Annotated in this window: 48 protein-coding genes and 2 pseudogenes (2 of these 50 cut by a window edge); 24 read left to right on the top strand and 26 right to left on the bottom strand. The window is 72.0% G+C overall.

Features of this window, described 5'->3' with window-relative positions; all coding sequences use genetic code 11:
- A protein-coding gene (locus ACIOGX_RS20100; RefSeq protein ID WP_356515012.1) for an HD domain-containing protein crosses the window boundary here: on the bottom strand, positions 1-92 show its start. The gene continues 586 nt to the left of window position 1, outside the view; 92 of the gene's 678 nt are visible here — the first part of the coding sequence; the start codon lies at positions 90-92; the stop codon falls past the left edge of the window.
- 83 nt (positions 93-175) lie between these two features.
- Positions 176-2,512 carry a heavy metal translocating P-type ATPase gene (locus ACIOGX_RS20095; RefSeq protein WP_401914847.1) on the bottom strand — a complete coding sequence of 779 codons (2,337 nt, stop codon included), beginning with the start codon at positions 2,510-2,512 and terminating at the stop codon, positions 176-178.
- A 221-nt stretch (positions 2,513-2,733) separates the two neighbouring features.
- Between ACIOGX_RS20095 and ACIOGX_RS20090 the strand changes: the two genes are divergently transcribed.
- Positions 2,734-3,438 (top strand): copper homeostasis protein CutC, encoded by a 705-nt coding sequence (locus ACIOGX_RS20090; protein WP_383962421.1) that lies wholly within the window; start codon positions 2,734-2,736, stop codon positions 3,436-3,438.
- A gap of 228 nt (positions 3,439-3,666) precedes the next feature.
- Here the strand turns inward: ACIOGX_RS20090 and ACIOGX_RS20085 are convergent, their stop codons facing one another.
- Positions 3,667-5,763, bottom strand: a complete 2,097-nt coding sequence (locus ACIOGX_RS20085) for a HelD family protein (protein WP_401914844.1) — start codon at positions 5,761-5,763, stop codon at positions 3,667-3,669.
- A 412-nt stretch (positions 5,764-6,175) separates the two neighbouring features.
- Here ACIOGX_RS20085 and ACIOGX_RS20080 point away from each other — a divergent pair, with 412 nt between their 5' ends.
- The 3 genes from ACIOGX_RS20080 to ACIOGX_RS20070 all read left to right on the top strand — a co-directional run bounded on the left by ACIOGX_RS20080 (position 6,176) and on the right by ACIOGX_RS20070 (position 8,076).
- On the top strand, positions 6,176-6,373 hold the full coding sequence (locus tag ACIOGX_RS20080) for a hypothetical protein (RefSeq protein ID WP_356515020.1): 198 nt from the start codon (positions 6,176-6,178) through the stop codon (positions 6,371-6,373).
- 98 nt (positions 6,374-6,471) lie between these two features.
- Entirely contained in the window at positions 6,472-7,689 is a 1,218-nt protein-coding gene (locus tag ACIOGX_RS20075) for a glycosyltransferase 87 family protein (RefSeq protein WP_384771153.1), read from the top strand.
- Positions 7,690-7,737: 48 nt separating this feature from the next.
- The gene (locus tag ACIOGX_RS20070) at positions 7,738-8,076 is read left to right on the top strand and encodes a hypothetical protein (protein ID WP_356515022.1); all 339 of its coding nucleotides are present in this window, start codon (positions 7,738-7,740) and stop codon (positions 8,074-8,076) included.
- A 73-nt stretch (positions 8,077-8,149) separates the two neighbouring features.
- Here the strand turns inward: ACIOGX_RS20070 and ACIOGX_RS20065 are convergent, their stop codons facing one another.
- Positions 8,150-9,793 (bottom strand): DNA repair helicase XPB, encoded by a 1,644-nt coding sequence (locus ACIOGX_RS20065; RefSeq protein ID WP_129767078.1) that lies wholly within the window; start codon positions 9,791-9,793, stop codon positions 8,150-8,152.
- A 217-nt stretch (positions 9,794-10,010) separates the two neighbouring features.
- Here ACIOGX_RS20065 and ACIOGX_RS20060 point away from each other — a divergent pair, with 217 nt between their 5' ends.
- Positions 10,011-10,691: a VanZ family protein gene (locus ACIOGX_RS20060; RefSeq protein WP_401914838.1), complete on the top strand. Its 681-nt coding sequence runs from the start codon at positions 10,011-10,013 to the stop codon at positions 10,689-10,691.
- Positions 10,692-10,989: 298 nt separating this feature from the next.
- Here ACIOGX_RS20060 and ACIOGX_RS20055 read toward each other — a convergent pair whose 3' ends face one another.
- Together ACIOGX_RS20055 and ACIOGX_RS20050 are read right to left on the bottom strand one after the other, a co-directional pair.
- Positions 10,990-11,529, bottom strand: coding sequence for a GNAT family N-acetyltransferase (locus tag ACIOGX_RS20055; RefSeq protein WP_401768069.1), 540 nt, complete (start codon positions 11,527-11,529; stop codon positions 10,990-10,992).
- Complete coding sequence (locus ACIOGX_RS20050; protein WP_401914836.1) at positions 11,514-12,776, bottom strand: XRE family transcriptional regulator; 1,263 nt, start codon at positions 12,774-12,776, stop codon at positions 11,514-11,516. The genes ACIOGX_RS20055 and ACIOGX_RS20050 overlap by 16 nt, the downstream gene beginning before the upstream one ends.
- Before the next feature lie 238 nt (positions 12,777-13,014).
- Here ACIOGX_RS20050 and ACIOGX_RS20045 point away from each other — a divergent pair, with 238 nt between their 5' ends.
- The 3 genes from ACIOGX_RS20045 (at position 13,015) to ACIOGX_RS20035 (ending at position 15,140) form a co-directional block, all read left to right on the top strand.
- Positions 13,015-13,491 carry a hypothetical protein gene (locus tag ACIOGX_RS20045; RefSeq protein ID WP_401914834.1) on the top strand — a complete coding sequence of 159 codons (477 nt, stop codon included), beginning with the start codon at positions 13,015-13,017 and terminating at the stop codon, positions 13,489-13,491.
- Positions 13,488-13,637: a hypothetical protein gene (locus ACIOGX_RS20040; RefSeq protein ID WP_401914831.1), complete on the top strand. Its 150-nt coding sequence runs from the start codon at positions 13,488-13,490 to the stop codon at positions 13,635-13,637. Before ACIOGX_RS20045 ends, ACIOGX_RS20040 begins: the two co-directional genes overlap by 4 nt.
- A gap of 465 nt (positions 13,638-14,102) precedes the next feature.
- Positions 14,103-15,140 (top strand): tetratricopeptide repeat protein, encoded by a 1,038-nt coding sequence (locus ACIOGX_RS20035; RefSeq protein WP_401914828.1) that lies wholly within the window; start codon positions 14,103-14,105, stop codon positions 15,138-15,140.
- 46 nt (positions 15,141-15,186) lie between these two features.
- Here ACIOGX_RS20035 and ACIOGX_RS20030 read toward each other — a convergent pair whose 3' ends face one another.
- Entirely contained in the window at positions 15,187-17,769 is a 2,583-nt protein-coding gene (locus ACIOGX_RS20030) for a helicase-associated domain-containing protein (RefSeq protein WP_401914825.1), read from the bottom strand.
- A 333-nt stretch (positions 17,770-18,102) separates the two neighbouring features.
- Here ACIOGX_RS20030 and ACIOGX_RS20025 point away from each other — a divergent pair, with 333 nt between their 5' ends.
- The gene (locus ACIOGX_RS20025; protein WP_401914822.1) at positions 18,103-19,179 is read left to right on the top strand and encodes a hypothetical protein; all 1,077 of its coding nucleotides are present in this window, start codon (positions 18,103-18,105) and stop codon (positions 19,177-19,179) included.
- 155 nt (positions 19,180-19,334) lie between these two features.
- On the opposite strand, the gene ACIOGX_RS20020 is transcribed toward ACIOGX_RS20025, so the two are convergent.
- The 4 genes from ACIOGX_RS20020 to ACIOGX_RS20005 form a co-directional block, all read right to left on the bottom strand.
- Positions 19,335-20,210, bottom strand: a complete 876-nt coding sequence (locus ACIOGX_RS20020; RefSeq protein WP_401914819.1) for a GyrI-like domain-containing protein — start codon at positions 20,208-20,210, stop codon at positions 19,335-19,337.
- Between the two features lie 120 nt (positions 20,211-20,330).
- The gene (locus ACIOGX_RS20015) at positions 20,331-21,137 is read right to left on the bottom strand and encodes an ABC transporter ATP-binding protein (protein ID WP_401914816.1); all 807 of its coding nucleotides are present in this window, start codon (positions 21,135-21,137) and stop codon (positions 20,331-20,333) included.
- On the bottom strand, positions 21,134-22,234 hold the full coding sequence (locus ACIOGX_RS20010; protein ID WP_401914813.1) for a FecCD family ABC transporter permease: 1,101 nt from the start codon (positions 22,232-22,234) through the stop codon (positions 21,134-21,136). Before ACIOGX_RS20010 ends, ACIOGX_RS20015 begins: the two co-directional genes overlap by 4 nt.
- On the bottom strand, positions 22,231-23,265 hold the full coding sequence (locus ACIOGX_RS20005; RefSeq protein WP_356515045.1) for an iron ABC transporter permease: 1,035 nt from the start codon (positions 23,263-23,265) through the stop codon (positions 22,231-22,233). The genes ACIOGX_RS20010 and ACIOGX_RS20005 overlap by 4 nt, the downstream gene beginning before the upstream one ends.
- A gap of 204 nt (positions 23,266-23,469) precedes the next feature.
- On the opposite strand from ACIOGX_RS20005, the gene ACIOGX_RS20000 reads away from it, so the two are divergent.
- The gene (locus ACIOGX_RS20000; RefSeq protein ID WP_129767068.1) at positions 23,470-24,099 is read left to right on the top strand and encodes an HAD family hydrolase; all 630 of its coding nucleotides are present in this window, start codon (positions 23,470-23,472) and stop codon (positions 24,097-24,099) included.
- Here the strand turns inward: ACIOGX_RS20000 and ACIOGX_RS19995 are convergent.
- Positions 24,084-24,350, bottom strand: coding sequence for a hypothetical protein (locus ACIOGX_RS19995; protein ID WP_356515047.1), 267 nt, complete (start codon positions 24,348-24,350; stop codon positions 24,084-24,086). The genes ACIOGX_RS20000 and ACIOGX_RS19995 overlap by 16 nt on opposite strands.
- A 194-nt stretch (positions 24,351-24,544) precedes the next feature.
- Here ACIOGX_RS19995 and ACIOGX_RS19990 point away from each other — a divergent pair, with 194 nt between their 5' ends.
- Positions 24,545-24,928: a cold-shock protein gene (locus ACIOGX_RS19990; protein ID WP_129767066.1), complete on the top strand. Its 384-nt coding sequence runs from the start codon at positions 24,545-24,547 to the stop codon at positions 24,926-24,928.
- 90 nt (positions 24,929-25,018) lie between these two features.
- Here the strand turns inward: ACIOGX_RS19990 and ACIOGX_RS19985 are convergent, their stop codons facing one another.
- From ACIOGX_RS19985 to ACIOGX_RS19970, 4 genes are all read right to left on the bottom strand, one after another.
- Positions 25,019-25,867, bottom strand: a complete 849-nt coding sequence (locus ACIOGX_RS19985; protein WP_129767065.1) for a 1,4-dihydroxy-6-naphthoate synthase — start codon at positions 25,865-25,867, stop codon at positions 25,019-25,021.
- Complete coding sequence (locus tag ACIOGX_RS19980; RefSeq protein ID WP_356515050.1) at positions 25,864-26,616, bottom strand: futalosine hydrolase; 753 nt, start codon at positions 26,614-26,616, stop codon at positions 25,864-25,866. Before ACIOGX_RS19980 ends, ACIOGX_RS19985 begins: the two co-directional genes overlap by 4 nt.
- 63 nt (positions 26,617-26,679) lie before the next feature.
- Positions 26,680-27,159, bottom strand: coding sequence for a DUF2771 domain-containing protein (locus tag ACIOGX_RS19975; RefSeq protein ID WP_129767063.1), 480 nt, complete (start codon positions 27,157-27,159; stop codon positions 26,680-26,682).
- Between the two features lie 108 nt (positions 27,160-27,267).
- Positions 27,268-28,629: an MFS transporter gene (locus tag ACIOGX_RS19970; RefSeq protein WP_356515052.1), complete on the bottom strand. Its 1,362-nt coding sequence runs from the start codon at positions 28,627-28,629 to the stop codon at positions 27,268-27,270.
- Between the two features lie 513 nt (positions 28,630-29,142).
- Between ACIOGX_RS19970 and ACIOGX_RS19965 the strand changes: the two genes are divergently transcribed.
- Both ACIOGX_RS19965 and ACIOGX_RS19960 read left to right on the top strand, forming a co-directional pair.
- The gene (locus ACIOGX_RS19965; protein WP_356515054.1) at positions 29,143-30,093 is read left to right on the top strand and encodes a DUF3027 domain-containing protein; all 951 of its coding nucleotides are present in this window, start codon (positions 29,143-29,145) and stop codon (positions 30,091-30,093) included.
- 739 nt (positions 30,094-30,832) lie between these two features.
- Positions 30,833-33,958, top strand: coding sequence for a sacsin N-terminal ATP-binding-like domain-containing protein (locus ACIOGX_RS19960; protein WP_401914807.1), 3,126 nt, complete (start codon positions 30,833-30,835; stop codon positions 33,956-33,958).
- 75 nt (positions 33,959-34,033) lie between these two features.
- Here ACIOGX_RS19960 and ACIOGX_RS19955 read toward each other — a convergent pair whose 3' ends face one another.
- Both ACIOGX_RS19955 and ACIOGX_RS19950 read right to left on the bottom strand, forming a co-directional pair.
- On the bottom strand, positions 34,034-36,400 hold the full coding sequence (locus ACIOGX_RS19955) for an HAD-IC family P-type ATPase (RefSeq protein ID WP_356515189.1): 2,367 nt from the start codon (positions 36,398-36,400) through the stop codon (positions 34,034-34,036).
- A gap of 420 nt (positions 36,401-36,820) precedes the next feature.
- Entirely contained in the window at positions 36,821-37,144 is a 324-nt protein-coding gene (locus ACIOGX_RS19950; protein WP_401914804.1) for a DUF2530 domain-containing protein, read from the bottom strand.
- A 296-nt stretch (positions 37,145-37,440) separates the two neighbouring features.
- Here ACIOGX_RS19950 and ACIOGX_RS19945 point away from each other — a divergent pair, with 296 nt between their 5' ends.
- A complete protein-coding gene (locus ACIOGX_RS19945) occupies positions 37,441-38,895 on the top strand; it encodes an NCS2 family permease (RefSeq protein WP_383962470.1) in 1,455 nt (484 codons plus the stop codon).
- A gap of 102 nt (positions 38,896-38,997) precedes the next feature.
- Here ACIOGX_RS19945 and ACIOGX_RS19940 read toward each other — a convergent pair whose 3' ends face one another.
- Complete coding sequence (locus ACIOGX_RS19940) at positions 38,998-39,180, bottom strand: ribbon-helix-helix protein, CopG family (RefSeq protein ID WP_326611748.1); 183 nt, start codon at positions 39,178-39,180, stop codon at positions 38,998-39,000.
- A 165-nt stretch (positions 39,181-39,345) separates the two neighbouring features.
- Between ACIOGX_RS19940 and ACIOGX_RS19935 the strand changes: the two genes are divergently transcribed.
- From ACIOGX_RS19935 to thpR, 3 genes are all read left to right on the top strand, one after another.
- Positions 39,346-39,786 (top strand): MarR family winged helix-turn-helix transcriptional regulator, encoded by a 441-nt coding sequence (locus tag ACIOGX_RS19935; RefSeq protein WP_030351310.1) that lies wholly within the window; start codon positions 39,346-39,348, stop codon positions 39,784-39,786.
- Positions 39,787-40,112: 326 nt separating this feature from the next.
- A complete protein-coding gene (locus tag ACIOGX_RS19930; protein WP_356515191.1) occupies positions 40,113-41,438 on the top strand; it encodes an MFS transporter in 1,326 nt (441 codons plus the stop codon).
- Positions 41,439-41,559: 121 nt separating this feature from the next.
- On the top strand, positions 41,560-42,177 hold the full coding sequence (thpR, locus tag ACIOGX_RS19925) for an RNA 2',3'-cyclic phosphodiesterase (protein WP_401915123.1): 618 nt from the start codon (positions 41,560-41,562) through the stop codon (positions 42,175-42,177).
- A gap of 256 nt (positions 42,178-42,433) precedes the next feature.
- On the opposite strand, the gene ACIOGX_RS19920 is transcribed toward thpR, so the two are convergent.
- The 4 genes and pseudogenes from ACIOGX_RS19920 to ACIOGX_RS19905 all read right to left on the bottom strand — a co-directional run.
- Positions 42,434-43,429: an aldo/keto reductase gene (locus ACIOGX_RS19920; RefSeq protein WP_129767054.1), complete on the bottom strand. Its 996-nt coding sequence runs from the start codon at positions 43,427-43,429 to the stop codon at positions 42,434-42,436.
- 143 nt (positions 43,430-43,572) lie between these two features.
- Positions 43,573-44,586 carry a prolyl aminopeptidase gene (gene pip, locus ACIOGX_RS19915; RefSeq protein WP_401914800.1) on the bottom strand — a complete coding sequence of 338 codons (1,014 nt, stop codon included), beginning with the start codon at positions 44,584-44,586 and terminating at the stop codon, positions 43,573-43,575.
- A 170-nt stretch (positions 44,587-44,756) separates the two neighbouring features.
- Positions 44,757-45,212, bottom strand: a complete 456-nt coding sequence (locus ACIOGX_RS19910; protein ID WP_401914798.1) for a carotenoid oxygenase family protein — start codon at positions 45,210-45,212, stop codon at positions 44,757-44,759.
- 151 nt (positions 45,213-45,363) lie between these two features.
- Positions 45,364-46,257 (bottom strand): annotated as a pseudogene (locus ACIOGX_RS19905) (carotenoid oxygenase family protein); the annotation flags it as partial.
- Positions 46,258-46,553: 296 nt separating this feature from the next.
- On the opposite strand from ACIOGX_RS19905, the pseudogene ACIOGX_RS19900 reads away from it, so the two are divergent.
- From ACIOGX_RS19900 to ACIOGX_RS19885, 4 genes and pseudogenes are all read left to right on the top strand, one after another.
- Positions 46,554-46,649: pseudogene (locus ACIOGX_RS19900) on the top strand (carboxymuconolactone decarboxylase family protein); the annotation flags it as partial.
- Between the two features lie 178 nt (positions 46,650-46,827).
- A complete protein-coding gene (locus tag ACIOGX_RS19895; RefSeq protein WP_356515067.1) occupies positions 46,828-47,403 on the top strand; it encodes an XRE family transcriptional regulator in 576 nt (191 codons plus the stop codon).
- An 18-nt stretch (positions 47,404-47,421) separates the two neighbouring features.
- Complete coding sequence (locus ACIOGX_RS19890) at positions 47,422-48,483, top strand: threonine aldolase family protein (protein WP_401914795.1); 1,062 nt, start codon at positions 47,422-47,424, stop codon at positions 48,481-48,483.
- Between the two features lie 48 nt (positions 48,484-48,531).
- Positions 48,532-49,614, top strand: coding sequence for a WD40 repeat domain-containing protein (locus ACIOGX_RS19885; protein WP_401914793.1), 1,083 nt, complete (start codon positions 48,532-48,534; stop codon positions 49,612-49,614).
- A gap of 165 nt (positions 49,615-49,779) precedes the next feature.
- Here the strand turns inward: ACIOGX_RS19885 and ACIOGX_RS19880 are convergent, their stop codons facing one another.
- Positions 49,780-50,643 carry a TetR/AcrR family transcriptional regulator gene (locus ACIOGX_RS19880; protein ID WP_356515073.1) on the bottom strand — a complete coding sequence of 288 codons (864 nt, stop codon included), beginning with the start codon at positions 50,641-50,643 and terminating at the stop codon, positions 49,780-49,782.
- A gap of 75 nt (positions 50,644-50,718) precedes the next feature.
- On the opposite strand from ACIOGX_RS19880, the gene ACIOGX_RS19875 reads away from it, so the two are divergent.
- Both ACIOGX_RS19875 and ACIOGX_RS19870 read left to right on the top strand, forming a co-directional pair.
- On the top strand, positions 50,719-51,792 hold the full coding sequence (locus ACIOGX_RS19875; protein ID WP_356515075.1) for an ATP-binding cassette domain-containing protein: 1,074 nt from the start codon (positions 50,719-50,721) through the stop codon (positions 51,790-51,792).
- The gene (locus tag ACIOGX_RS19870) at positions 51,789-52,628 is read left to right on the top strand and encodes an ABC transporter permease (RefSeq protein WP_401914789.1); all 840 of its coding nucleotides are present in this window, start codon (positions 51,789-51,791) and stop codon (positions 52,626-52,628) included. Before ACIOGX_RS19875 ends, ACIOGX_RS19870 begins: the two co-directional genes overlap by 4 nt.
- Before the next feature lie 216 nt (positions 52,629-52,844).
- Here the strand turns inward: ACIOGX_RS19870 and serC are convergent, their stop codons facing one another.
- Both serC and ACIOGX_RS19860 read right to left on the bottom strand, forming a co-directional pair.
- Positions 52,845-53,963 (bottom strand): phosphoserine transaminase, encoded by a 1,119-nt coding sequence (gene serC, locus ACIOGX_RS19865; RefSeq protein WP_401914786.1) that lies wholly within the window; start codon positions 53,961-53,963, stop codon positions 52,845-52,847.
- 173 nt (positions 53,964-54,136) lie between these two features.
- Positions 54,137-54,796: an ATP/GTP-binding protein gene (locus ACIOGX_RS19860; protein WP_356515081.1), complete on the bottom strand. Its 660-nt coding sequence runs from the start codon at positions 54,794-54,796 to the stop codon at positions 54,137-54,139.
- 219 nt (positions 54,797-55,015) lie between these two features.
- Between ACIOGX_RS19860 and ACIOGX_RS19855 the strand changes: the two genes are divergently transcribed.
- On the top strand, positions 55,016-57,011 hold the 5' portion of the coding sequence (locus tag ACIOGX_RS19855; protein WP_401914783.1) for an FAD-binding and (Fe-S)-binding domain-containing protein. It continues 1,004 nt past the right edge of the window; 1,996 of the gene's 3,000 nt are visible here — the first part of the coding sequence; the start codon lies at positions 55,016-55,018; the stop codon falls past the right edge of the window.

Below are 57,011 nucleotides of genomic sequence, written 5' to 3'. Positions count from 1 at the left end.
TCGGCCCTCCCGGCTTCCCCGGCTTCCCCGGGTCCCTCCCGGAGTGCGAGGAGCGTGGTCGCGAACCGGCTGCGCAGATCAGGTACGGGCATGGGACGACGATAGTGCCGGGCCGCGGAACGGAGGCTCCGGGGCCCGGCTCGATGCCGTCGTCGCGCGGCTGCCGCGCGCGGGGTCACACGGCCTTGAATCCGCGGAGCCGGAGGCTGTTGCCGACGACGAAGACGGAGGAGAAGGCCATGGCGGCGCCGGCGATCATGGGGTTGAGGAGTCCGGCGGCGGCGAGCGGGAGCGCGGCGACGTTGTAGGCGAAGGCCCAGAAGAGGTTGACGCGGATGGTGGTGAGCGTGCGGCGGGCGAGCCGTATGGCATCGGCGGCGACGCGCAGATCACCGCGGACGAGGGTGAGATCGCCCGCTTCGATGGCGGCGTCGGTGCCGGTGCCCATGGCGAGTCCGAGGTCGGCCTGGGCGAGGGCGGCGGCGTCGTTGACCCCGTCCCCGACCATCGCGACGGACCGGCCCTCCGCCTGGAGCCTCTTGACGACGTCGACCTTGTCCTCGGGCATGACGTCGGCGATGACCTGCCCGGGGTCGATCCCGACCTCCTTGGCGACGGCGTGGGCGACGGCCTGGTTGTCGCCGGTCAGGAGCAGCGGCGTGAGCCCGAGGGCGCGCAGCCGGCGGATGGCCTCGGGGCTGGTGTCCTTGACGGCGTCGGCGACTTCGAGAACGGCGCGTGCCTCGCCGTCCCAGGCGACGGCGATGGCGGTGCGTCCGGCGGCCTCGGCCGCCTCCTTCGCGCGCTCCAGGTCCTCAGGGAGACGGATCTCCCACTCGGCGAGCAGCTTCGCGCGGCCGACGAGGACGGCGTGGCCCTCGATGACGCCCTGGACGCCGAGGCCCGGGACGTTGGCGAAGTCCTCGGGCGTGGGGAGCGTGCCGACCCGCTCGGCGGCACCGGTGGCGACGGCCTGGGCGATGGGGTGTTCGGAGGCGTGCTCCAGCGCGCCCGCCAGCCGCAGCACCTCGGTCTCGGTGGTGCCGGTGGCGGTGTGGGTGGCGAGGAGGGTCATGTGGCCCGTGGTGACGGTGCCGGTCTTGTCCAGGACGATGGTGTCGGCGCGGCGGGTCGATTCGAGGACTTCGGGGCCCTTGATGAGGATGCCGAGCTGGGCGCCGCGGCCGGTGCCGACCATGAGGGCGGTCGGGGTGGCCAGGCCGAGGGCGCAGGGGCAGGCGATGATCAGGACGGCGACGGCGGCGGTGAAGGCGGCCGTGAGTCCGGCGCCGGTGAGGAGCCAGAAGCCGAGGGTGGCCAGGGCCAGCAGGATGACGAAGGGGACGAAGACGGCGGAGATCCGGTCGGCGAGGCGCTGGGCGGCGGCCTTGCCGTTCTGGGCGTCCTCGACCATGCGGGCCATGCGGGCGAGCTGGGTGTCGGCGCCGACGCGGGTGGCTTCGACGACGAGCCGGCCCCCGGCGTTGAGGGTGGCGCCGGTGACGGCGTCCCCGGCGGTGACCTCCACGGGGACGGACTCGCCGGTGAGCATGGAGGCGTCGATGGCGGACGAGCCGTCGACGACCGTGCCGTCGGTGGCGATCTTCTCGCCGGGCCGGACGAGGAAGTGATCGCCGGTCCGTAGCCGCGCGGTGGGGATGGTCACCTCGGCGCCGTCGCGCAGGACGGTGACTTCTTTGGCACCGAGTTCGAGCAGGGCGCGCAGGGCGGCACCGGCCTTGCGCTTCGAGCGGGCTTCGAAGTAGCGGCCGGCGAGGATGAACGCGGTGACGCCCGCGGCGGCTTCGAGATAGATGTTGCTCGCGCCGTCGGTGCGGGCGACGGTCAGCTCGAAGGGGTGGGTCATGCCGGGCATGCCGGCGTGACCGAAGAACAGCGCCCACAGGGACCAGAGGAACGCGGCCGAGACGCCGACCGAGATCAGGGTGTCCATGGTGGCGGCGCCGTGGCGGGCGTTGGCCCAGGCCGCGCGGTGGAAGGGCCAGGCGGCGTAGGTGACGACGGGGGCGGCGAGGGTGAGCGAGAGCCACTGCCAGTACTCGAACTGGAGGGCGGGGATCATCGCCATCGCGACCACGGGGACGGACAGGAGGACGGCGGTGATCAGCCGCTGCCGCAGTGTCACGTCCTCGGGGTCTTTGGCGGTGTCCGTCGCGTACGGGGTGCCGGCGGTGTCAGCGGTGTCGGCGGTGTCGGCGGTGTCGGCGGTGTCGGCGGTGTCGGTGTCCGCCGGGACGAGTGCGGGTGCGGGCGCGGGCCGGGTGGCGCTGTAGCCGGTGGCTTCGACGGTGGCGATCAGATCCTCGACCGCGACGTCCTGGCCCCGGTAGCTGACCTTGGCCTTCTCGGTGGCGTAATTGACGGTGGCCTCGACCCCGTCCATCCGGTTCAGCTTCTTCTCGATCCGCGCCGCGCAGGAGGCGCAGGTCATACCGCCGATCATGAGCTCGACTTCGGCGGCTGTGCCGGCGGTGGTCCGTGTGGGGCTCATGGCTGACGGGCTCCTTCTCCTCGACAATGTCATCCTACCCCCTAGGGGTATCTCACTCCTCTATCTATACCCCCATGGGGTATGTAACGCAAGGGATGTCCGTGAATGCGCTGATGCGCGCGGGCGGGAGCGCCCCGTAGGCTGGGATATTGGACTAGACCTATATCGGGTCCCGTCCAGTCATGTCCCTGACCCGCCGGCATACGTATGAATGAGGTCCCATGAGTAAGCGTGCACTCCTGGAGGTGATCGCTCTCGACGCGGAGGACGCGGTCGCCGCCCGGAACGGAGGCGCGGACCGCCTTGAACTCGTCACCGACATGGCGGCGGACGGGCTGACCCCACCCCGCGAGACCTTCGCGAAGATCCGGGCCGCCGTCGACATCCCGCTGAGGGTGATGCTGCGGCTGGCCGACGGATTCGCGGTGGGCGAGCCGGGAGGCGCGGACGCGCTGGCCGAGGTGGCGCGGGGACTGCGGGCGGAGGGGGCGGACGAGTTCGTCCTCGGCTTCCTCGACGCGGACGGGACGCCGGACCTGGTCACCGTGGAACGCCTGATCGCGGAGCTGGACGGCTGCCGGTGGACCTTCCACCGGGCGATCGACCGCGCGGCCGACCGGGACGCGCTCCGCAAGCAGCTGGCGGACCTGCCGGGCCTGGACACGTACCTCACGGCGGGCTCGGCGGCGGGCGTGGACGACGGGCTGCCGACGCTGCTGGCGGAGACGGAGGCCGGGGCGCGGGGGGAGCCGGGGTACGGGGCGCGGCTGATGGTGGGCGGCGGCCTGCGGCTGGACCACCTGGGGGCGCTGCTGGCGGCGGAGGTGGACGCGTTCCACATCGGGGGCGCGGCGAGGCCGGGGGGCTGGGCGGGATCGGTGTCGGCGGACGCGGTGCGGGGATGGCGCGAGGCCATCGACGCGTAGCGCCTTCCGGCGGGGGGCGTGGTCGTGGGTGCGTTTCGGCGGGGGCCGGTTTCCGGGTGCTGGTTTCCGGGGTGCGGGGGCGGTGCGTTTCGGCGGGGGCCGGTGGTCTGGCGCGGGTGGTCGCCGGGGTGCGCTCCGGGGCTCGCGTCCGGGACCCCGGCCCGCGACAACGCGACCGCAACCCGGCGACCACCCCCGCCCCCGCCGGAGACGCACCGCCGGACGGCGCTACGGCGCGGGCGGCGACAGCGCCTCCGGCAGCTCCGTCGCGTGCAGGACGATCAGGCCCGACACGGCTCGCGTCAACGCCACGTACAGCCGCCGCAGCCCCGTTCGCTCGTCCGGTTCGCCGTCGACCACCGCCGACGGCTCGTCCAGGACCACGTAGTCGTACTCCAGGCCCTTCGCCAGGGACGCGGGCACCAGCGTCAGACGGGCCTCGGCCGTCGTCTCCTCGCCCGGGGACAGGTACGGCAGCCCCGCCGCCGTCAGCGCCTCCCGCAGCGCCGGGACACGGGCGTCCGCCGCGATCAGACCCGTGGAGCCCTCGTGCGCGAGTGATTCCACGCAGGCGGCGACGACGGCGCCGTCGAGGCCCTCCGCCACCACCGACCGTACCGAGAGCGAGCCCGGCGACTCGCGGACCGACGCCACCTCCGCCAGCCCCGGCGCGATCGACGGCAGCAGTCTCGACGCGTACGCGATCACCTCGCGCGGCACGCGGAAGCCCGCCGTCAGTTCCTCCACCACCGCGTCCGCCTTGCCCAGGTGCCGCAGCGCGTCGGCCCAGCTCGTCGTCGCCCAGGGCGTCGTGCCCTGCGCCAGGTCGCCCAGTACCGTCGCCGAGCCGGTCGAGCAGCGGCGGCCCACCGCGCGGTACTGCATGGGGGACAGATCCTGCGCCTCGTCGAGCACCACATGGCCCAGCGAGTGGGTGCGGGCGATCAGATCGCCCGCCTCGTCGATCAGTACCGCGTCCGCCGCCGACCACTTCGCCGACTTCACGCTCCGCACCGGCTTCGTCCACAGGATCGTCTTCTGCTCCTCGGGCGTGAGGACGCCCTCCGCGTGCGCCGCGAGGAACTCCGCGTCGGAGAGCAGCCGCAGCACCAGCTTCGCCGGATCGACGGGCGGCCAGATCGCCTTCACCGCCGCCTTCACCGCCGGGTCGCGGGCCACCGCGTCCTGCACGCGGTCGTCCGGTGCCTCGCCCGCCTCCTCCATCCGGACGAGCACGGCGTGCGCGATCCGCTGCGGGAGGGCCTCGCGCGCGGCGCCGTAGCGCATGTCCCGGGCGAGCAACTGGCCGACCATCTCGTCGAGTTCGTACGCCGGTACCCGCCACCGCCGCGAGCCGCGTACGACCACGACGGGCTCGGCCGGCGGTGTGACGTGGGACCGTACGGCCCGTCTGAGGACCTCCGCCATGCGGGCGTCGCCCTTGACGACGGCGGCGGGCGCGGGGTCCGTGCCGCGTACGTCGACCGAGGCGACCAGATCGTCCACCGTCGCCTGCCGCACCTCCAACTCGCCCAGCGCGGGCAGGACTTGCTCGATGTAGTGGAGGAAGGAGGCGTTCGGGCCGATGACGAGCGTGCCGGTACGGGCCAGCCGCTCGCGGTGCGCGTACAGGAGATACGCGACCCGGTGCAGGCCGACGGCGGTCTTGCCGGTGCCGGGGCCGCCCTGGACGCAGACGGAGCCGCGGAGGCCGCTCCGTACGATCTCGTCCTGCTCGGGCTGGATCGTCGCGACGATGTCGCGCATCGGGCCGACGCGCGGCCGTTCGATCTCGGCCTGGAGCAGTCTGCTGGAGCGCGCGGCCTCGGCGGGGTCGGAGAGGTGCTCGTCCTCGTACGCGGTGATGTCGCCGGCCGTGTAGCCGAAGCGCCTGCGCAGCCCGACGTCCAGCGGCTCCTTCTTGGAGGCCCGGTAGAACGGCTGGGAGGCGGGGGCGCGCCAGTCGATGACCATGGGATCGCCGTTGGCGTCGTGGACATGGCGCCGGCCGATGTAGAAGCTCTCGCCCTCGGCGCCCTCGGCCTCGGCGGCTCCCACGGGGTGCAGATAGTCGAGGCGGCCGAAGAAGAGCGGGGTGTGGGCGAGATCGGCGAGCGCCTTGATGCGGTCCTCGATCTGGGCCTCCAGGATGACGGCGTCGACCCAGTTCGCGGTGACATCGCGGATGTCGAGCGCCTGCACGTCCTCGCGCATGGCGCGGAGGGCGGAGCGGGAGGCGGCGAGGTGGGCGCGTTCCCGCGCCAGCAGGGGGTCCTGGGAGCCGTCGGCGGGGGTCGTGGCGGGGTCAGGGGCGTGCGCGGACACGGTGGTGCCTCCGGGGGCTCTACGCAGGCCGACGGGCCCCACCCCGTCGGGCGACGGGGTGCGGTGGCCGTTCGGCGTGGAATCACGTCATGGCGGTCGGCCGTCCGGTTTCCGTCCGGACGACGGCGCTCCGCGAGGGAGGCGGGCAAGGTGGGCGATTGTAGCCAGCAGGTGACGAGGAGACGAATGGTTTTCCGCGGGGGCTCGCGCCGCGCGGCCGGGCACCCCCGCGGGGCCGGGCACCCGGGGCCTCCTGCGGGGGTCCTCGGCGGCGGGAGCGCGTCCGTCCCGCGGGCCATCCGCGGCCTCCACCCCGTAGGGGATGCCACGGGACCGGAGTCGTACACGGCCCCGCACGAGGCTCAAACCGCAGGGCGATGACTCACACGGCGCACGTGCCCATCATGGATGTATGAGTACCGCGACCTTTACCCCGGCCCATGCCCCGCACGGTTCGCCGCTCCCCGGCGCGACCGCCACGGGTTCCGTCTCCCACCACGCCCACTACGTCGGCAACGCGCTGCGCGCCGTCAAGGTCTTCGTGAGCGCCGCGTTCAACGTGGCCGTCCTCGGGGAGTACGCGGAGGAGGCGGGTATCAAGCGCCGCTGACCCGTACCGAGCACCGCTGACGCGTATCGCGCCAATCGCGCGCCACCCCGTCCCGCCGCGCTCCTGAGTAGCGCCTCTGATCCACTAGGGTCGCGGCCGTGACCTACCGGACCGTGACGCCTCGTTCACTCGCCGCAGTGGGCGCGCTCGCCCTGTCGCTGGCCGCACTCGCCACTCTCTGCGTCGCCCGGCGCATCCCCATGGCCGACACCCTCGTCTACCGTGCGGAAGGCGCTGCCGTCGTGGACGGCACCGATCTCTACGGTTTCACGGTCACTCAGTGGCAACTTCCCGCCACCTACCCGCCGTTCGCCGCGATCCTTTTCGTCCCCACCACCTGGCTGCCCCTCGACGCCCTCAAGGTCGTCTTCGTCATCGGGAACGCGGCGCTGCTGGCGCTGCTCGTACGGCTGTCCTGGCGGTTCGCGGGGATGCCCGCCGGTCCTGTGCCGCTGCTGGCCGCCGTCGCCGTCGGGCTCTGGCTCGAACCCGTCTTCCAGACCGTTCTCTTCGGACAGATCAACCTCGCACTCGTCTGCCTCGTCCTGTGGGACCTGTCGCGGCCCGAGCAGGCGCTCGGCAAGGGGTTCGCGCTCGGTGTCGCGGCGGGCATCAAGCTGACTCCGGCCGTCTTCATCGTGTATCTGCTGGTGACCGGGCGCGTACGGTCAGGACTGATCGGCCTGGCCGCCTTCACCGGCACCGTGCTGCTCGGCGCGCTCGTCCTGCCCGAGGCGAGTGGCGAGTTCTGGACGACGCGCCTTTTCGAGACGGGCCGGGTCGGCAAGGCGTGGATCGTCGACAACCAGTCGCTGCAAGGGATGCTGGGGCGCCTCCTGCACACCGCGGAGCCGGGCGTGGTGTGGGCGGTGGCCGCCGGGGCCACGGCGGTCGCCGGGCTGTGGATCGCCCGGCGGGCCGTCGTACGGGCCGGGCTGGAGACCTGGGGCGTGCTGGTCATGGCGCTGACCGCGCTGCTCGTGTCGCCGATCAGCTGGTCGCACCACTGGGTGTGGTGCGTGCCGCTGCTGGCGGTGCTGATCGCGGAGCGCCGGTTCCGTACGGCGGCGGCGGTCGGGGTGGTGTGGACGGCGCGCACCTTCTGGATCGTGCCGCACGACGGCGATCTGGACCTCCGGCTGCCGTGGTGGCAGCAGGTGCCGGCGTCGCCGTACCCGCTGTTCGCGCTGGGGCTGCTGGTGTTCGCGGCGTGGCGCACGGGCCCGGGGGCGGACCAGGGGGACTCCGCCCTCGTCCTTCCGGTGCAGCGTGCGGAGGCCGGCTCGGGGGTGAGTACGACGGCGGGTACGGGGTGAGTACGGGCGCCGAAGCGGGGCGCCCCGTCCCGGTGATGTCATCGGGGCATGGAAACGACGACGGTCCCCACCCCCGCTCCGGAGCAGACCACCGACCGCGGCGCGCTCCTCGCGCTCCGGCTCTGCGCGCTGGGCGGTCTTGGGCTGCTGCTGGGCGGCTACGTCCTGCTGGCCGTCATCGCGCTGACCGACGCGGTCGACCCGGGCGACGGCGTCGCGGGCGCGTACATCGACGCGGGCTTCTGGTCCCTTCACCTGTCCGGGCTCATCGGCCTGGCCGCGGCGGCGCTGCCGGGTGGCTCGATGCTGCGGGGCGTGCGGGGCGGGGCGGTGGGGGCGCAGTACGCGCTGCTGGCGGCGGGGCCGGTGCTGGCGCTGATGGACTGAGACGGCCGGAGGCGCGGGGGCCGGGAAGCCCGGGAAACCCGTGGGGCCCGGCTCAGTTCTCCGCTCTCCGCCGTCAGTTCTCCGCCAGCAGCTCGTCCGCGTCCACGATCCGGTACGCGTAGCCCTGCTCCGCCAGGAACCGCTGGCGGTGCGCCGCGAAATCCTGGTCGATCGTGTCGCGCGCGACCACCGAGTAGAAGCGGGCCTCGTGGCCGTCCGCCTTCGGGCGCAGGACACGCCCCAGGCGCTGGGCCTCCTCCTGGCGGGAGCCGAACGTACCCGAGACCTGGATCGCGACCGTCGCCTCCGGCAGATCGATCGAGAAGTTCGCGACCTTCGACACGACCAGCACCGAGATCTCACCCTGCCGGAACGCCTCGAAGAGCTTCTCGCGCTGCGCGTTGCTGGTCTCGCCCTTGATGACGGGGGCGTCCAGATGCTCGCCCAGCTCGTCGAGCTGGTCGATGTACTGGCCGATGACGAGGGTCTGCTCGCCCCGGTGCTTGCGTACCAGCGCCTCCGTCACCTTCCGCTTCGTCGCGGTCGTCGCGCAGAAGCGGTACTTCTCCTCGGTCTCGGCCGTCGCGTACGCCAGCCGCTCGCTGTCGGTCAGATTGACCCGTACCTCGACACAGTCCGCCGGAGCGATATAGCCCTGCGCCTCGATCTCCTTCCACGGCGCGTCGAACCGCTTCGGCCCGATGAGCGAGAAGACGTCCGACTCGCGGCCGTCCTCCCGTACGAGCGTCGCCGTCAGCCCGAGCCGGCGCCGGGCCTGGAGATCGGCGGTGAACTTGAAGACGGGCGCGGGCAGCAGATGCACCTCGTCGTAGATGACCAGGCCCCAGTCACGGGAGTCGAACAGCTCCAGGTGCGGGTAGACGCCCTTACGGCGGGTGGTCAGCACCTGGTACGTGGCGATGGTGACCGGGCGGATCTCCTTCTTCGTACCGCTGTACTCGCCGATCTCGTCCTCGGTCAGTGACGTGCGCTTCACCAGCTCGTGCTTCCACTGGCGGGCCGAGACGGTATTGGTCACCAGAATCAGCGTCGTCGCCTTGGCCTCGGCCATCGCACCGGCCCCGACCAGCGTCTTTCCCGCGCCACAGGGCAGCACGACCACACCCGAGCCGCCATGCCAGAACCCCTCGACGGCCTGCTTCTGATACGGGCGCAGCGCCCAGCCCGACTCGTCCAGCTCGATGGCGTGGGCCTCGCCGTCGACGTAACCGGCGAGATCCTCGGCCGGCCAGCCCAGCTTGAGGAGCGTCTGCTTGATCTGGCCGCGCTCCGAGGGGTGGACGGCGACGGTGTCCGGGTCGATGCGGTTGCCGACCAGAGGCTGGACCTTCTTGGAACGGAGGATCTCCTCCAGCACGGGACGGTCGGTGGAGGTCAGGACCAGCCCATGGGAGGGGTGCTTGGAGAGGGTGAGCCGACCGTAGCGGGCCATCGTCTCGGCGACATCGACGAGCAGCGCGTGCGGCACGGGATACCGGGAGTACTCCACGAGCGCGTCGACCACCTGCTCGGCGTCATGCCCGGCGGCGCGGGCGTTCCACAGCCCGAGCGGGGTCAGCCGGTAGGTATGGATGTGCTCGGGGGCGCGCTCCAGCTCGGCGAAGGGCGCGATGGCGCGGCGGCAGGCGTCGGCCTGCTCGTGGTCGACTTCGAGCAACAGGGTCTTGTCGCTCTGGACGATGAGGGGTCCGTTCACGCGCGGCTGCCTTTCGGGGATGGCTCTGCACGGCCGAATGACCAGTGGCCAAACGACCAGTGTCGCGCATCTTCGGCGGATCGGGGCCGGGGGCGCGTATCCGGGGCCGGGGGCGCGTATCCGTGGCGGGCCGGGGCACCCGGGGTCTATGACCGCAGAGACGGAAAGGCCCAACCCGGCGAAGGCAGTCCCAGGGGGTATCCCGTGGGGGCATGCTGTGCTGCGGATTCTCATCATGACGGTGGCGCTGCTCGGCCTGACGGGGTTCGCCGCGGTACTGGCCGAACTGACTCTGACGCCGTCCCCCGCGTCCGAGGACATCGCGGGTGCCAATCTCAGGCCGGGGCACTCCCTGATGCAGTACGCGGAGGACTACACGTTCCTCGCCGCGTGCAAGCAGGTCGGCGGGAATCTGCTGATGGGGGCGCCGTTCGGGCTGCTCCTTCCGGTGCTCGTACCGCGCAGGCTGCGGATGGTGCGGGTGGTGGTGCTGACGGCGTTGGTGATGGTGCTGGTGGAGCTGGCGCAGGGGGCCGTGGTGCGGGGGCGCGCGTTCGATGTGGACGATGTGATTCTGAACACGAGCGGTGCGTTGATCGCGTATGTGCTGGTGGGGAGGCTGATCGGGCGGCGCTTCCACGCGCTGGGCGCGGTGGACGCGCAGGGCGCGCCGGGTGCGGGTGCGGGTTCGTCCGCCGGGCGGAAGCCGGAGCCTGAGCGGCGGCCTCAGACAAAGCCGAAGCCGAAGCCGAAGCCGAGGAGCAAGGCCCGGATGACGAAGGCGGGCACGAAGGCCGGCACGAAGGCGGGCACGAAGGCCGGGACCAAGACGAAGCGATCCGGCTCGGCGCCCGGGGCGGCTTGGCGCGAACGGCTCGGCCGCCTCGGTCGACGCTGACCGCCTCATGGGGGGCGCGGGTGCGCCGCGCCTCCCGGCGCGGTGTGCGGTGTGCGCCTGCGGCGCGGGGGCCGGTGGGTGGTGGCGGGTGCCGGGGCCGGGCCGGGGCCTCCGGAGGTCCGTGTCCGGACTGCGCCGCGGTCCCTATGCGACTCCGTCGCGTGGTCACCGCGCCTAGCGCGAGCTGCGACGCTGCACATCCGGACACGCACCTCCTCCGCCCCCGCCCCCTCCCGCCCGTGGTCGGCCCCGGCCGCCGCCCGGGGCAGGGGTGCCTCGCACGGCCGTCCGTCCGGGCTCAGTTCAGCGGAAGTTCCGTCAACATCACCGCGTACACCGGCGAGTCAGGGAAGGGCCGGCGCTCCCCGACTTTCCGGAAGCCCCAGGACTCGTACAGGCCCTGCACCCTGGGATGTTCCACGTCCACCAAGAGGACGGCGAGATCCTCGTCGCGGGTTTCGAGCAGCATGCGCGTGACCAACTCGGCGACGCCCTTCTTGCGCCACTTCGGACGGACGGCCAGCTCGGAATAGGCGAACGTACGGGTCTTCTCCGGCGCGGGGACGAGGTGCTCGCGCCACCACTCGCGGTCCGGGTTGGCCGGGGCACCGTACGCGAAGGCCACGGGCTCGTCACCGTCGTACGCGATCACACAGGCGAAGGCGGGGTTGCCGCCCCAGTGATCCACGAACCAGGGGAACTTCTTCTTGAACTCGTCATCCCTGTCGGCGCCTTGGGCTTCGGCGTGCACGTCGATGATCATCTGCCTGATCTGCGGCAGGTCCTCGTGCGTGAAGTGTCGGACGTCCAGCTCGGCGGCGCTCAAGCTCGGCTCCATTCGGATCGGTAGCGGTCTCCCCACTCTCTGGCGACGCTCGCGTCCGGTGCAAGGGTGATCAAGTCCCGGTAGTAGTCCCCGAGCAGAGACCGCATCCTGCCGGGCATCGGATTGCCACTCATCAACGCGAATACGGTCGAGGCAGTGGCGCATGCCTGGTCGATGTCGCGCTGGTGGAGTTGGGCCAGGGCGAGCCTGGTGGTCGCCAGAGCCCGGTTCCGCCGGAACTGAGCGGGGATGGCCGCCAGGGCCTGGTGGGAGGCAGCCTCGGCTTCCACGGGGTCACCGGTTCGATCCCGGATGATGGCCGTCATGGCTGTCAGCTCGGAAGGGCCGTAGAAGGCCAGCCAGCTCGGACGGGGCTCGTCCAAGGCAGCCTTGCCCAGGGCTTCCTCGGCATATCCCAGGGACCGCAGGGCGGCCTGACGGTCACCGAGGTTGGAGTGGGCCACGGCTGTACGGGCGTGAGCGAGGGAGCCATACAGGGGGTTTCGCCGGGCGATGGCCGTCGCCTGGGCCGCGTACCCGGAGTCCACCGCCGCGGTGTGCTGATCGCGCTGATGCGCCAGCATGGCGTACGAGTTCCAGACCCGCAGCTCCGCGATGGGGTCCTTGGCCATTCCCGCCAGGTACAGCGCCCGGTCCAGGAGGCCCTGAGCCCTGTTGGACCGACGGGTGTCGATGGCGGACCAGGCGGCCGTTGCCGTGTAGTCGGCGGCCACGCTGAACAGCCTCTGGCGGATGCGCTGGGATGCCGCCTGTTTCTGCATCTCCAGGGCCTCGTTGGCACTGGTGAGGGCGGCATGCTCCAGACCGTCGTGACCGCCTCGCGTGGCGTCCAGCGCCATGAGCGCGTCCAGGCCGGAGCGCAGCCGGATCACGTCCGAGGTGCCCACAGAGTGTGGGGCGATCAGCGGGGCGACGGCGGCAGCCGTCGTCCCGACGGTCGCGGTGAGGAAGTTCCTGCGCCTCACGGGCTGCTCCGGAGTGGTGAAGGGGCGTCGTCTTGGTGCCGGTGGGCTGAACCCCAGCTCCTCGGCGGTACTGCCGAATACTGCCTTCAAGGCCGCACGCCGGCGGGGGTGAGGCCATCGCGTTTTTCCGGTGAGCCAGTTGCGGACCGTGCGATCGCTCACCGTGCCCTCGTACCCGAGGGACATCAGACGGGCGTTCACCGCGTCGGCCAACTCGGCCTGGGTGTAGCCGCACTCATGCATGGCGCCGCTGAGGCTTTCGTTCCCCTCCACCTACCCACCGTAGCCACCGAAGCCCGGTCGGTGAGCGGAGTCGGCCCGAATTTCCGGTCGGCGGAAGCGGCATCCGACCGATTCTTCCTGCCCCCGCGCTGCCGGCCGTCGTTCACTCGGACAAGACCGCTCACTTCGCACCCATCGAGGTCTCCATGGCTGTGACCAGTACGCCCTGCCGCACAGAGCACCCCGGATATTCCGGCCGGCCGCGACACGCAGAGTCGGGGGCCATCGGATGAGCCAGTTCGTGGAGAGCGCGATCGCCCGGTGGCTGACATCCTCCGGCCCGGACCCCGCTGTCACCAGCGAAGCGTGGTCCCACGGCCGCCCGGCGACGCTGCGCACCGGTGGCGTGTACGACGCCGTACGGATGCCACGGACCCTGGTCGACGCGGCGACCGGCAGCACTGTCCCGGATGTGGTGGCCGGTGTCCTGAACGAGGTGCTCGACGGACCGGTGATCTGCCATCCGGGCGCCTGGTACTACGCGTTGGTGCCACCGGGGACCCGCGAGAACTGGCGCTCCCCGGTGGCTGTGGTCCGGGGCCGGGGCGGCTGGCTCGGTATCCCCCGGCCCGACCGTACGGAACCGGCCCCCGTCGCGCTGTACTGGGCCGTGCCGGTGAGACGGGCCGGGAAGCTGTGCGTCCCGGAGACGGTGGCTGAGCTGCTCCGGGTCGGGCAGGCACGGCTCGAAGGCGACGTCCGGTGAACCGGACTCCGTACACCGCGCCCGCCTGCCGTAACGGCGAGCACGGCATCACGCCGCTGTGGCCCGGCGAACCCATCGCGGACGACGACTTCGCCCCACGCTGCCCGTGCGACTGCCAGGACGCGAGCACCCCGGACCGGCCATGAGCACCCAGCACTGGTGCGGGACGGTGGTCGCCCCAGTCCGACGTACGGGGTGCGGACCGGGGCGGGGTGCCGATTCGTTCCAGGTGCCCACCAACTACGCCGGGTCGTCCGCCAGTTCCGCTACTCCCGTGCTGGTACGCGGGGCGCACCGGCAGGTATGCGGGACGGCCACGTGGGGCCCGTGCCCGCCGCCGTAAGGCCGTCCGGGCGGCTGACCGGCACGGTCCGGGGATTCCGCGATCGCCTTCTCCTTCCCAGGTCACGCCGGCAGTGAGGGAGGGGAGGCGGGCCCTGCGCAAACGCAGGACGCGGCCAGGACACGTCTCCTTTGCGCCGGCGAGGTGGGGGGAGAGAGCCGTATGCCTGGCTGGCCCCGACGGCGTGAAGTTGAGTCAACTGCCTGACCTGTGAAGGCAACAGGATCCACGATGTAACCCCGTGTAGTCGCCTCTGGGGAGGAGTGACGTGGACCGTCGGAGTTTCCTGACCGCATCGAGCGGTGCCGCGCTGTCGTGCCTCGGCGTACCCGACTCCGACGCCATCATCCGTCGTGTCCGCGACACCCCTGCCCCCGCTCTCCGGGTCGGCGACGGTGAGGTGCAGGCGATCAAGACCATGGTCAAGACGCTCGGCGACAGCGCGGCCGAGTACGGCGGAGGCCACGTCCGCAAGATCGCCCGCAGCTACCTGATCGAGAACGCCGGGCCATGGCTGAACGGCCGCTACACGCAAACCACCGGCCGTGCCCTGTACGCCGCCACGAGCCAGCTCGCCCACCTCCTCGGGTGGATGTCCCAGGACGAGGGCGACGACAAGGGCCATCAGCAACTCGCCCGCCACTACTACGCGCACGCCTGGCGGCTCGCCGATGAAGCCGGTGAGCCCGAGCTTGCCGCGACCGCCCTCCGTGGCCTCACGGTGCAGTCCATCGGCCTCGGGCCGCGGCACCGGGCGGAAGCCTTCGCCCTCGCCGAGCGGACCATGACCTACGCGAGCCATCTGGACGACCCGCGCGCCCATGCCTACTACGAGTCCACCTTCGCCGAGGCCGCGGCCCTGGACGGTGACCACAGGGCCGCTACCAAGGCCCTGTCCTCGTCCCAGTCCTCCATCGAGCGCACCGCCGGCACGCCGCCCGGTGAGTCGTGGGCGTCCCACTTCAGCATCGGACGCTGGGCCTACGCCTCCGGCATGATCCTGGCGAAGATGGGCGACTTCACCGCTGCCCAGGAACACCTGCACCAAGCGATGGATGCGTACGGTCTCGACCGGCGCCGTACCCGCGCCGGCGTCCTCGGGAATCTGGGAGAGATCCACCTGCGCCAAGGCGACCTGGACGGCGCTCTGATGGTCTGGACGGAGTTCCTGGACTGCGCCGAAGGCGTGCAGTCCGTACGGGTTCGCGACGCCGCCGAGGACATGCGGGTACGCCTCGCCCGGCACTCGCACGATTCCACCGCGCGCGAGCTGGCCGAACGCGCCGGACGGCTACTCGCCCCCTGACGCACCTGCCCAGGCGTCGCGGGCAGCGCACCGAGCCCTCAAGAAATCACGCCGGGTCGTCCGCCAGTTCCGCTACTCCCGTGATGCGGTGCAGCGGGTACGTGCGGACCTCGTCCGCCGTGTGGTCGTAGCCCGTGACGTAGCCGCCCTCCACCCGGACCGGGGCGATGACGCGCTGGCTGGCCGCGCCCTCCGCGTTGACGTAGCCGATCCAGACCGCTGAGCCGGTCATGGCGGCGGCCTGGACCGTGGCGAGGGTCTCGGCGGAGGTGGTGCGGGGGAGGGCGCCGTTTCTGGAGGCGGCCGCGGCGGAGGCCAGGGCCGCCGAGCCGGAGCCGGAGGGTTCGGGGACCGGTTTGTGGACGACCGTGGCGGCCAGGTCGCCCGCGCGGATCGCCTTCACCGCCGCGCTGAGCAGCGCCGTGTCCGGGGTGGGGGGTCCGTCCGGGACCGGGGCGGGGGCCGTTCTGGGCGGGGTGCGGTGGGCGTGGGCGCGGGTGATCATCACGTCGCCCTCGGCCGACTCCGCGGCCGGTGCGAAGCCCATGACGCGCAGCCCGTCGAGCAGGGTGACCGCGTCGGCGTGGGCGGCCAGTACGGTCGGGGCGAGGCGGCGCAGCCGTAGGCCCTGGGAGCGTTTGTCGGCGAGGATCTCGTCGAGTACGGCCTCGTCGTCGCAGCGTACGTACGCGGAGGCCGCCCCGACCCGGAGGTGGCCGTGTTTACGGGCCACGTCGTCGATGAGGTAGGCGAGCGGCTGGGGTACGGGCGTGCGGCTGTGGTTCCTGAGGAAGTCGTGCAGGTCGGAGGCCGACTGTCCGGCGTCGAGCGCGCGGCGTACGGAGCCGGGGGTGAAGCGGTAGACGGTCGCCCCGCCCTTCGACTCGACATCGGCCGCGATGGCGAGCAGTTCGGCCAGCGGGCGCAGGAGCGGGCCCGGTGCCACGGCGGTCAGGTCCGCCTGGAGGAGCACGTGGTCGAGCGGTTCGGGGAGGAGCGGCGCGAGGGCGCGGGCCGCTCGCGCCCTCGCACCGGCCAGTTCGGCGGGGGTGCGAGCGACGTCGGTGGTGGCCGGGTCGCCTGAGGCGCGTGCGGCGTCGGTGGCAGTGGGGGTGTCCGTGGCGTCCGGTGCCAGCAGTGCGCGCGCGTGCGACGCGAGCGCTCCCCGGCCCGTGATGCCCAGCATCTCCGCCTCGTTCAGCGTCCAGGCCGCCAGCCGCGCCCGCAGATCGTCGTGCCGGCCGGTGCCGGACGCGCCGCGCAGGGGGCGTTCCCAGCGCAGTCTGCCGAGCAGCGATTCGGGGTCGGGGGCCGTGCCCTCGGGAAGGGTGGCAAGGAGGTCGAGGATCCGGCGCCGTACCTCGGGCGCGGCGCCGCGGTCCAGGTCGGGGCCGAGCGCCGCGAGCGTACGGCCCTTGGAGTCCTGGCTGCCGACCAGACCGGCCGTGCGGGTCGCCGTCAGCCAGGCCGTGGCGAGCCGGGCCCACTGCTCCGGGGCGGGCAGTTCCTGCCAGTCGTCGTAGGCGGGCGTCGGGGCGTACCGTTCGTCGGTTTCGCCGTCGGCCGCCAACAGCCCGGCCGCGTAGGCGAGTTCGACCCAGAACGCGGCCACGGGCTCGGTCACGTCGAGAGCGGTGGCGGTGCGCTTGAGGTCGCGTACGGACAGACCGCCGGCCCGCAGGACGTTCGGGCCGCCCTCGTTCCAGTCCTTGGCCAGTTCCTCGATGGTGGCGAGCGCCGTGAACGCCTGCCCGGCCGCCGTGTTGTCCACAACCTGTGGACGGGCACCCGTGCTCGCATCCGAGGCGCGGGGCGCGATGGCGGGCGCCACGGGCTCCGGCGTACGGTGCGCGCGCCCGGCGCGCAGATGCAGCGCAGCCTCGCGCGGCAGGACGACCGTACGCGTGGTCGCGGGCAGCAGCAGCCCGCGGTCGCGCAGCCACTGCACGGGCGGGGTGGGGCTGGAGGTGACCTCGCCGTACGGCGGCCCCCACACCAGCCGGTCCAGCACCGACAGGGCCTCCACGGGGGCCGTGTCGAGCAGCGCCGCCATCCGCGTACGGTCGGTGAAGAGCGCGGTGAGCGAGGCCACGGCGGAGACCGGATCGTGGGTGGACGGCAGCCCGGCGGCGGTCAGGATCTCCTGGAGCCGGCCCGGCGACATGCCCGCGGTGGCCTCGGCGACCGTCGGGCCGAGCCCGGTCGGCGAGGGATGCGTGGGGGAGGGGGCGAGCAGCTCGCGGGCGGTGCGCACCAGCCGCAGCCGGTCGTCCGCGCCCCAGATCAGCGCCCGGTCGCGGAGGGTCTCCACCGCGCGGGGCAGGGCCGCCTCGATCTCCGGGTCGCCCTCGTCGCCGGTCAGCAGCGCGCGCAGCGTGTCGTACGGCGCGGGCTCGGCGGCGACGGCCAGGGCCTCCGCGGTCTGGAGCGTGAACCGGTCGAGCCGTTCCAGCGCCCGTACGACGGAGGCGCGGGTGCCCGCGCGCGTCGCGAGCTGCGAGAGGTCGCTCGGTACGGGATTGAGCAGGTCGGGGCGGGCACGCAGGAGCGCGACGAGCGAGCCGTCACCCTGGGTGCGCAGGGCCTCCGCGAGCGTACGCGGTGGCGTACCGCCGGTTCCTTCTGGCACGTGCGCCTCCTGGTCAGGCTTCGCGGGTCCCCATCCGTTCCACGTTAGCCCCTGGGAGGCGCTCCGCCCGCGCCCCCGGGCCTCGGGGCGCCGCCGCGCCTTCTTCGTACTGGATGTACGAAGAGATGTACGGAGGGATGTACGGGCGGATACGAGGGCGGGTGTGCGGGCGGATGCGAGGGCCGGTGTGAGGCAGGGGTGAGGGCCGCGCGGGCGCATGTACGGGCGGGGCGCGGCGGTGCCGGGGTGGACGTACGGGAGTGACTTCGACACGATCGCCTACGGGTATCCGTCGTGATGGCGGCTGCCGGGCGTGCGTGTGCGGAGGACTGTGTGGGGATCGAGAGCGATCAGCTGGTCTATGACTATCTGAGCCGCGTGGGGGACGAGGCTCAGCAGCGGCATCTGCCCTCCGGGGACCGGATGCGGCTCGTGTCGTCGCTGCGGAACGAGATCGACAAGCAGCGCGGGAAGGCCGGCGGGGACAGCCCGGCCGCCGTGCGCCGCATCCTGGGGCGGCTGGGGACACCGGACGCGGTGGTACAGGCGGCCTCCGAGGGCGCCTCGGGCGGCGACGCCCCCGCCCGCGCGCCGGAACCGCGGACCGCGCTGCCGGAGCAGCGCGCCCGCCGCGTGAAGGGAGCCAGGAGACTGGTCATCCCGGAACAGGCGTCGGAGTCGCCCGCCCCCGCGATGCCCGCCGCGTCGCCGCCGCATCTGGCGGGGATGGACGAGCTGGGCCCGTCCGGCCGGCAGCCCGACTGGTGGCGGATCGAGACGGGGCCGATGGGCGCGGGCCCGGCCGAGCAGGTGCCGGGGTTCGTGGGCGGGGTCGAGATCCCCGAGATACTCAAGCCGCCGCCGAAGCAGAAGCCGGGCAGGACGGCGGAGGACGCAGAGGCCGCGGACGGCGCGGACGGCGCCGAGTCCGCCGAGTCCGCCGAGGACGAGGAAACGGCGGAGGACCAGGCGCGGGCCACGGCGCGGGGCGCGGGCCGTCGCCGCCGGCTGCTCCGGCTGGCCCGCCGGAAGCAGAGCGCGGAGAAGGGGGCCGGCGGACGGGCCGGCGGGCTCGCCCACCCGTTCCTGCTGCTCGCCGCCGCGCTGCTGGTCGCCGGAGCGGTGTTCGGCTCCTTGCTGGCCCTGGGCGGCGGCTGGCTTCTCGCGTACGCCTCCCGCGCGCTCTCCCGCGCCGAGGCGAAGTGGGCGGTCTTCGGCCTTCCCGGGATCTCGGCCGCCGGGGGCCTGCTCTGGCTCTGGGGGCGGCTGGACGGCCGCTGGGGCGAGGCGATCCCGGAGGACGGGCTGGCCGACGCCCTGTCCAGCGCCTGGCCGGTGGTGCTCCGTACGGCGGCGGTGACCTCGGCGCTGTTTCTGGTGTGGCGTGCGCGGCGGAAGGCCGCGGGATAGGGCCTCGGAGGCGGCGTCCGGCGGCGTCCGGCGGCGTCCGGCCGGGTCTGGCGATGTCCGGCGGCGTCCGGCCGGGTGCGTACCGGTGTCCGGACACCCGTACGCACCCCCCGCCCCCGATCAACCCCTCACTCTCAACCGCTCACTGTCACCCCTCACTCCACCTCTCGCTCGACCCGGATCCACAACTCCGCGTCCGCCCGCGTCCCGTCCTCCGACAGCCGGGTGCGCAGCAGCTCCGGGCCCGGCACGCTCCGGTACGGGTTGGACGGGAACCACTGCGTGTAGACGTCCCGCCACAGGTACTGGAGCGCCCGCGGGAACTCCCCCGAGCTCTCGAAGACCGCCCACGTCCCGGCCGGGACCGTCAGCGTCTCCATCCCCTCGGGCGCGGCGGCCTCGGTCACCACGCCGTGCAGGTAGTCGAGTTCGGTGCCCTCCGCGCGGCTCTCGGAGAGGTCGTCGGTGACGGCGACGATCCCGCGCGGCTCCTGGCCGGAGCGCTCCCCGAGCTGCTCCAGCCGCTGGAGCGTCTCCCGGCCGAGTCCCCGGATGAACGAGACGATCGCCGGGTTCATGCCCTCGTGCACGAGCGGGACCCGCGTCTTCGGGCCGACCACCCTGAACTCCGGCTTCTGGACTACTCGGTACCGCATGTCGGTACTCCCTTCGACGATGAGGCGAAAGGACATCCGTGGCTGGGAGCGCAGCGTCGCGCCGGTCCGCCGGGCCTCGCCGGGACCGACGCCGTGCAGGGCGCGGAACGCGCGCGCGAACGCCTCGCCCGAGCCGTACCCGTACCGCACCGCGACGTCGAGCAGCGTCCGCTCCCCGCCGAGCACGTCCGCGCCCGCGACGGTGAGCCGTCTGCGGCGGATGTACTCGGAGAGCGGTATGCCCGCCAGCGCGGAGAACAGCCGCCGGAAGTGGTACTCCGACGTGACCGCGATCCGCGCGAGTTCGGCGACCTCGATCGGCTGACCGAGGTTCCGCTCGATGTGCTCCATGGCCTGGTTCAGCCGTTCCAGCATCACCGGACCTCCTTCCCTTACTGATCAGCCACGTTAGGGAGGGGCCGCCCCACCGGACCCGGCAATCCGTGCCCGGTCCTGTCGGGTCGGCCGCCGCGGGGCCACGCGGTGCGGAGGAGGCTACGAAGCCCGCGCGGGCCCCGGCCGGTACGGTGCGCCCGGCACCACCAGCGGCGATCCCGTCACCGGGTCCGGCACCACGACCGACTCCAGGCCGAAGACCTCCCGTACCAGCTCCGCCGTCACGATCTCCCCGGGCCGCCCCTCCGCCACGATCCGTCCCTCCTTCATTGCGACCAGGTGATCCGCGTACCGCGCCGCCTGGTTGAGGTCGTGGAGCACGATCACGACCGTACGGCCCTGGTCGTGGTTGAGGCGGCGGACCAGATCGAGCACCTCCACCTGGTGCGCGATGTCCAGGAACGTCGTCGGCTCGTCCAGCAGCAGCAGATCCGTCTCCTGCGCCAGCGCCATCGCGATCCACACCCGCTGGCGCTGGCCGCCCGACAGTTCGTCCACCGAACGGTCGGCGAGGGCCGTCACGTCCGTACGCTCCATCGCGTCCGTCACCGCGCGCTCGTCCTCGTCCGACCACTGCTGCCACCAGTGCTGGTGCGGCTGCCGGCCGCGCGAGACCAGGTCGGCGACCGTGATGGCCTCCGGGGCGACCGGCGACTGCGGGAGCAGGCCGATGGACTGCGCGATCTTCCGGGTCGGGATCCGCGCCAGCTCCGTACCGTCCAGCAGCACCGAACCGCCGCGCGGCTTCAGCAGCCGGCCGAGCGCGCGCAGGGTCGTCGACTTCCCGCAGGCGTTCGGGCCGACGATCACCGACACCTGCCCGTCGGGGACGGCCAGGTCCAGTTCGTGGACGACCGTGCGGTCCTCGTACGCGAGCGTCAGCTCACGGGCGATGATCCTGCTCATGCCTTGCCTCCTGCGGTACGGCCGGTACGGCCGCGGATGATCAGCCAGATCAGATACGGGGCGCCGACCGCCGCCGTCAGGACACCCACGGGGAGTTCGGTCGGTGAGAGCAGCCTGCGGGCCAGCAGATCGGCGAGGACGACGATCACCGCGCCGGTCAACGCGGAACACAGCAGCGGGATCTGCGCGGTACGGGTCATGCGCCGGGCGATCTGCGGCGCCAGCAGCGCCACGAAGTCGACCGGGCCCGCCGCGCCCGTCGCCACCGACGCCAGCACCACGCCGAGCAGGACGAGCCCGAGCCGTACGCGGCCGAGCCGTACGCCCAGGCCCGTGGCGGTGTCGTCGTCCATCGAGACCGTGCGCTGCGCGCGCGCCGCCCACAGCACCGCGGGCACCAGCGCGAGCAGCAGCCAGCCGAGCGGCGCTGCGGAGTCCCAGCCCCGGCCGTTGAGCGAGCCGGTCATCCAGACCTGGGCCTGCTGGGCGACCAGATAGTCGCCCTTGGTCAGGAAGAGCGTCGTGACGGAGCGCAGGGCGATCGCGAAGCCGATGCCGATCAGCACGAAGCGCGTGGCGTGCAGCCCGCCGCGCCAGGCGAAGAGGTACACCAGCGCCGCGGCGGCGATGCCGCCGGCGACGGAGAGATACGGCAGGACGGTGTACGAGGTGACACCGAAGGTCATCGCGCCGACCGTGAGCGCGCTCGCGCCCTGGCTGATGCCGATGATGTCGGGGCTGGCGAGCGGGTTGCGCGCCACGGTCTGGATGAGCGCGCCCGCGATGCCGAACGCGAGCCCGACCAGCAGCCCGGCCACCAGGCGCGGCAGCCGCAGGGTGCCGACCACCAGATCGGCCGACGAGGTCTGTCCGAGCAGCACCTTCAGGACCTCGGGCGGCGCTATGAAGCTCTCGCCGACGCTCAGATACGCGACGCACACGGCGGCGAGCGCGACGGCGAGCGCGACCGCCACGGCCGCCGCCCGCCGGTGCAGCAGGAACGAGGCGCGTCCGATCCGTATCCGCGTATAGCCCGCCGGGCGGATCCGGCCGGCCCCGGCGACGCGCGCCGGGGCCTCTTCGAGAGCCGTCGTCATGCCGGCACCGCCTTCCGGCGTACGAGAGCGACCAGGAACGGCACCCCGAGCAGGGCCGTCATCACACCCGCCGGGACCTCGCTCGGCGGGAAGACGATCCGCCCGATGACATCGGACACCAGCAGCATCACGGGACCGATCAGGGCCGCCATCGGCAGCACCCAGCGGTGGTCCGAGCCGACGATCGCGCGGGCGATGTGCGGGACGGCGAGCCCGATGAAGGCGATCGGCCCCGCCGCCGCGACCGCCACTCCGGTCAGTACGGTCGCGCCGAGGCCGCCGACGATCCGGACGGCCGCGACGTTCTGCCCCAGGCCCTTCGCCACGTCCTCGCCGAGGGCCAGGGCGTCCAGGCCGCGGGCCACGGATATCACCAGTACGGTGCCGAGCACCAGGAACGGCCAGACCTGACCGGCCACTTCGGCGTCCCGGCCCGCGATCGAGCCCACCTGCCAGAAGCGGAACTCGTCCAGCGTCGCCGCGCTCGTCGTCAGGACCCCCATCGTCACGGAGACCAGCAGCGCGTTGATCGCCGCGCCGCCGAGGGCGAGTGTGACGGGGGTCGCGCCGCCGCGTCCCCGGGAGGCGATCGCGTACACCGCCACCGACGCCACCGCCGCGCCCGCGAAGGCGTACCAGACATAGCCGGAGAGGGTGTGCACCCCGGCGAAGGCGATGGCCAGGACGACGCCCACGGAGGAGCCCTGGCTGATGCCGAGGATGCCGGGGTCGGCGATCGGGTTGCGGGTGATGCCCTGGAGCGCGGTGCCCGCCAGGGCGAGCGCGGCGCCGACCATCAGTCCGATGAGCGTGCGCGGCACCCGTAGTTGGCGGATGACCTCGGCGTCGTCGCTGTGGCCGCCGTGCAGCAGCGCGTCGACGACGGCGGAGGGAGCGACGGCGCGCGCCCCCACCGCGAGGCTCAGCAGGACCGAGAGCAGCACGGCGGCCACGGCTGCCGCCGTCCAGCCGATACGGCGGGCGACCAGGGCGTGTCTGGTGCTGTGGGTCGGCGGGGCGGCGGCTGGCATCGGAACCAATCGGACGGTGCGACAGGGCGGGCGGGGACGGACGAGCGACGACGACAGGACGGACGAGCGAGGACGGACGAGCGACGACGACAGGACGGACGACGGCGGGCGGGTGGTGGTTAGGCTTGGCTAAGTCTAAGCACCCGGTTTCGGCCACCCCCCGGGGCCCGACGCGGGTACCGGCGCCCTGGGCACAATGGCCCCATGGCTTCCCTCACGGCTCGGCGACCGCTCACCGTCGGCTTCGACCTCGATATGACCCTGATCGACTCACGGCCCGGGATCCGCGCCGTCTACCAGGCGCTCTCCGAGGAGACCGGGGTGCCGATCGACGCCGATCTCGCGGTCACCCGGCTCGGGCCGCCGCTCGAACAGGAGCTGGCGCACTGGTTTCCGGAGGAGCGGGTCGGTGAAGTGGCCGACCGTTACCGGGAGATCTATCCCACATTCGCGATCCCGCCGACGCGCGCGCTGCCCGGCGCCCGGGAGGCCGTGACCGCCGTCCAGGAGCTGGGCGGGCGCGCGATCGTCGTCACGGCCAAGCACGAGCCGAACGCCAAACTCCACCTGACCCACCTCGGGATCGAGCCAGATGTGGCGATCGGCTGGCTGTGGGCCGAGGCCAAGGGCGAGGCGCTGCGGGAGCACGGCGCGTCGGTGTTCGTCGGCGACCACATCGGTGATGTGCGAGGGGCGCACACGGCGGAGGCGCTCGCCGTCGCCGTACCCACCGGGCCGTGCGACGAGGAGGAGCTGCGTCGGGCGGGAGCCGATGTGATCCTGCCCGACCTGACGGTCTTCCCCGCCTGGCTGGAGGGTTACGCCGCAGGCTGAGACGGGCGGGCCCGCCGGCGCTGGGCCGCGATCGAGCGCAGCACACCCGCGCCCGCGATCAGGAAACCCACTCCCATCAGCATGCAGACGGCGTACGCGAGGGACGGGAAGGGCTCGGTGCCGAGGAACAGCGGCGCGACGGTGATCAGGGTGGCGATCGCGCCGACGATGAAGACGATCGCGCCGATACGGACCAGCCCGTCGCCGGGGCCGGCCTCTTCCGTCGCACGTGGTTCAGGAGTAGCAGTCACGCCACCAGGGTAGTTCCCTGCGGAAAGCAGCGGACAGGAACCATCCGGCGACGTCTTGTCACCAGCCTCTGGACCATTAGCCTTGGTGATGGCGGGTCGATGGACCCGCTGTAGTGCTATCCAGAGCCGTTTTTGTGCGTCAGGGGGTGTCGACATCCTCCGGCGCCCCAACGAGTACGAGGACGAGGACAGACGTGCCTACCGGCAAGGTCAAGTGGTTTAACAGCGAGAAGGGCTTCGGCTTTCTCTCCCGCGACGACGGCGGCGACGTCTTCGTGCACTCGTCGGTCCTCCCCGCCGGAGTCGACGCGCTCAAGCCAGGCCAGCGCGTGGAGTTCGGCGTGGTGGCGGGACAGCGCGGTGACCAGGCTCTCTCGGTGACGGTCCTCGACCCGACGCCCTCGGTCGCGGCGGCCCAGCGCCGCAAGCCCGACGAACTGGCCTCCATCGTCCAGGATCTGACGACACTGCTGGAGAACATCACGCCGATGCTGGAGCGCGGGCGCTACCCCGACAAGGCGCAGGGCGGGAAGATCGCCGGCCTGCTGCGCGCGGTGGCCGACCAGCTGGACGTGTGAGCCGCGCGGGGGCGGTTCCGACGCGTGCCCCGGGCGGCGGCCGGCCGGACGGTCCGGACACGGGACCACGGCGGTGACCGGCCGGGCGGATCAGACGAAACGCAGCGCGTCGTGGCCGAGAGGCGGTACGAGCCCCTCGGCCGCGGCGCGGGTGAGCAGCCCGCGGACCGCCGCGTAGCCGTCCTCGCCCAGGTCCGCGGTGAACTCGTTGACGTACAGCCCGATGTGCTGGTCCGCGACCGCCGGGTCCATCTCCTGGGAGTGCGCCAGCACATACGGCCGTGAGGTCTCCGGATCGTCCCAGGCCATCCGTACCGACCGGCGGATCGACCCGGCCAGCAGCTGGAGCGCCTCGGTGCCCAGCGAGCGCTTCGCGATGATCGCGCCGAGCGGGATCGGCAGCCCGGTCGTGGACTCCCAGTGCTCGCCCATGTCGGCGAGGCGGTGCAGCCCGTAGTCCTGATAGGTGAAGCGCGCCTCGTGGATGACGAGTCCGGCGTCCACCTTGCCGTCGCGTACCGCGGGCATGATCTCGTGGAAGGGCAGCACGACGACCTCGCCCACCCCGCCCGGGAGCACATCCGCCGCCCACAGCCGGAACAGCAGATAGGCCGTGGAACGCTCGCTCGGTACGGCGACCGTCCTACCGGTCAGATCGGCGCCCGGCTCCTTCGTCAGGACGAGCGGGCCGCAGCCCCGGCCCAGCGCGCCGCCGCAGGGCAGCAGGGTGTACTCGTCCAGGACCCAGGGCAGCACCGCGTACGAGACCTTCAGTACGTCGAACTCCCCGCGCTCCGCCATGCCGTTGGTGATGTCGATGTCCGCGAACGTGACGTCGATGTCGGGCGCGCCGGTGACCCTGCCGTGCGCCCACGCCTCGAAGACGAAGGTGTCGTTGGGGCAGGGCGAGTAGGCGATCTGCAACGGCTGCGGGGTCATGACGGCTCCTCGAATACGGGGGTGAGCAGCGTGAACGCGTACCGCAGCGCGTCCAGCGCCTCGCCGATCCGCCAGCCGGCGCGGTCGCGCGGGCCGACGGTGTTGGAGATCGCGCGGATCTCGGCGCACGGTACGGAGTGGGCGGCGGCGGCCTCCGCGACCCCGAAGCCCTCCATCGCCTCGGCGGCGGCGCGCGGATGACGCGCGGTCAGCTCGGCGGTACGGGCGGCCGTGCCGGTCGCCGTCGTGACGGTGAGGACGGGCGCGAGGACCGAGCGGACCCGCGGATCGGCGTCCAGGACCTTCGACAGCCGGGCGGTCAGCGCGGCCGGCGGCGCGTGGACGCTACGGCCGAACCCCAGCTCCTCGACCGGCAGATAGCCGTCGGGAGAGTCGGCGCCCAGATCCGCGGCGATGATCGTGTCCGCGACGACGAGCGAGCCGAGCGGGGCGTGGGGCGCGAAGCCGCCGCCGATACCGGCGGAGATGACCAGATCGTACGGAGGGTCGTACGGGGAGGCCGCCAGCGCCGTCGCCGTGGCGACCGCGGCGGCCACCGGTCCCGCGCCGCCCGCTAGGACCTCCACCACCGGTATCCGCACGGACCCCGGCCGCGGGGTGAACTGCGCGTGGGTCGTCATCTCGTACCCACCCGTCAGCTCCCGGACACCGGCGCCCGCGAACCGGTCGAGGCCCGCGGCGACGGAGTCCGCCTCCGCGGCCACCGCCGTGACGACAAGTACACGCATGGCGGGAGCCTCCAGGGGCGCCCGGCCTCCGGGGCCGGACCGGCCGCCGGATCACCGGGTCGGTCAGGAATTCTTCTTGAACTCGAAGTGCCAGATGCCGGTCAGCGTCTTGCCGTTGGTCTCGACGATGCTGACCTGCGTGTCACTCGTGGTCTCGCCGGTCTGGGTGGAGAAGAACGCGTTGCCGGGGATGGTCCGGTAGGTCTTCTTGTACGGCTCCTGCTCGGCCTGCTGGCCGTTGATGAAGAGCGTCCAGCCGTGCTCGGCGATCGTCGGGTCGACCCCGAAGTGGACCTTGTCGTCCATCGAGATCTCGACGACCTTCTCCGCCTTCTTGTTCAGGCAGGGCTGGATGTCGGCGGTCTTGATCGCCTTGCCGTCGTTGTAGCAGGCCGCCGCGGTGTTGATCGAGTTGTCACCGACCGTCACGGTCGCGAGCGGCGTCGGCTTTTCACAGGCGGCGAGGACGAGGAGCCCGGCGGACACCGCGCCGAGGGCGACGCCTGCCCGGCGGGACCTACCAGAGAAGAACGCAACGGTCATGGGGCGAAGGCTATCGGTCGCCCGCGCCCACGCCGCGAGGGGGTACGGCGAGCCGTCGACCGGACGTACCCGGGCGCGTGGGGCGGGCCGCCGCCGCGCCGGGCCGCGTCACGCGACGCGCGCGTGGGCCGTGCCGCGACGGGCCGCGGTCAGCAGTCCCCGCGCGGCGGTGACCGCCCCGATCCCCACGATCGCCGCGGCGACCGACATGCCCAGCACCCCGTTGAGCGGCAGCGCGATACCGATCGCGCCGCCCACCACCCAGGACATCTGGAGCAGCGTCTCGGAGCGCGCGAAGGCGGAGGTCCGTACCTGCTCGGGAACGTCCCGCTGGATCACCGCGTCCAGGGACAGCTTCGACAGGGCCTGGGTGAAACCGGCCACCGCGCACAGCACCGCCATCATCAGTCCGCCGAAGAGCAGCGCCGCGACGATCGCCGCGGTGAGGGCGATGCCCAGGACCGTGGCGATGATCAGTTCGGGACCACGGGCCTTCAGCCAGGCGCCGACCGCCGTGCCCAGGGCGTTGCCCGCACCGGCGGCGACGCCCACGATGCCCAGCGAGACGACGGCGCTGTGACCGAACAGCGGATGCTCGCGCAGCAGGAAGGCGAGGAAGAAGGTCAGGAAGCCCGAGAGGGCGCGATGGGACGCGTTCGCCTGGAGGCCGTGCAGCACCGCCGGACCCACCGTACGCAGCGACGGCTTCCGCTTCTCCCCGTGGGCGACCGTGACCAGCCGCGCCCTGCGCTCGCCCTTCGCGGAGTCCACCTTGCCCGGCAGCGTGAACGCCAGGAACGTACCGGCGAGAAAGATCAGACACGCGCCGTACAGAGGCCACTTCGGACCGATCTGATGCAGCCCCGCGCCGATCGGCGCCGCCACGCCGGTCGCCAGCAGCCCGGCCAGCGTGACCCGGGAGTTGGCCCGCACGAGCGAGAAGCGGGGCGGCAGCAGCCGGGGCACGACCGCGCTGCGGACCACCCCGTACGCCTTCGACGCCACGAGCACCCCGAGCGCGGCGGGATACAGCTCCAGACTGCCCGTTATGACGGCCGTCGACATCAGGATCGCGAGCGCGGCCCGGGTGAACATGGCGCAGGCCATGGCGGCCCTGCGGCCGTGCGGCAGACGGTCGAGGAGCGGGCCGATGACGGGGGCGAGCAGGGTGAAGGGCGCCATCGTGACGGCGAGATAGAGCGCGACGCGGCCCCGCGCCTCGTCCGTCGGCACGGAGAAGAAGACCGTGGACGCGAGAGCGATGGTGATCATGACATCGCCCGCGCCGTTCACGGCGTGCAGCTCGATCAGCTTGCCGAGACCCGACTCACCCGCGCCGTGCGCGTGGGTGGCCTTGCGGATCCACCTCGCCCCGGCCGCGAAAGGGAGCCGCAGGGCATGACCGATGGCCCGCCCGGTCCTCCGGAGCGGGCCGGCCGTACGCGTGTCGGACGACCTCACGGCTGTCACCTCGTCATAGTGCCCCAAGGGCCCCTGGTGCGAACCGAACCCGAGCATGACGGGGCCGTGACGCTGCCATGACGGACGAGCCGGCGCGGGTCACCGGCGAGCCGGAGGGAGTTCACCGGCCGGTACCGGAGCGAGGGGGTCCGGCGCCGGGGCGACGGACGCGCCCGGAATCTCTCCCGGGTGGTCTCCCGGGTGGATCCGAACACATTGTCGGCCTCCCACCATGGGGTTTCTCCGGGTCACGGCCTGGTTGCGGTGTGGTCCGAAGTCCGGGAAAGGCGGCGTGCAGGTGGGCGGGGGGCGAGAGAGGGGGTAGCGTGCGTAGCGCGCCACCGGCGGTTGTTCTCGGCCGCGCGCCTCTTCGTCATCCCGCAGAATGGATAACGATAGGTGTGCCCGAGAAGAGATCGGGCGTGGACGTCGATGCGGCCCTCAGGTCCGCTCCGCCCTCGGCTCGTACATCGCGAATCGGCCGGCGCACCCGTGAGACGGCGTAGGAGAGAAGCGAGACCTGTGAGTGCTGCGACGACGCGAAGCCGAACCCCCGACCGCCTGTGCGCCGAGGCGGTAGACCTCGCCAGGTCGGCTGCCGAGGAGGCCGCCGCGCCCGGCGTCGTCGGGGAACATGTCTCGGTGGTGGCGGACGGGGACCGGGTCGTCACGCACTTCTTCGAGTGCAAGGAGCCCGGTTACCGGGGCTGGCGCTGGGCGGTGACGGTCGCGCGGGCATCCCGCGCGAAGGTCGTCACGCTGGACGAAACGGTGCTGCTGCCCGGCCCCGACGCCCTGCTGGCCCCCGAGTGGGTCCCCTGGAGCGAACGGCTCCGGCCCGGCGACATGGGCCCCGGCGATCTGCTGCCCACCGAGGCGGAGGACCTGCGGCTGGAGCCCGGCTACTCCGGCGCGGACGCACCGCCGCCGAACTCGGTACTGCCGGACGTGGTGACCCCGCAGAACCTCGCGGACCTCGTCGAGGCGGAGGACGCGGGACCGGAGACCCCCGAACCGGCCGGCCGCGCGACGGACACGTCGCCCGCGCCCGAGCGTGGCTCGATCGCCTCGGTCGCCGAGGAACTCGGCATGCGCCGGGCACGGGTGCTGTCGCGGTACGGGCTGCACGCGGCGGCGGACCGCTGGGACGAGGCGTTCGGCGCGAAGACCCCGATGGCACAGGCAGCGCCCGCACCCTGCGTGACCTGCGGCTTCCTGCTGCCGCTCGCGGGCTCGCTGCGGCAGGCGTTCGGCGTCTGCGCGAACGAGTTCTCGCCTGCGGACGGGCGGGTCGTGTCGCTGGCGTACGGGTGCGGGGGGCACTCGGAGGCGGCGGTGATGCCGAAGCCGCCGAGGCGGGCGGCGCCGGTGCTGGACTCGATGGCGACGGACGCGTTTCCGCTGAGACCGTCGCCGGACAGCGGATCGGTGGTCACGACGGAGGACGACTCGGAGGACCTGGGCCACTCTTAGCCTTCCGGCTGGGGGTCGTGGGGCGGGGTGCGTTTCGGCGGGGGCCGGTTTTCGTGTGCGGGTTGCCTCGCCGGGGCTCGCGTCCGGGACTGCATGCTGTGCTTTTCCGGGGAACACCCCCGGACCCCCGTACGGCGCGACTCTGCCCGATCGATGGTTCGGGCGTTCGCGCGCCACACATCACGCTCTACGTCCCGGACACGACCCCTGCGCGCCCCCCTTCACCGCCCGCACAAGCGGCCCGGCCGTGCGCGAGGGCAGTCAGGAAGGGCGGATGCGCCCTCCCACACCGGGCCAGGGTGGCGAGTGGCGAGGCCACCGGACTGCACCAGCCCACTCATCTCCACCGGGACGGCGATTGGCCGGGGCCACCGGGCCGCACTCGACCCCACACCCCCCACCAGGTCGGCGGGTTGTGGGGGACCACCGGCGGGAGGGGGTCGGGGGCGTAGGAGGTGCGTGTTCGGACACTAAAGCGTGATTTGTGGCGCACGGACGCCCGAACCATCGTCAGGGCAGAGTCGCGCCGTAAATCATGCCGTCCGGACATGTACCTCCGGAGACCCCGGCCCCCGGCCCACGACAACGCAACCGCAACCCGGCGACCGCACCGCACCCCCCGCCGGAGGCGCACCGCACCCCCCGCCGGACGGCGCACCGCCCCCGCACCCCCGCCGGACGGCGCCTCGCGGTACCTTCGGCCCGCACGTACGCGACAGCGAAAGAGCGGAGTCACAGCGTGAGCGTCAGGACCACCGAAGGGGCCGACCCGTTCGGGACGGCCCGGCTGCGGCGTGGGGTGCTCGATGCCTGGGGTGCCAGCCCCGCGCGGTTCCGGGAGGACGCCAACGCCGAGGAAGACCTCGCGCTCGGCGGCTACCGCGACCGGCTCGTCATCGAGCTGGCCCAGAACGCCGCCGACGCCGCCGCCCGCGCCGGCGTGCCCGGCCGGCTCAGGCTGACCCTGCGTCCCGGCGGCCCCGACGCCACCGCCCCCGCCGTGCTCGTCGCCGCCAATACCGGCGCGCCGCTCGACGCGACCGGCGTCGAGTCGCTCAGTACGCTGCGGGCCTCGGCCAAGCGCGAGGGGCACGAGAGCGCCGTCGGCCGGTTCGGGGTCGGGTTCGCCGCCGTGCTCGCCGTCAGCGACGAGCCCGCCGTCATCGGACGGCACGGCGGGGTCCGCTGGTCGCTCGCGGAGGCCCGTGAGCTGGCCGGGCGGGTCGCCCAGGCGAGCCCCGGGCTCGGGGACGAACTGCGGCGCCGTGACGGGCACGTACCGCTGCTGAGGCTGCCGCTGCCGGCGGAGGGCACGGCCCCCGACGGGTACGACACGGTGGTGATCCTGCCGCTGCGGGACGGCACCGCCGCCGATCTGGTGGCGCGGCTCCTCGCCGGGGTCGATGACGCGCTGCTGCTGACGCTCGCCGGACTCGCCGAGGTCGTGATCGAAACCCCGGACGGGGAGCGGGTGTTGCGCCGCTCACAGGACGGGCCGTACGTCGACGTGGACGACAGCGCGGACGGCGCCACGCACCGCTGGCGGGTCGTCGGTCACCAGGGCGCGACGCCGCCCGCGCTGCTCGAAGGGCGGCCCGTCGAGGAGCGGCTGCGGCCCCACTGGTCCGTCACCTGGGCCGTGCCCGTGGACGGCGAGGGCGCCCCGGTGCGGCCCCGTACCGCGCCCGTCGTGCACGCGCCGACGCCCACGGACGAGCCGCTCGGTGTGCCCGCGCTGCTGATCGCCTCGCTGCCGCTCGACACCACGCGGCGCCATCCCGCGCCGGGACCGCTCACCGACTTCCTGGTCGGGAAGGCGGCCGACGCGTTCGCGGAGCTGCTGCGGGGCTGGGAGCCGGTCTCGACCGGCACCATCGATCTGGTGCCGGGCCCGCTCGGCAAGGGTGAGCTGGACGGCCGGCTGCGGGCCGCGATCCTGGAGCGGCTGCCCCGGGTGGCCTTCCTCGCCCCGGCGGCTCCGAGCGAGGAGCTGACCGCGCTGCGGCCGTTCGAGGCGGAGGTCGTGGAGGGCGCGGGCGCCGACACCGTGAGCGTGCTGGCGGAGGTGCTGCCGACGCTGCTGCCCGCCGGGTTCGAGCGGCGGGTGGAGTTGCGCACGCTGGGCGTCGGGCGGCTGCCGCTCGGCGAGGCCATCGAGCGGATCGCGGGCGCCGAGCGCCCGCCGGCCTGGTGGTGGCGGCTGTACGAGTCGCTCGCGGGCGTCGATCCCGAGCGGCTGTCCGGGCTGCCGGTGCCGCTGGCCAATGGGCGTACGACGATCGGGCCGCGCCAGATCCTGCTGCCGCTGCCCGACGCCGTGGGGTCGGCCGAACTGGCCCGGCTGGGGCTGAAGGTGGCGCATCCGGAGGCCGCGCATCCGCTGCTGGAGAAGCTGGGCGCGCTGCCCGCCACGCCTCGTGCCGTACTGACGACCCCGCAGGTGCGCGCGGCGGTCGCCGCTTCGCTGGACGCGGGCGAGGTCTGGGACGAGGACGCCGACACGCCCGACGCGGAGGAACTCGCCGAGATCGTGCTCGGTCTCGTACGGGACGCCGGTCTGGAGGCGGGGGACGAGCCGTGGCTCGGCGCGCTGGCGCTGACCGACGAGGACGGGGAGCTGGCGCCGGCCGGTGAACTGGTGCTGCCCGGCGGCTCGTTCGCGTCCGTGCTCCGCGAGGGCGAACTCGCCTTCTGTGACGCGGAGCTGGCCGAGCGCTGGGGCGGGCAGCCACTGGCCGCGTGCGGTGTCCTGGCGGACTTCGCGCTCGTACGGGCCACGGACGTCGTGCTGGACCCCGATGAACTGGAGCCCCGCGAAGGGGACTTCGCCGAGCCCGACGACGCCGGGCTGCTGGACGCCGTCGACGTGTGGTGCGAGGACGTACTGGACCGGCTGCCGGAGACGCCCGTACCGCCGGTCGCGACGGAGATCGTGGCCGTACGGGACCTGGACCTGGTCGACGACGACGCGTGGCCGCGGGCGCTGGCGCTGCTGGCACGGCCGCCGCTGCGGGACGCGCTGACCCAGTCCGTACGGGTGCTGCTGCCGGACGGTACGACGGAGGCGGTGCGTTCGTACACCGCGTGGTGGCTGCGCGACCATCCCGTACTCGACGGGCGCCGCCCGGCCGGACTGCGGGCCGCGAGCGGTGACCCGCTGCTGGCGGGGCTGTACGACTCCGTGGACGCGACGGGCTTCGACGACGCGCAGGTGCTGCGGGCGCTCGGGGTACGGACCTCGGTCGCCGCGCTGCTGGACGAGCCCGGCGGCGCGGCGGAGCTGCTGGGGAGGCTGGCCGAGCCGGAGCGTGAGGTGAGCCCGGAGCAGCTGCTCGGGCTCTACACGGCGCTCGCGGACCTCGATCCCGAGCAGGTGACGCTCCCGGACGAGCTGCGCGCGGTCGTCGACGGCGAGGTACGGGTGGCCGACGCGGCGGACGCGGTGATCGCGGACGCGCCCGATCTGCTGCCGCTGGCGGGCGGGCTGCCGCTGCTGCCGGTGTCGCCGGCCCGGGTGGGCGAGCTGGCCGACCTGCTTCAGGTGCGGCGGCTGAGCGAGGTGGTGGCCGGTGCGGCGGAGGTGACGACGGAGGGCGAGGAGCACACCGTCCCGGAGTCCGTGCGCGTACTGCTCGGCGCGGTCACCCCCGACACCTATGTGGAGCACGAGGAGCTCCTCGTGGGCGGCGTCGAGCTGGACTGGCGCCGCACGCCGGACGGAGTGCTGCACGCGGCGACGCTGGAGGGTGTGGCGGCGGGGCTCGCCTGGGCGGCGGGCCAGTGGCCGAGGCGCTTCGAGGTGGCGGCGCTGCTGGAGGATCCGTCGCGGACGGCGGAGCTGGCCAGGGACCGCTGGTTCGACTGACGGGGGCCGTCGGCCGGCCGGCGGCCGGCTCCGGGAGAAGTGCCCCGGCGCCGCCACCTCGCGGGGCGCCGGGGACTATGCCGTGAATCTGCGGCCCACCCACCGCCAGCAGAACTCCAGCGCCGCCGCTGCCACCACCGCGATGGCGACCGCCGTCCACGGCATCGTCGTACCCACCAGTCTCAGCGCGAAGAAGTGCTGGAGCCACGGCACGGCCAGCACCACCAGGAACGCCACTCCCATGGACACCACCAGGCCGATCCGCCACCAGGTGTAGGGGCGCGCCACGATCGCCAGCACCCACATGGAGACCAGGAACAGCGTGAGCGTGGCCGCGCTGGTCTCCGCGTTCAGGGCGCCGGGGCCCGAATAGTGGCTCCGGGCCAGCAGATACGTGACGAAGGTGGCGATCGCCGCGATGACCCCGGAGGGGATCGCGTACCGCATCACCCTGCGAACGAAGTTCGGCCGCGCGCGCTCGGTGTTCGGGGCCAGCGCCAGGAAGAACGCCGGGATGCCGATCGTCAGCGTGGAGAGCAGCGTCAGATGGCGCGGCAGGAACGGGTACTCCACCTGGAAACAGGCCACCAGGATCGCCAGCAGCACCGAGTAGACCGTCTTCGTCAGGAAGAGCGTCGCCACGCGCGTGATGTTGCCGATGACCCTGCGGCCCTCGGCGACCACCGACGGCAGCGTCGAGAAGCTGTTGTTCAGCAGCACGATCTGGGCGACGGCGCGCGTCGCCTCCGAGCCCGAGCCCATCGAGACGCCGATGTCCGCGTCCTTCAGCGCCAGGACGTCGTTGACGCCGTCCCCGGTCATCGCGACCGTATGCCCGCGTGACTGGAGCGCGCCGACCATGTCGCGTTTCTGCTGGGGGGTGACCCGGCCGAAGACCGCGCCGGAGTCGAGCGCCTCGGCCATCTCCGCCCGGTCGGCGGGCAGGTGGCGGGCGTCGACCGTGTGCTCCGCGCCCGGGAGGCCGAGCTTTCCGGCCACGGCGCCGACCGAGACCGCGTTGTCGCCGGAGATGACCTTGGCGGCGACGTCCTGTTCCGCGAAGTAGGCGAGGGTGTCGGCGGCGTCGGGCCGCAGCCGCTGCTCCAGGACGACGAGGGCGGTCGCGCGGGCCCCGGAGGCGGCGTCGGGGGCGTCCAGCGCACGGTCGGTGCGGGCGAGCAGCAGGACGCGCAGACCCTGCTGGTTGAGATGGTCGATCTCGGCGAGCGCGGGATCGTCGGAGGCCAGCAGCACATCGGGCGCGCCGAGCAGCCAGCGGGAGGATGCGCCGGCCGGCTCGCCGAAGGCGGCGCCGCTGTACTTGCGCACGGAGGAGAAGGGCAGCGCCTGCGTGACGGGCCACCGCCCGCTCTCGTCGCGGTACGCGTCGACGATCGCCCGGAGGCTGGCGTTCGGGCGCGGGTCGGACTGCCCGATCGCGCCGAGGACCTGCCGTACGTACGTCACGTCCGCGCCGTTCAGCGGGCGCAGCTCGCGGACGTCCATCCCGCCCTCGGTGAGCGTGCCCGTCTTGTCGAGGCAGACGACATCGACGCGCGCCAGCCCCTCGATGGCGGGCAGCTCCTGTACCAGGCACTGTTTGCGGCCGAGCCGGATGACCCCGATCGCGAAGGCGACGGAGGTCAGCAGGACGAGGCCCTCGGGGATCATCGGGACGATGCCGCCGACGGTCCTGGCGACGGAGTTCTTGAAGTCGTTCTGTTGGACGACCAGCTGGCTGATGATCAGTCCGAGGGCGGTCGGGATCATCATCCACGTGACGTACTTCAGGATCGTGCTGATGCCGTTGCGCAGCTCGGAGTCGACCAGCGTGAAGCGGGACGCCTCCTCCGCGAGCTGCGCGGCATAGGCATCGCGCCCGACCTTGGTCGCCCGGAACGCGCCGCCGCCCACGACCACGAAGCTGCCGGACATCACCTGGTCGCCGGGGCGTTTCAGCACCGGATCGGCCTCGCCGGTGAGCAGCGACTCGTCGACCTCGATGCTGTCGGCCTCGACCATCTCGCCGTCGACCACGACCTTGTCACCGGGGCCCAGTTCGATGAGGTCCCCGAGGACGATCTCACTGGTGGAGATCCCGGCGGAGACGCCGTCACGCCGTACGGTCGGCTTCGCCTCGCCGATGACCGCGAGCCCGTCCAGGGTCCGCTTGGCGCGCCACTCCTGGATGATGCCGATCCCGGTGTTGGCGATGATCACGAAGCCGAAGAGGGTGTCCTGGATCGGCGCGACGAAGAACATGATCACCCAGAGCACGCCGATGATCGCGTTGAAGCGGGTGAAGACGTTGGCGCGGATGATCTCGGAGAGCGAGCGGCTGCTGCGGACCGGGACGTCGTTGACCTCGCCGCGGGCGATATGCCGCGCCACCTCGGCGGCGGTCAGACCGCTGTGGCGATCGCTCGGCCGGGGCGGCCTCATGGGGTGTACGGGGTCGAGTTCGGCGCCCGCGTCGACGACCGGGCCACCGGAGCCGGACGGGCCGGTGGGGTGGGCGGGGTCGGTCGGGTCTGTCGGACCGGTCGGGTCGGTCGGACCGGTGGGGCCGGTGGGGCCGGTGGGGCCGGTGGGGTCGGTCGGGCCGTGAGATCCGCGGCCGTGCGGCTCGGGGCCATGGGGCTCGGGGCCGTCGGTGTCGATCTTCGCCCGCTGCGTCATGGTTTCGACGGTACGGCCGGCCGCGCGCGTTCACCCGCCGGCCGGGGGGAAGATCCGACCGGGGAATGAGGCGAATCGTCCTCCGGCGGTACGGCGAGGGGGCCGGGGACGCGACTTTGGCCGGGGGCGCGGTCGGGGTCGGGCGCGGTCAGGGGCCTGGGGCGCGGTCGGGGTCGGGCGCGGTCAGGGGGTGGTGCCGTGAGGGTGGTCGGAGCCGTCCGTCCCGTCTGTCCCGTCCGGCGTGTTCGCCGCCGCGGCTGCCGCGCGCTTGATCGCCGCGTCCCGTCCCCGTACGTACCAGATGCCGATGAGCCCGAGCCCGCCGCCGGCGAGGCAGGTCCAGATCCACCAGGTGTGCCCATGGTCACTGAACCAGCCATAGAACGGGAGCTGGAGAAGGAAGAGGGCGAACCAGATGATCGTGCCGCCCGTGATGGTGCCGACGACCGGCCCCTCCAGGGGCTCGGGCGCCGCACGCCGGGGAGTTCCCGTCCAAGAACCGGTCATGCCGGTCAGTCTATGCGGGGCCTCCAGGGGGCCGCGGAGGTGGGCGTGGGAGGGGTCTACGCGCGGAGATAGCGATCTTCGACTCATGTATTCATACTGAAACGGTTTCTTGCTGACTGGATTTGTTCGTTTGAATGTCCAAGTCCGGCTGGATTTCGCTCGCTCGTCCGCTCATTCCTGTCTCGTTGTTCTTCCCCGCTCAGCTGTCCCGCCTGTCCCGCCTGTCCCGCCTGTCCCGCACGTCCCGCACGTCCTTTGTCCTGCACGTCCTTCTCGTACGACGACTGAGGTTCCGCATGCCCCCCTCGGCCACCGCTCCGGTTGGTTCCGATGCCCAGCCGCCGACCCCCGGGCAGCCGTCCGGCGGGCTGGACCGGTTCTTCAAGATCTCGGAGCGTGGCTCCACGGTCGGCCGCGAGGTACGCGGCGGCTTCGCCACCTTCTTTGCGATGGCGTACATCATCGTGCTGAACCCGATCATTCTCGGCAGCGCGAAGGACATGTACGGGCATCAGCTCGACAACGGCCAGCTGGTCACCGCGACCGTACTGACCGCCGCCTTCTCCACGCTGCTGATGGGGGTCATCGGCAATGTGCCGATCGCCCTGGCGGCCGGCCTGGGCATCAACACCGTCGTCGCCCTCCAGCTCGCCCCCAGGATGAGCTGGCCGGACGCGATGGGCATGGTCGTACTCGCGGGTCTCGTGGTGATGCTGCTGGTGGCGACCGGTCTGCGGGAGCGCGTGATGAGCGCCGTACCGCTCGGGCTGCGCAAGGGCATCGCGATCGGTATCGGCCTGTTCATCATGCTGATCGGGCTGGTCGACTCCGGCTTCGTGTCGCGTATCCCGGACATCGCCCAGACCACCGTGCCGCTCCAGCTCGGCTCCAACGGGCATCTGTACGGCTGGCCGGTGCTGGTCTTCGTCATCGGGGTGCTGCTCACGCTCGCGCTGATCATCCGCAAGGTGCCGGGCGCGATCCTGATCTCCATCGTCGCGATGACGGTCCTGGCGATGATCATCGACGCGGTCGTGAAGGTGCCGAGCTGGGGACTGACGACCCCGAAGTGGCCGGGGAATCCGGTCTCGACCCCGGACTTCAGCCTGATCGGGGACTTCAGTCTGTTCGGCGGCTTCGAGAAGGCCGGCATCCTGACCGGCGTGCTGTTCGTCTTCACCGTGCTGCTGTCGTCCTTCTTCGACGCGATGGGCACGATCCTCGGCGTCGGTGACGAGGCCAAGCTGATGGACAAGCGGGGGAACCTGCCCGGAATCAACAAGGTCCTCTTCGTCGACGGCATCGCGGTGGCGGCCGGCGGCGCGTCCTCGGCCTCGGCGAACACCTGCTTCGTGGAGTCCACGGCCGGTGTCGGCGAGGGTGCGAGGACGGGGCTGGCCTCCATCGTCTCGGGTCTGCTCTTCACGGTGGCGCTGTTCCTCACACCACTGGCGACGATGGTCCCGTCCCAGGCGGCGACGCCCGCTCTGGTGGCGGTCGGCTTCCTGATCCTGGCCGGTTCGGTACGGGACATCGACTGGAGCGACTTCACCATCGCCGTTCCGGCCTTCCTGGCGATGGTGATGATGCCGTTCACGTACTCGATCACCAACGGCATCGGCATCGGCTTCATCAGCTTCAGCGTGCTGCGGCTGGCGGCCGGGCGGGGGCGCGAGGTGCCGGTGGCGATGTATCTCGTCTCGGCGGTCTTCGTCTTCTACTACGCGATGCCGGCGCTCGGTCTGACGTAGCGGCCGGGGCCGGGGCGGCCCGGGGTGGGCGGGCCGGGGCGAGGCGCAGGGGCAGGGGCAGGGGCAGGCCCGGAGCCGGGCCCGGGGTCCGCGGGGGCCGCCTCACTTCACTCCGTAGAACTTTTCCGTCTCCTCGACGGCCGACTTGAAGCGTTCGTCGAAGTCATCGCGAATGAGCGTCCGGACCACATAGTCCTGGACGCTCATTCCGCGTATGGCGGCATGCCGCCGGAGCCGGTCGAGCAGCTCACCGTCGATCCGCAGGCTGAGCACTGTCGATCCCATACGCACCAGGGTCGGGCCCGTACGCGCCCCGGTGTGTCACTTTCCGCAGCGCTCTCACTCGTTTGGGTGATCCTTCGCATGATCTTCGCGGTCGCTATGGGGCATGTCGTGAGGCGTGTGTAGCCGGGTGGTATTTAGGTTGGGTAATGAGTTACGCTAACAAACATGCCTGACCTGCTCCACGGCGACGAGAACGAAGCCGCCGTGAACTCCCTTCGCTCCGCCGTCATGCGGCTGGGCCGGCGTCTGAAGCACCAACGTGTGGACGAGTCGCTGAGTCCCACCGAGATGTCGGTACTGGGCACCCTCGCCCGCTGCGGTTCCGCGACCCCGGGCGAGCTGGCGCGCAAGGAGCATGTCCAGCCGCCGTCGATGACCCGCATCGTGGCGCTGCTGGAGGCGAAGGGTCTCGTCAGGCTCGAGCCGCACCCCGACGACCGTCGGCAGAAGGTGGTCAGCCAGACAGAGCGGGCCGAGGCGATGCTCGAAGAGAGCCGTCGCAAACGCAATGTCTGGCTGGCGTCCCTCGCTGAAGGCCTGGACGATGACGAGTGGGCGAAGCTGCGCGCTGCCGCCCCCGTACTGGAGAAGCTCGCCCACTTGTAATCCGCGCGCCGTAAGGAGGCGAACCCACTTTGAGTACGGGATCCGGAGCAGACTCCGCCCCCGCACCGACATCCGCCCACGACCTCACCACCTCGGACAGAGCCAACAAGGCTTCGGAGAAGACGACTTCGGAGCGTGCGACGCGGGACGGCTGTCCGCGGGACAGCGGCACACCCGCCGGCGCGACAGCCGACAGCGGCACACCCGTCAGCGGCACACCCGACAGCGGGATAGCCATACCTGACAGCGACATCTCCGACAGCGGCATATCCGACGGTGCGATACCCGACGGTGCGATACCCGACCGTGAGATACCTGACGGTGAGATACCTGACGGTGAGATATCCGACGGCGCGGCCGTCGAGCGCACGACCGGCGGCGGGACGTTCTCGTCGCTGAAGATCCGCAACTACCGGCTGTTCGCGACGGGCGCCGTCGTCTCCAACATCGGTACGTGGATGTCCCGGATCACCCAGGACTGGCTGGTCCTCAGCCTGACCGGCTCATCGGCGGCCGTCGGCATCACGACGGCCCTCCAGTTCCTGCCGATGCTGCTCTTCGGCCTCTACGGCGGCGTCATCGCCGACCGCTACCCGAAGCGTCAGATCCTGCTCTTCACGCAGGGCGCGATGGGCCTGTGCGGTCTCGCGCTCGCCGTCCTGACGCTCTCCGGACATGTCCAGGTCTGGCACGTCTATCTGATCGCCTTCCTGCTCGGCATGGTGACGGTCGTCGACAACCCGAGCCGCCAGTCCTTCGTCTCCGAGATGGTCGGTCCGGGCCAGCTGCGCAACGCGGTCAGCCTCAACTCGGCCAACTTCCAGTCCGCCCGGCTCATCGGCCCCGCCGTCGCGGGCGTCCTGATCACCACGGTCGGCAGCGGCTGGGCGTTCATGCTCAACGGACTGTCCTTCATCGCCCCCCTCACCGGCCTGCTGCTGATGCGCCAGCACGAGCTGCACAAGTCCGTCCGCGTACCGCGCGGAAAGGGCCAGCTCAGGGAGGGACTGAACTATGTGCGGGGCCGCCCCGAGCTGATCTGGCCGATCGTCCTCGTCGGCTTCATCGGCACCTTCGGCTTCAACTTCCCGATCTGGCTGACGGCCTTCGCGCACGAGGTCTACGACGGCGGCGCCGGGCTGTACTCCTTCTTCAACATCCTGATGGCCGCCGGTTCCCTGGCGGGCGCCCTGCTCGCCGCCCGGCGCGGCACCAGCCGACTGCGGCTGCTCGTCCTCGCGGCGATGGCCTTCGGCGTGCTGGAGATCGTGGTGTCCTTCTCGCCGTGGGTCTGGCTGTTCTCGCTGCTGCTCCTGCCCATCGGCATGCTGGGCCTGACGACCAACATCAGCGCCAACACGAGCGTCCAGATGGCGTCCGACCCCGAGATGCGGGGCCGCGTGATGAGCCTCTACATGATGGTCTTCGTCGGCGGCACCCCCATCGGCGGCCCGCTCCTCGGCTGGGTCACCGACACGTACGGCGCCCGCGTCGGCTTCGCCACGGGCGGCCTGGTCTCGCTGCTCGCGGCGGCGACGATCGGCCTGATCCTGACCCGGGTGGTGGGAGTACGGCTGAAGGTCGGCCTGCGCGACGGACGGCCGCATGTGGCGTTCGTACCGAAGAAGGAGGAGCTGGCGACGGCGGCGTGAGGCGACGGCGGTCCGTATCGATCAGTACGTCGATACGCACGGTGACCGGGTTACGTACGGTGTCGGACGGCTGGGAGACTCGGCTGAGACTCGGCTTCATGAGCAGGTGAGGTTCATGACCATGAGACTGTTCGCCGCCGTACTGCCGCCCGCCGAAGCCGTCGAGGAACTGGACCGTGCCGTGGACCGGCTTCGGCGTCTGCCCGGCGCCGACGGCCTGCGGTGGACCGGCCGCGACGGCTGGCACTTCACGCTCGCCTTCATGGGGGAGGTCGAGGACCGGCTGCTTCCCGATCTGACCGAGCGCCTGGAGCGGGCCGCGCGGCGTACGGAGCCGTTTCCGTTCCGTATTCAAGGGGGCGGGCACTTCGGCGGGCGGGCCCTGTGGGCCGGGGCCGCCGGGGGGATCGGCGACATGCGCCTCCTCGCGGAGCGCGCCGGTGCGGCGGCGCGGCGGGCCGGGGTGCCGATGGAGGAGCACCACCACTACCAGGCACATCTGACGCTCGCGCGCAGCCGTGGTGGCGGCCGTGGCGGTACGGACGTGGACCTGGACCTGGATCTGGACCTGCGGCTGTACGCGGAGGCCCTGAGCGGGTTCGAGGGCACGCCGTGGGAGGTGGCCGAGCTGGTGCTCGTCCACAGCCGGCTGCCGGTGAGCGGGGTGCCGCGGGAGCAGCCGCGGTACGAGGCGGTCGCACGCATGCCGCTCGGCCGGGGGCGTCCGGGTAACGGGTAACGGGTAACCCGGGCGTCGGTGCCGTCACCCCCGGCCGTTAACCTCGTCGTGTGGACCCCAAAACCCGTAACCGCATCATGGCGGGCGTGCTTGTGCTGATGTTCGCGATCATCGCTGTGGCGGCCGCGGTCGGTTAGGTCCTGTCCGGCCGGACAGGACCGGTCACCGGCCCCGGCCGCGCTCAGCTACATCACTCAGCCGCGACCTTCGCGGGCGGCTGCCTGGCGTCACTACACGGCGTCACTACCAGGAGTCACTACCAGGCGAAGGCCTCCGGCGACGGGCCAGGACCCGGGAAGATCTCGTCCAGCGCGGACAGGACCTCCTCCGACAGCTCCAGCTCGACCGCGCGCCGGGCCGACTCCAGCTGCTCCAGCGTCCGCGGGCCGACGATCGGGCCCGTCACCCCGGGCCGGGTGAGCAGCCAGGCCAGCGCCGCCTCGCCGGGGTCGATGCCGTGCTTGTCGAGCAGGTCCTCGTACGACTGGACCTGCGCCCGGATCGTCGTATTGGCGAGCCCGCTGCCCGAACGGCCCTGGGTCGTACGGGATCCGCCGCCCTCGCGCTCCTTGCGGATCGCGCCGCCCAGCAGACCGCCGCTCAGCGGCGACCAGGGGATGACCCCGAGGCCGTACTCCTGCGCGGCCGGGATGACCTCCATCTCGGCGCGGCGCTCGGCCAGGTTGTACAGGCACTGCTCGCTGACCAGACCGTACGACCCGAGCCTGCGGGCCGTCTCATTGGTCTGGGCGATCTTCCAGCCGGGGAAGTTGGAGGAACCCGCGTAAAGGATCTTGCCCTGCTGGATCAGGGTGTCGATGGCCTGCCAGATCTCCTCGACCGGGGTGTCGCGGTCGATGTGGTGGAACTGGTAGAGATCGATGTGGTCGGTCTGGAGCCGCTTGAGGCTGGCGTCGACGGCGCGGCGGATATTGAGGGCGGAGAGCTTGTCGTGGTTGGGCCACGCGGGGCCGTCGCCGCCCATGTTCCCGTAGACCTTGGTGGCGAGGACGACCTTGTCGCGGCGGTCGCCGCCCTTGGCGAACCAGGTGCCGAGGATCTCCTCGGTACGGCCCTTGTTGTCGCCCCAGCCGTAGACATTGGCAGTGTCGAAGAAATTGATGCCCGCGTCGAGCGCGGCGTCCATGATCGTGTGACTGTCGGCCTCGTTGGTGAGCGGGCCGAAGTTCATCGTCCCGAGGACGAGTCGGCTTACCTTGAGTCCGGTGCGTCCGAGCTGCGTGTACTTCATGACTCCACAGCCAACGCGTTCGAGCGCACTCGAAGCAACCCCTGCTGGGCCTTGTGGCCGCCTCGGGCCCGTGTCAGTCCGTCTCAGTCCATCTCGGTCCGTGTCAGTCCGCCTCGGTCCGTCTCGGCCTGTCTCTGCTTGTCTCAGCCTGTCCCGGTCCGTCTCGGTTCGTCTCCGTTCGCGAACGCGTCGAGGGCCGACCGTACTTCGCGACGCTCCGCCGCGCTGCCCTTGTGTCCCGCGTCCTCGATGACGACCAGCCGGGCGTCCGGCCAGACGTGTGCCAGCTCCCATGCCGTGCCGAGGGGCGCGCCCAGATCGAAGCGGCCGTGCACCAGCACGCCGGGGATCCCCGCCAGCCGCCCCGCGTCGCGCAGCAGCGCGCCCTCGTCGAGCCAGGCGCCGTGCGAGAAGTAGTGCGCGCAGATGCGTACGACGGCCCGCCGGGCGGCGGGTTCCCGGTCGCCGTACGGATGGGCCGAGCCGTGCGGCTCCATGGAGAGCACGGCGTCCTCCCAGGCACACCAGTCGGCCGTGGCCCGCTCCCGTACGGCGGGGTCGGGGTGCTCCGTCAGCCGGGCGTAGGCGGCGAGGAGATCGGCGGTGCGTTCGCCGCGCTCGGCCTCCGGGACGCCCGCGCGGAAGCGGTCCCACTGCTCGGGGAAGATCTGCCCGGCACCCCCGTACAGCCAGTCGATCTCCGACCGCCGGGTCGTGGTGACCCCGGAGATGACGATCTCGGAGACGCGCTCCGGATGCCGCTCGGCGTACGCGAGGATCAGCGTCGAGCCCCAGGAGCCGCCGAACAGCAGCCAGCGGTCGATCCCCAGCTGGATCCGCAACCGCTCCATGTCGGCGATGAGATGGTCGGTGGTGTTGTGGCGCAGGTCGACGGCAGGGTCGCTCGCGTGCGGGGTGCTGCGTCCGCAGTTGCGCTGGTCGAACAGGACGGTGCGGTAGCGCTCGGGGTCGAACAACCGCCCGGAATGCGGGCCGGTTCCCGATCCGGGGCCGCCGTGGACGACGAGCGCGGGCTTGCCCCGCGGATTGCCGCGGACTTCCCAGTGGACGAGGTTGCCGTCGCCGACGTCGAGCATGCCGTGGTCGTAGGGGGTGGTGGGCGGGTAGAGCGGGTCCGGTGACGGGGTCTGGGGCACGGGGCGGGCTCCATGGGTGCGGCGCGCGACGCGCGGGGCGTTGGGTCGGTGTGTTTCGGTTCGCTTCGGTGAGGACGGCGCCGACCTTACCGACGAGCCCTGGCCACCTGATCGGTGAGGCGCTGGACCGCCGCCCGATCACACCGTTACGCGGTGGCGCCGTCACTCGGTCACGCGTCGGGGATCCAACTGCCGTGGAAGCCGAGGGGTACCCGCCCCGGCAGATGGATACGGGCGACCGGCTCTCCCGTGAAGTCCTGGGAGGCGAGGACGACCAGATCGGCCGCCCCGCGCTCGGGGTTGTGCACATAGGCGAGCGCGTAGCCGTCGTCCTCGGTGCGGGTGCTCTCGGCGGCGCCGGTCTCCGGCCGCGACGGTACGAACACGGCCTCGCTCGCCGCCGCGTCCCGGGGGAAGCGGTGCACCTCGGTGGTGCCGCGGAACAGATCGTGCTTGATCAGGGCGTTGCCGAAGGCGCGGTCCGGCGGGACGCCGTCCGCCGTCAGGTACGCCTGCCACATCGCCCCGGCCGTGGCGGAGTACGCGTAGCGATGCCGCCGGGACACCAACGCCTCGTTGACGCGCGGGAATTCCTGCGGACGGTCGTCGAGACGCCGCGTACGCACACGGCCGTGCGCGAGATCGATGGTCCAGCGGTCGAGGGACGGGGTTCCGAGCGCCGTGGGGCCCCCCGGAGCCCCGGCCGGCCGCGAAGAAGGGCGCCGGCATGGTGGTGAGATCCACGACCACGGATGAGCCCTCGTCGTACGCGTTGAGGGTGTGCGAGTAGAAGGCGGACGGCACCTCGAACCAGCGGATCCGGCCACCGGCCCGTGGCATCACCCCGACGCGTGCCGGATGCCGGTCGTTCCAGACGTACGGGACGGCGCCGCCGGCCCCGGCCGCCACGGGGTCGAAGGTGACCGGCATGTCGAAGACGACCACGTACTTCTCGGTCAGGGCGAAGTCATGCATCATCGGGCTGTCGGCCACCGGGATCTTCGTGGTCCGTACGACCCGGCCGGTGCGGTCCACGACGAGATGCCGGACGTGGTCCCACGTCGGGTAGTACGTGATGGCGTGCAACTCGTCGGCCCGCGCGTCGAACTTGGTGTGCGCGGTGAACGCGCCGCTCAGCGTTCCGCCGAAGTCGTGCGTGCCGACGGTGTTCAGCTCGTCGTCGAGTTCGTACGGCAGCGGCCCGCTCTCCTGCACCGCCAGAACGCGCCCCTTGTACGGGATCACATGGGTGTTGGTCGCGAAGTCGTCCTCCGGAACCGGACCGTCGTACGGCTCGCCCAGCTTGCGGGCCACGGCGGCCGACCGTATCCAGCGGTTGCGGTACCACTCGGCGCGGCCGTTCCGTAGGCGTACGCCGTGAACCATCCCGTCGCCGAGCATCCAGTGGTGCGCCAGGGGGTCCTCAAGGCCGAGGGCGTTGGGGCCGTTGCGCAGGTAGCGGCCGTTGAGCTCGCGGGGGATGCGGCCGGTGACGGGGAGATCGAAGGCGGTGAGCTCGTCCGTCACCGGAGCGAAGGGGCCTTCGAGGAAGGGGCGGGTGGGGGAGGGGGTGCGTACCGAGGAAGGGGCGGCGGTCGCCCGTGCGCCGAGAGGCGCCCCGTTGTGGAGGCCGAAGAACCCTCCGGCGGCGGCCACCGCCGCGCCGCGCATGAGGTTCCGCCGAGTCTGGTCGGGCATGGTCGATTCCCCGTCGTGTGGTTGTGGCCGCTGGTGCGCGGAGTGACAACCAGAAGTCTCCGGGGGAGCGCGATCCAGGTCAGGAGGGCTGAGTACCGGATGGCGGTGTTGCTGGGCCCCGGGCGGGGGCGGGGTGGTAGGTGGGGGATCGCTTTCGACTACCGGTCAGGACCGAGGGGTAGTCGGGGTGGGGCGGCCCCCACCCGCCATGACGAGATCCGGGTGACCCCGACTACCCCTCGGCGTGAACCCGTACGCATCCCCGCGCCCTCGGCATCGGCGCGTACACGCTGTCGACCCTGGCCAATCGGCTCACCCGGGCACCGGTCGACCCTCAGCTCGGGGTGGAGTCCGGGGGCGCGTAGGTCCCGGTGGGCGTGACCTGGGTCGAGAGTGTTCGGTGTTCAGCGTTCGGTGTAACGAACGCCCGGTTCGTTATAGTGGGGTTGTTCGGTATAGTGAACGCATGGTTCACTCGATCGACGTCCCTCGGGTAGACGCACGGGCCGGCGTCCACCTCGATGACACGCGCAGGAGCCGCTGATGACGCCCCCGTCGTCCGGCCGTCGGCCGGTGAGCAGCACCGCGGCAGCGGTCGGCGCGAAGATCCGCCTGCGCCGCCAGCAGCGCGGCATGAGCGCCGCGGAGATGGCCCGGCGCGCCGGGCTGAGCAAGGCCACGCTGTCGCAGCTGGAGGCCGGCAACGGCAATCCGACGATCGACACCCTGGACGCGATCGCGATCGCCCTGCGCATCCCGATCGCCGACCTGCTGGCGCGTGACGCGGACACCGGCCCCGTCTTCCGGCCGGGTACGGACATCGAGCCCGGCGAGGTCTCCCGGGAGCTGCTGCGCCGTATCAGCAGCGGCAACAGCCTGGAGATCTGGCGGCTGCGCATTCCGCCCGAGACAGAGCTGCCCGGCGTCCCGCATGCCACCGGCACGATCGAGCACCTGCTCATCGCCACCGGGCATGTCACCGCCGGCCCCGTCGACGCCCCACAGGAACTGGGACCCGGAGACATGCTCGCCTTCGCCGGGGACGCCCCGCACTTCTACCGGACCGGTGCCGAGGAAGTGGACATCACCGTCGTCTTCGCCTCCCCCATCAGCACCTGAGACCAAGGAAGACCACTCATGAGCGCCACCCTCGCCATCACCCCCTCCAGCCGTGCCTTCAGCAGCGACAACATGGCCGGGGCGTCCCCGCAGATAGTCCAGGCCGTCGCCGACGCGGCGGCCGGGCAGGTCCTGCCGTACGGCAACGACCCCTTCACCGAGAGCGCCCGCCGCAGGCTGAGCGAGATCTTCGAACGGGACGTCGATGTCTTCCCGGTCTCCACCGGGTCCGCCGCGAACGGTCTGAGCCTGGCCGCTCTCACCCCGCCGTGGGGCAGCGTGCTCTCCCACCCCGACAGCCACATCAACCACGACGAATGCGGCGCTCCGGAGTTCTTCACCAGCGGCGCCAAACTCGTCGGTGTCCCGGGTCCCGACAGCAAGATCGCCCCCGAGGCGTTGCAGCTGGTGGTGCGCCGCCGGGCCGGTGACGTGCACAGCGTGCAGCCGTCCGTGGTGAGCATCAGCCAGGCCACCGAGAGCGGCAGCGTCTACAGCCTGGAGGAGATCCGCCGCCTGTCCGCCATCGCCAAGGACGCGGGGCTGCGCGTCCACATGGACGGGGCGCGCTTCGCCAACGCCCTGGACCATCTCGGCGCCACCCCGGCCGAGATGACCTGGAAGGCCGGCATCGACGTGCTGTCCTTCGGCGCCACCAAGAACGGCGCGATGACCGCCGACGCCATCGTCTCGTTCGACCCCGCACTCGCCACCCAGCTCGCCTTCCGCGCCAAGCGCGCCGGTCAGCTCGCCTCCAAGATGCGCTTCCACACGGCCCAGATCGACGCGTACCTCACCGACGGCCTGTGGCTGCGCAACGCCCGCCAGGCCAACGCGATGGCCACCCGCCTCGGCGACGGCCTCAAGGCCATCCCCGGCGCCGGCCTTCTGGCCACGCCGCAGGCCAACATCCTGTTCTGCCGCCTGCCCCAGCAGGTCACCGAAGGACTTCTCGCCGAGGGCTACGCCTTCTACCACGACCGCTGGGAGCCGGGGATCGTCCGGTTCGTCACCGCCTTCTCCCACAGCGCGGACGACATCGACCAGCTCCTCGACGCGGTGCGCGGCCACACTCGCTGACCGGCCATCCGGACCGGCCGGTGTGTGCGGGGATGGCAGTCTTGGTGGATGCGTTCGCTTCCGTGCCACCCCGGCCCGCGCGTTTCCGGTGCCGCCACCGCCACCGCCGGTGCCCTCGCCGCCGTACTGCTCACGACGGCCTCGGCGGTGGTGCTCGCGCCCGCCGCCACCCCCGCCGCGGCGGCCGACGGGGCACCCGACCAGAGCTTCACGATCAAGGACTCGAGGATCACCGAGTCCAGCGGTCTGGCCGCCAGCCGGGCCCATCCCGGTGTCTACTGGACACATAACGACAGTGGCTATGGGCCCCAGATCTATGCCGTGGACTCCAGGACCGGTGAGACGGTCGCGACGCTCACCCTCGAAGGCGTGGGCAAGCCCCGGGATGTAGAGGCCATCTCCATGGGTCCCGATGGGAATGTGTATGTCGGCGATATCGGCGACAACCTGAATGGCACCTGGGACCACGTGTGGATCTACCGCTTTCCCGAGCCCGAACAGCTCAAGGACGCGACGGTGCGCGCCACGCAGTTCACCGTGAAGTACGCCGACGGGCCGCGTGACGCCGAGTCGATGATGGTCGACCCCAAGACCGGGCGGGTCTATATCGCCTCGAAGAACGAGAACGGCGGCGGCCTGTACGAGGGCCCGGCCCAGCTGACCTCGTCCGGGACGAACACCTTCCGGCGGATCGACGACGTGCCCTGGGTGACGGACGGGGCGTTCTCGCCGGACGGTAAGGAGTTGGTGCTGCGCTCGTACTTCAGCGCGCGTGCCTACGCGTGGCAGAACGGCCGGCTGGGTAAGGAGCGCTCGGTCAGCGCGCCGTTCCAGCGGCAGGCCGAGTCGGTGACCTACACGGCGGACGGCAAGGCGCTGATGTTCGGCACCGAGGGCAAGGGGAGCGGGGTGGTGCGGGTGGAGCTGGAGAAGGACACCGGCGGCCCGGCCTCCGGCGGCAACTCGTCCTCCGGCGGCGGGAGTTCCGCGTCGGGCGGGGGAGGGGACGGGGGTACCGCCGACGGCGCGGGCGACGGCGGGAAGCAGGGGAATGCCACCCTCGGCGCGATCATCGTCATCGGTGGGGCAGCGCTGGTCTTCGCCTTCAAGCGCATGCGCCGGAAGGGCTGAGGCGGAGCGCCGGCGTTCTGCGTAGGCCCACCGTCCCGCCTCGGCCACCGTTCCGCCTCGGCTGCCGTTCCGCGTCGGCTGCCGTCTCACGTAGGCCGGCCGTCCCGCGTCGGGCGCCGTCTCACGTCGGCCGGCTCCGGCCTCGGCCAGCCGTCCGGGTGCGCGTCAACGCGCCTCGCCCGGCCCCGCCTTGCCCTGCTGCGCCTTGCCCCGCTCCGTCGTACCCCCCTCTGCCGCGCGTCGTTCGACCAGCACCTCCAAACCGTCCAGGATCCGCTGGAGCCCGAACGCGAAGTGGTCGAATTCGGGGGCGAACGCCTCCTCGGACATGGCGGCCATGACCGGATACACCCCGCTGGTCATGGCCTTCGACAGGACGGGCTCCTGCGCCTGCCAGAACTCCTGGTCGGTGATGCCCGACTTCTTCTCCGCCTCGACGGCGTGGACGTGCGTGCGGGCGACGCCGGAGACATAGCCCTCGACCATGATGATCACTGAGATCAGCTCCGGGTCGGTCAGCCCCATGCCCTTGATGGCGGCGAGCTTCCTCTCCAGCCCGCTGACCGAGTTCGGGCCGAGGACCGGCCTGGCCTGGTTCACGGAGAGCAGCCACGGGTGGCGCTGATGGAGCGCGAGCACGTCGTGCGCCATCGCCTCGGCGGCGGCGCGCCAGCCGGTGCCGGTGCCGGGGGCGGAACCGGGGGCGGAGTGGGAGTCGGCGTCGGCGTCGGGGCTTTCGGCCGGCGCGGCCGTCTCGCCCTGTACCTGGTTCAGCATCAGGTCGATCAGCTCGGCCTTGCCCGGCACGTACCGGTAGAGCGACATGGTGCCCGTGCCCAGCTCGGTGGAGAGCCGGCGCATCGAGACCGCGTCCAGCCCCTCGGCGTCGGCGAGCGCGACGGCGGTCGTCACTATCCGGTCGAGCGTGAGGCCGGGTTTGGGGCCGCGGCTGGGGCGTTCGCCCGAGCCCCAGAGGAGTTCGAGACTGCGCGTGACGTTGCCGCTGCCGGTCGATTCCGTCGATGTCATGGGCTCAGCGTAATCCCCTGGAAAGAAAATGGGTACGGTGTACTCTGCTATGGGTACGCTGTACTCAGTTGATCGATGGCTTGCCTTGGAGGGGCTGTGAGCGACCATGCGGTGTTGGCGGAGGCGATCCAGAAGAGGTACGGGGAGCGGGGAGGGAAGTGCGCGCTCGACGGCTTCGACCTCGCCGTGCGCAGAGGCACCGTGCACGGACTGCTCGGGCCCAATGGCGCGGGCAAGACCACCGCGGTCCGTGTTCTGGCGACCCTGCTGCGGTTCGACGGCGGGCGGGCGGAGGTGGCGGGCGTCGATGTGGCGCGTGATCCCCGGCGGGTGCGGAGCAGGGTCGGCCTCGCGGGGCAGTACGCGGCGGTCGACGAGATCCTGACGGGCCGGCAGAACCTGGAGATGTTCGGCCGTCTCTTCCATCTGGGCGGGCGGCGGGCGGCGTTGCGCGCAGGTGAGCTGCTGGAGCAGTTCGATCTGGTGGAGGCGGGCGGCAAGGGCGTCGGCGAGTACAGCGGTGGGATGAGGCGCCGTTTGGACCTGGCCGCGTCGATGATCCTCGCCCCGCAGGTCCTCTTCCTCGACGAGCCGACGACGGGTCTCGACCCGCGCGGTCGCGGTGAGGTCTGGGACGCGGTGCGGGCACTGGTGGCGGGCGGTACGACCGTACTGCTCACCACGCAGTATCTGGACGAGGCGGACAAGCTCGCCTCGCGTGTGACGGTCATCGACCAGGGGCGGGCGATCGCGGACGACAGCCCGGCGGAGCTGAAGAACACCGTGGGCGGTGACCGGATCGAGGTCGTGGTGGCGGAGCCCGCGGACATACCGGCGGCGGTCGAGGCGGTGGCGCGAGTGGCCGACGCGGCGGTGGAGACGGACGACGCGGCGCGCCGGGTGCACGCGGCGGTGAGCGACCGGGTGGCCGCGCTGACGGAGGTGGCGCGCGCACTCCAGGACCGGGGGACGGCGGTGGAGGACATCGGGCTGCGCAGGCCGAGCCTCGACGATGTGTTCCTCCGGCTGACCGGACGCCGTACGGGCGCCGACGCGGATGCCGGTACAGGCGGGGGCGCGGACAGGGACCCGGACAGGGGCCCGGACGGGGACGTGGCCACGGGTGTGAAGGAGGGGATGGCGGCATGAGCGTCGCGCTGGATCTGGAGACCGGGAGCGACTACGGAAGCCGCCATGGCCGTGCGTACTGGGCGGTGGCCGACTGCTGGAACGTCGTACGGCGAGGGCTGACGCACTACCAGCGTCAGCCGGTCTACATCCTCTGGCAGCTGGGCTTCCCGATCGTCTCCGTGCTGCTGTACGGGTATGTGTTCGGCAGCGCCATGACGGTGCCGGGCGGGGGCGACTACCGGGAGTTCCTGATGCCCGGGATGTTCGCGATGACGATGGCCTTCGGCTTCATGAACACGGCGGTGGCGGTGGTCACCGACAGCACGAAGGGGGTCATCGACCGCTTCCGGTCGATGCCGATGGCGCCGTCGGCGGTGGTCACGGGCCGGGGGGTCGGCGATCTGCTCACGGCGGTCGCGGAGCTGCTGATCCTGGCCGTGACGGCGTACGCGATCGGCTGGCGGTGGGACAGCGGGTTCCTGGGTGCGCTCGGGGCCTTCGGACTGCTGCTGCTCCTGCGCTTCGCGCTGATATGGGTGGGGGTATGGCTGGGACTGCTGGTGCCCGGCCCGGAAGCGGCAGGGAACCTCTTCGTGGTCGCCTTCCCGCTCACGATGATCTCCAGCATCTTCGTGGCGCCCTCGCTGATGCCGGACTGGCTGGGCACCGTGGCCGCGTGGAACCCGGTGTCCTCGACGGTGACGGCGACGCGGGAGCTGTTCGGCAATCCGGTGGCGAGCGGCGGCAGCTGGCCCGAGGAGCACGCCCTGCTGCTGTCGGTGGCCTGGCCGGTGGCGCTGACGGCGGTGTTCGTACCCCTGGCGGTACGGAGGTTCCAGCGGCTGAGCAGATGACGTGGAGGGTCCGGCGGCTGAGCAGATGACGCGCAGGGGTCAGGCGGCCGAGCGGATGAGATGAGGCCCGGGGGCGCATGCGACGGGCCCCGGCGCGGTGTGCGTGCGCCGGGGCCCGGGAGGCGAAGCCGAGGATCACCGGATCCGAACCGTCCGAGCCAGCTCGGAGAGGGCTCGGGGAGGGCTCGGAGACCGCTCAGAGACGGGCAGGGGCTGTCAGAGGCGTTCGATCACGTAGTCGATGCACTCCGTCAGCGCCGAGATGTCCGCCGGGTCGATCGCCGGGAACATCGCCACGCGCAGCTGGTTGCGGCCCAGCTTGCGGTAGGGCTCGGTGTCGACGATGCCGTTGGCGCGCAGCGTCTTGGCGACGGCCGCCGCGTCGATCTCGTCCGCGAAGTCGATCGTGCCGATGACCTGCGAGCGCTTCGCCGGGTCGACGACGAACGGGGTCGCGTACTTGGAGGCGTCGGCCCATCCGTAGAGCGTGCGCGAGGAGGTGGCCGTACGGCGCACCGACCAGTCCAGGCCGCCCTGGGAGTTGAGCCAGGTGAGCTGCTCGTTGAGGAGGAAGAGCGTGGCCAGCGCCGGGGTGTTGTACGTCTGGTTCTTCAGCGAGTTGTCGATCGCCGTCGGCAGCGAGAAGAACTCGGGGACATGGCGTCCTGAGGCGTGGACGCGCGCGGCGCGCTCCAGCGCGGCCGGCGAGAAGACGCCGATCCACAGGCCGCCGTCGGAGGCGAAGGACTTCTGCGGGGCGAAGTAGTAGACGTCCGTCTCGGCGATGTCGACCGGCAGGCCGCCGGCGCCGGAGGTCGCGTCGACCAGCACGAGCGACCCTTCGTCGGCGCCCGCGACGCGCTTGAGCGGGGCCGCGACACCGGTGGAGGTCTCGTTGTGGGTGAACGCGTAGACGTCGACGCCCGCCTCGGCCTCCGGGTCCGGGTGCGAGCCGGGGTCGGCGGAGATGACGGTCGGGTCGGCCAGCCACGGCGCGAGCTTCGCCGCCTTGGCGAACTTGGAGGAGAACTCACCGAAGGAGAGGTGCTGAGACTTGTTCTCGATCAGTCCGTGCGTCGCGATGTCCCAGAAGGCGGTGGAGCCGCCGTTGCCCAGGATCACCTCGTAGCCCTCGGGAAGCTCGAAGAGGCTCCGTACGCCCTCGCGCACCGCGCCGACCAGCTTCTTGACCGGGGCCTGGCGGTGGGACGTGCCGAGGAGCGAGGTACCGGTGGCGGCCAGCGCGTCCACCGCCTCCGTCCGCACCTTGGAGGGGCCTGCGCCGAAACGGCCGTCGGCGGGCTTGATGTCAGCGGGAATCTGGATATCGGCCACGGGCCGGAGCGTAGTCCCTTACGTCACACGGCCGAAAACCGTGTCCGTCGGGTGAGACACCCGCGCGGGCGGCGGAAAGGGGGTCACGACGGCCCCGCGCGTGTCGCCGCCGCCCCGGCCTCCCGCCCGGAGCTTCACCCGTACGGAGTACGACGGTCGGAGTGTGACGGTCCTCAGGGGGACACCCCCGGGGCGGACACCCCCGGGGCCGCCGCTCTCTTCTCGGACAGGGCGTGGAGGTACTCGACGAGCGTGATCAGTACGTATTTGCTGGAGGAGCGGTCCCGCGCGTCGCACTCCACGAGCGGCACGTCCGGCGTCAGGACGAGCGCCGCGCGGATCTCCTCCTCGGTGTGGACGGGCCCGCCGAAGTCGTTGCAGGCCACCATGAAAGGTATGCCGTGGTGCTCCAGCCGGTCGATCGCGTACCAGGAGTCGGAGAGACGGCGGGTGTCGACGAGTACGACCGCGCCGAGGGTGCCGGAGAAGAGCCGGTCCCAGAGATACCAGAAACGTTCCTGCCCAGGGGCCCCGAAAAGATAGAGCACCGAGCGCGCGTCGAGGGAGATCCGGCCGAAGTCGAAGGCGACGGTGGTCGTGTTCTTTCTCTGGAGTCCGTCGAGTCCCGCGAGTTCGCCGATGTCCTGGCCCGCGCGCGTCATCGCCTCCTCGGTGTTGAGAGGGCGGATCTCGCTGACGGAACGGACCATGGTCGTCTTGCCGACGGCGAAGCCGCCGACGATGACGATCTTCAGGCCGTTGTCGGCGGTACTGGCCAGGTTCGGCCGGGCCGTTGACGGGCTGGTGGCCCGTTCGGAGGTTGCGGAGTCCAACGCGCACCTGCTCCAGGATGTGGGGATCGGGAAGGCGGTCGGCCGCCCGGCCGTCCGGGGATGAGGGGCGCGGGCGCTGTTGGATAGTGCTCAAACGGTGGCCACTATATGAGAATTGACGATCAGTTTGGGAGGTTCCTGTTTCCTTTCTTCGCTGTTCCGGGAGCGGCGAACCAGGAAAAACCGGGACGGTGAGTGCGACGGGGGCATGCTGGATTCATGGCTGAGCGCGAAACGCGGGATACGCGGGATACACGCACCGCACGAAAAGCGACGGCACGGGCGGGAGACACGGCACCGGCCACCGAACTGGCCGCTGCGCTGACGGCGGCCGTGCGCGGCGAGGTGGACTTCGGCGCGGCTGCCAGAGCCCTGACCACCATGGACGCGTCCAACTACCGGCGGGTACCGGTCGGCGTCGTCGCCCCGTACGACGCGGCGGACGTGGCGGCGGCGCTGGCGGTCTGCCGTACGTACGGGGTGCCGGTGGTGCCGCGCGGCGCCGGGACCTCGATCGCCGGGAACGCCACGGGCCTGGGCGTGGTGCTCGACCTCACACGCCATCTGCGGTCGATCGTGTCGGTGGACGCGGCGGCGCGCACGGCGGTCGTCCAGCCCGGAGTCATCCTGGACGAGCTGCGCGAGGCCGTACGGCCGCACGGGCTGACGTTCGGCCCCGATCCGTCCACGCACAGCCGGTGCACGCTCGGCGGGATGATCGGCAACAACTCGTGCGGAGCGCACTCGGTGGCCTGGGGCACGACGGCCGACAACGTCCACGAGCTGTCGGTGACCACCTACGGCGGCGACGCACTGCGCCTCGGCAGGAGCTGGGACGGCGCCCCGGCCGGAGTGCGCGAGCTGGTGGAGAGCAATCTCGCGCCGCTGCGCACGGGCTTCCCCGCCGGGCTGCCCCGGCGGATCTCCGGCTACGCGCTGGACGCGCTGCTGCCCGAGGCCGGCCCCGATCTGGCCCGCGCCTTCTGCGGCAGCGAGGGCACGCTCGGGGTTGTCACCGAAGCGACGGTACGGCTCGTCGAGTCGCCCCCGGCCCGCGCCCTGGCCGTCCTCGGCTACCCGGACGAGAGCGCCGCCGCCGAAGCCGCGGCCGGGCTGCTCCCGTACGGTCCGCTGACGGTCGAGGGCATGTCCGAGGACCTCGTGCGCGTACGGGGCGACGGCGGGCACGGACTGCCGCGCGGCGGGGCCTGGCTGTTCGTGGAGACCGGCGGCGCGACGCCCGGCGAGGCGCGGGCCGCCGCCGCCACGATCCTGCGCGCGGCCGACGCGCTGGACGGGACGGTCGTGGCCGACCCGGCCGGACAACGGGCGCTGTGGCGCGTACGGGAGGACGCCGCGGGGACCGCGACCCGGATGCCCGACGACACGGAGGCGTGGCCGGGCTGGGAGGACTGCGCGGTGCCGCCCGCCCGGCTGGGCGCGTATCTGCGCGACTTCCGCGCGCTGCTCGCGGAGCACGGCCTGCGCGGCACGCCCTACGGGCACTTCGGCGACGGCTGCATCCATGTCCGTATCGACTTCGATCTGCTGACCGACGACGGCGTACGGCGCTTCCGGCGCTTCTCGGAGGAGGTGGCATCGCTGGTCGTCGCGCACGGCGGCTCGCTCTCGGGCGAGCACGGCGACGGACTGGCGCGCTCGGAGCTGCTGCCGAGGATGTACGGGGAGGAGCTGGCCGGGCTCTTCGGCCGGTTCAAGGACCTGTGGGACCCGGCGGGCGGGATGAACCCGGGCGTGCTGGCCCGCCCGGCACGGCTCGACGAGAATCTCCGCTTCGCGGTGCTGCCGCGCGAGCGCGTCGAGGTCGCGTTCGGCTATCCGCACGACGGGCCGGGAGGCGGGGACTTCTCGGCGGCCGTGCGCAGGTGTGTGGGCGTCGCCAAGTGCCGGGTGGGCGGGCCGGGCCCGGGAGCGACAGCGGGTTCCGGGCCGGGTTCGGGGCAGGGCTCCGGGGTGGCTTCCGGGCAGGGCTCCGGGTCGGGGGTGATGTGTCCGTCGTTCCGCGCGACGGGCGAGGAGCAGCACTCCACGCGCGGGCGCGCCCGGCTGCTCCACGAGATGCTCGCGGGCGAGGTGGTGACGGACGGCTGGCGCTCGACGGAGGTACGGGACGCGCTGGACCTCTGTCTGTCCTGCAAGGGCTGCCGCAGCGACTGCCCGGTGGGCGTGGACATGGCCACGTACAAGGCGGAGT

The organism is Streptomyces sp. NPDC088147 (assembly GCF_044741565.1).
GTDB lineage: Bacteria > Actinomycetota > Actinomycetes > Streptomycetales > Streptomycetaceae > Streptomyces.
Note: the sequence above shows the minus strand (reverse complement) of the source record. Positions and strands in the feature narration are given on the sequence as shown.

What these genes read in the sequence shown, in the direction of transcription:
- ACIOGX_RS20095 (WP_401914847.1), bottom strand. Translation starts at nt 2,512, where the DNA reads ATGAGCCCCACACGGACCACCGCCGGCACAGCCGCCGAAGTCGAGCTC.
- ACIOGX_RS20090 (WP_383962421.1), top strand. Translation starts at nt 2,734, where the DNA reads ATGAGTAAGCGTGCACTCCTGGAGGTGATCGCTCTCGACGCGGAGGAC.
- ACIOGX_RS20080 (WP_356515020.1), top strand. Translation starts at nt 6,176, where the DNA reads ATGAGTACCGCGACCTTTACCCCGGCCCATGCCCCGCACGGTTCGCCG.
- ACIOGX_RS20070 (WP_356515022.1), top strand. Translation starts at nt 7,738, where the DNA reads ATGGAAACGACGACGGTCCCCACCCCCGCTCCGGAGCAGACCACCGAC.
- ACIOGX_RS20055 (WP_401768069.1), bottom strand. Translation starts at nt 11,529, where the DNA reads ATGGAGCCGAGCTTGAGCGCCGCCGAGCTGGACGTCCGACACTTCACG.
- ACIOGX_RS20045 (WP_401914834.1), top strand. Translation starts at nt 13,015, where the DNA reads ATGAGCCAGTTCGTGGAGAGCGCGATCGCCCGGTGGCTGACATCCTCC.
- ACIOGX_RS20020 (WP_401914819.1), bottom strand. Translation starts at nt 20,210, where the DNA reads ATGCTGGAACGGCTGAACCAGGCCATGGAGCACATCGAGCGGAACCTC.
- ACIOGX_RS20015 (WP_401914816.1), bottom strand. Translation starts at nt 21,137, where the DNA reads ATGAGCAGGATCATCGCCCGTGAGCTGACGCTCGCGTACGAGGACCGC.
- ACIOGX_RS20010 (WP_401914813.1), bottom strand. Translation starts at nt 22,234, where the DNA reads ATGACGACGGCTCTCGAAGAGGCCCCGGCGCGCGTCGCCGGGGCCGGC.
- ACIOGX_RS20005 (WP_356515045.1), bottom strand. Translation starts at nt 23,265, where the DNA reads ATGCCAGCCGCCGCCCCGCCGACCCACAGCACCAGACACGCCCTGGTC.
- ACIOGX_RS20000 (WP_129767068.1), top strand. Translation starts at nt 23,470, where the DNA reads ATGGCTTCCCTCACGGCTCGGCGACCGCTCACCGTCGGCTTCGACCTC.
- ACIOGX_RS19985 (WP_129767065.1), bottom strand. Translation starts at nt 25,867, where the DNA reads ATGACCCCGCAGCCGTTGCAGATCGCCTACTCGCCCTGCCCCAACGAC.
- ACIOGX_RS19980 (WP_356515050.1), bottom strand. Translation starts at nt 26,616, where the DNA reads ATGCGTGTACTTGTCGTCACGGCGGTGGCCGCGGAGGCGGACTCCGTC.
- ACIOGX_RS19975 (WP_129767063.1), bottom strand. Translation starts at nt 27,159, where the DNA reads ATGACCGTTGCGTTCTTCTCTGGTAGGTCCCGCCGGGCAGGCGTCGCC.
- ACIOGX_RS19955 (WP_356515189.1), bottom strand. Translation starts at nt 36,400, where the DNA reads ATGAGGCCGCCCCGGCCGAGCGATCGCCACAGCGGTCTGACCGCCGCC.
- ACIOGX_RS19950 (WP_401914804.1), bottom strand. Translation starts at nt 37,144, where the DNA reads ATGACCGGTTCTTGGACGGGAACTCCCCGGCGTGCGGCGCCCGAGCCC.
- ACIOGX_RS19945 (WP_383962470.1), top strand. Translation starts at nt 37,441, where the DNA reads ATGCCCCCCTCGGCCACCGCTCCGGTTGGTTCCGATGCCCAGCCGCCG.
- ACIOGX_RS19940 (WP_326611748.1), bottom strand. Translation starts at nt 39,180, where the DNA reads ATGGGATCGACAGTGCTCAGCCTGCGGATCGACGGTGAGCTGCTCGAC.
- ACIOGX_RS19935 (WP_030351310.1), top strand. Translation starts at nt 39,346, where the DNA reads ATGCCTGACCTGCTCCACGGCGACGAGAACGAAGCCGCCGTGAACTCC.
- thpR (WP_401915123.1), top strand. Translation starts at nt 41,560, where the DNA reads ATGAGACTGTTCGCCGCCGTACTGCCGCCCGCCGAAGCCGTCGAGGAA.
- ACIOGX_RS19920 (WP_129767054.1), bottom strand. Translation starts at nt 43,429, where the DNA reads ATGAAGTACACGCAGCTCGGACGCACCGGACTCAAGGTAAGCCGACTC.
- ACIOGX_RS19895 (WP_356515067.1), top strand. Translation starts at nt 46,828, where the DNA reads ATGACGCCCCCGTCGTCCGGCCGTCGGCCGGTGAGCAGCACCGCGGCA.
- ACIOGX_RS19890 (WP_401914795.1), top strand. Translation starts at nt 47,422, where the DNA reads ATGAGCGCCACCCTCGCCATCACCCCCTCCAGCCGTGCCTTCAGCAGC.
- ACIOGX_RS19885 (WP_401914793.1), top strand. Translation starts at nt 48,532, where the DNA reads ATGCGTTCGCTTCCGTGCCACCCCGGCCCGCGCGTTTCCGGTGCCGCC.
- ACIOGX_RS19880 (WP_356515073.1), bottom strand. Translation starts at nt 50,643, where the DNA reads ATGACATCGACGGAATCGACCGGCAGCGGCAACGTCACGCGCAGTCTC.
- ACIOGX_RS19875 (WP_356515075.1), top strand. Translation starts at nt 50,719, where the DNA reads ATGGCTTGCCTTGGAGGGGCTGTGAGCGACCATGCGGTGTTGGCGGAG.
- ACIOGX_RS19870 (WP_401914789.1), top strand. Translation starts at nt 51,789, where the DNA reads ATGAGCGTCGCGCTGGATCTGGAGACCGGGAGCGACTACGGAAGCCGC.